Source organism: Marinospirillum minutulum DSM 6287 (assembly GCF_000422325.1).
Taxonomy (GTDB): domain Bacteria; phylum Pseudomonadota; class Gammaproteobacteria; order Pseudomonadales; family Halomonadaceae; genus Marinospirillum; species Marinospirillum minutulum.
This window is the reverse complement of the sequence record NZ_AULO01000011.1, coordinates 173015-230685: the sequence shown is the minus strand read 5'-3', so window position 1 is coordinate 230685 and position 57671 is coordinate 173015. Positions and strand designations below refer to the sequence as shown.

The 57671-nt window shown below is 42.1% G+C and carries 48 protein-coding genes, 1 tRNA gene and 1 pseudogene (2 of these 50 running past the window's edge); 27 read left to right on the top strand and 23 right to left on the bottom strand.

The window, feature by feature from the left end; genetic code table 11:
* A protein-coding gene (gene nfuA, locus H571_RS0106350) for a Fe-S biogenesis protein NfuA (protein ID WP_036217794.1) crosses the window boundary here: on the bottom strand, positions 1-265 show its beginning. Its footprint begins 344 nt before the window's first position; only the first 265 of its 609 coding nucleotides appear in the window; its start codon is at positions 263-265; its stop codon lies beyond the left edge, outside the window.
* 165 nt (positions 266-430) lie between these two features.
* On the opposite strand from nfuA, the pseudogene metH reads away from it, so the two are divergent.
* Positions 431-4141 (top strand): annotated as a pseudogene (gene metH, locus H571_RS14440) (methionine synthase).
* A 17-nt stretch (positions 4142-4158) separates the two neighbouring features.
* Positions 4159-5481, top strand: coding sequence for an MATE family efflux transporter (locus H571_RS0106340; RefSeq protein WP_036217792.1), 1323 nt, complete (start codon positions 4159-4161; stop codon positions 5479-5481).
* A gap of 58 nt (positions 5482-5539) precedes the next feature.
* On the opposite strand, the gene H571_RS0106335 is transcribed toward H571_RS0106340, so the two are convergent.
* Entirely contained in the window at positions 5540-6349 is an 810-nt protein-coding gene (locus tag H571_RS0106335) for a flagellar motor protein MotB (protein ID WP_027848574.1), read from the bottom strand.
* A 6-nt stretch (positions 6350-6355) separates the two neighbouring features.
* Positions 6356-7132, bottom strand: coding sequence for a MotA/TolQ/ExbB proton channel family protein (locus H571_RS0106330; protein WP_027848573.1), 777 nt, complete (start codon positions 7130-7132; stop codon positions 6356-6358).
* Positions 7133-7462: 330 nt separating this feature from the next.
* On the opposite strand from H571_RS0106330, the gene H571_RS0106325 reads away from it, so the two are divergent.
* On the top strand, positions 7463-7924 hold the full coding sequence (locus tag H571_RS0106325; RefSeq protein ID WP_027848572.1) for a c-type cytochrome: 462 nt from the start codon (positions 7463-7465) through the stop codon (positions 7922-7924).
* Between the two features lie 51 nt (positions 7925-7975).
* Here H571_RS0106325 and H571_RS0106320 read toward each other — a convergent pair whose 3' ends face one another.
* Positions 7976-8665, bottom strand: coding sequence for a cytochrome b/b6 domain-containing protein (locus H571_RS0106320; RefSeq protein ID WP_027848571.1), 690 nt, complete (start codon positions 8663-8665; stop codon positions 7976-7978).
* A gap of 68 nt (positions 8666-8733) precedes the next feature.
* Here H571_RS0106320 and pdxH point away from each other — a divergent pair, with 68 nt between their 5' ends.
* Positions 8734-9387, top strand: a complete 654-nt coding sequence (gene pdxH, locus H571_RS0106315; RefSeq protein WP_027848570.1) for a pyridoxamine 5'-phosphate oxidase — start codon at positions 8734-8736, stop codon at positions 9385-9387.
* 12 nt (positions 9388-9399) lie between these two features.
* On the opposite strand, the gene H571_RS0106310 is transcribed toward pdxH, so the two are convergent.
* Positions 9400-12129 (bottom strand): bifunctional acetate--CoA ligase family protein/GNAT family N-acetyltransferase, encoded by a 2730-nt coding sequence (locus tag H571_RS0106310; protein WP_027848569.1) that lies wholly within the window; start codon positions 12127-12129, stop codon positions 9400-9402.
* 124 nt (positions 12130-12253) lie between these two features.
* Between H571_RS0106310 and H571_RS0106305 the strand changes: the two genes are divergently transcribed.
* Together H571_RS0106305 and H571_RS0106300 are read left to right on the top strand one after the other, a co-directional pair.
* On the top strand, positions 12254-13177 hold the full coding sequence (locus H571_RS0106305; RefSeq protein ID WP_027848568.1) for a histone deacetylase family protein: 924 nt from the start codon (positions 12254-12256) through the stop codon (positions 13175-13177).
* 83 nt (positions 13178-13260) lie between these two features.
* Positions 13261-14826 carry a sensor domain-containing diguanylate cyclase gene (locus H571_RS0106300; RefSeq protein ID WP_027848567.1) on the top strand — a complete coding sequence of 522 codons (1566 nt, stop codon included), beginning with the start codon at positions 13261-13263 and terminating at the stop codon, positions 14824-14826.
* Between the two features lies 1 nt (position 14827).
* On the opposite strand, the gene H571_RS14435 is transcribed toward H571_RS0106300, so the two are convergent.
* On the bottom strand, positions 14828-16180 hold the full coding sequence (locus H571_RS14435; RefSeq protein WP_084482709.1) for an adenosylmethionine--8-amino-7-oxononanoate transaminase: 1353 nt from the start codon (positions 16178-16180) through the stop codon (positions 14828-14830).
* 93 nt (positions 16181-16273) lie between these two features.
* Between H571_RS14435 and bioF the strand changes: the two genes are divergently transcribed.
* The 4 genes from bioF to bioD are packed head-to-tail and all read left to right on the top strand — an operon-like array spanning position 16274 to position 19664.
* Positions 16274-17458, top strand: a complete 1185-nt coding sequence (gene bioF / locus H571_RS0106290) for an 8-amino-7-oxononanoate synthase (protein ID WP_027848566.1) — start codon at positions 16274-16276, stop codon at positions 17456-17458.
* On the top strand, positions 17451-18179 hold the full coding sequence (locus tag H571_RS0106285; protein WP_027848565.1) for an alpha/beta fold hydrolase: 729 nt from the start codon (positions 17451-17453) through the stop codon (positions 18177-18179). The genes bioF and H571_RS0106285 overlap by 8 nt, the downstream gene beginning before the upstream one ends.
* Positions 18172-18978, top strand: coding sequence for a malonyl-ACP O-methyltransferase BioC (bioC, locus tag H571_RS0106280; RefSeq protein WP_027848564.1), 807 nt, complete (start codon positions 18172-18174; stop codon positions 18976-18978). The genes H571_RS0106285 and bioC overlap by 8 nt, the downstream gene beginning before the upstream one ends.
* A gap of 14 nt (positions 18979-18992) precedes the next feature.
* A complete protein-coding gene (gene bioD / locus H571_RS0106275) occupies positions 18993-19664 on the top strand; it encodes a dethiobiotin synthase (RefSeq protein ID WP_027848563.1) in 672 nt (223 codons plus the stop codon).
* On the opposite strand, the gene H571_RS0106270 is transcribed toward bioD, so the two are convergent.
* From H571_RS0106270 to H571_RS0106240, 7 genes are all read right to left on the bottom strand, one after another.
* The gene (locus H571_RS0106270; protein ID WP_027848562.1) at positions 19661-20062 is read right to left on the bottom strand and encodes an ectoine synthase; all 402 of its coding nucleotides are present in this window, start codon (positions 20060-20062) and stop codon (positions 19661-19663) included. The genes bioD and H571_RS0106270 overlap by 4 nt on opposite strands.
* A 14-nt stretch (positions 20063-20076) precedes the next feature.
* Positions 20077-21372 (bottom strand): diaminobutyrate--2-oxoglutarate transaminase, encoded by a 1296-nt coding sequence (gene ectB, locus H571_RS0106265; RefSeq protein WP_027848561.1) that lies wholly within the window; start codon positions 21370-21372, stop codon positions 20077-20079.
* A gap of 31 nt (positions 21373-21403) precedes the next feature.
* Positions 21404-21892: a diaminobutyrate acetyltransferase gene (ectA, locus tag H571_RS0106260; RefSeq protein ID WP_027848560.1), complete on the bottom strand. Its 489-nt coding sequence runs from the start codon at positions 21890-21892 to the stop codon at positions 21404-21406.
* 186 nt (positions 21893-22078) lie between these two features.
* Positions 22079-23437, bottom strand: coding sequence for a glutathione-disulfide reductase (gene gorA, locus H571_RS0106255; protein WP_027848559.1), 1359 nt, complete (start codon positions 23435-23437; stop codon positions 22079-22081).
* A gap of 38 nt (positions 23438-23475) precedes the next feature.
* Positions 23476-23955: a cytochrome c gene (locus tag H571_RS0106250; RefSeq protein ID WP_027848558.1), complete on the bottom strand. Its 480-nt coding sequence runs from the start codon at positions 23953-23955 to the stop codon at positions 23476-23478.
* 5 nt (positions 23956-23960) lie between these two features.
* A complete protein-coding gene (locus tag H571_RS15495; protein ID WP_051168185.1) occupies positions 23961-25145 on the bottom strand; it encodes an HD-GYP domain-containing protein in 1185 nt (394 codons plus the stop codon).
* Positions 25145-25486, bottom strand: coding sequence for a hypothetical protein (locus tag H571_RS0106240; protein ID WP_027848557.1), 342 nt, complete (start codon positions 25484-25486; stop codon positions 25145-25147). Before H571_RS0106240 ends, H571_RS15495 begins: the two co-directional genes overlap by 1 nt.
* A gap of 74 nt (positions 25487-25560) precedes the next feature.
* On the opposite strand from H571_RS0106240, the gene H571_RS14425 reads away from it, so the two are divergent.
* On the top strand, positions 25561-26397 hold the full coding sequence (locus tag H571_RS14425) for an inositol monophosphatase family protein (RefSeq protein WP_245562329.1): 837 nt from the start codon (positions 25561-25563) through the stop codon (positions 26395-26397).
* A gap of 6 nt (positions 26398-26403) precedes the next feature.
* Here the strand turns inward: H571_RS14425 and H571_RS0106230 are convergent, their stop codons facing one another.
* Complete coding sequence (locus tag H571_RS0106230; RefSeq protein ID WP_084482707.1) at positions 26404-27204, bottom strand: glycerophosphodiester phosphodiesterase; 801 nt, start codon at positions 27202-27204, stop codon at positions 26404-26406.
* A gap of 35 nt (positions 27205-27239) precedes the next feature.
* On the opposite strand from H571_RS0106230, the gene alr reads away from it, so the two are divergent.
* The 5 genes from alr to H571_RS0106205 all read left to right on the top strand — a co-directional run bounded on the left by alr (position 27240) and on the right by H571_RS0106205 (position 31024).
* A complete protein-coding gene (alr, locus tag H571_RS0106225; protein WP_027848555.1) occupies positions 27240-28355 on the top strand; it encodes an alanine racemase in 1116 nt (371 codons plus the stop codon).
* Between the two features lie 4 nt (positions 28356-28359).
* Entirely contained in the window at positions 28360-29136 is a 777-nt protein-coding gene (locus H571_RS0106220; RefSeq protein ID WP_027848554.1) for a hydroxypyruvate isomerase family protein, read from the top strand.
* Between the two features lie 350 nt (positions 29137-29486).
* The gene (locus H571_RS0106215) at positions 29487-29741 is read left to right on the top strand and encodes a GrxA family glutaredoxin (protein WP_027848553.1); all 255 of its coding nucleotides are present in this window, start codon (positions 29487-29489) and stop codon (positions 29739-29741) included.
* 98 nt (positions 29742-29839) lie between these two features.
* A complete protein-coding gene (locus tag H571_RS0106210; protein WP_027848552.1) occupies positions 29840-30676 on the top strand; it encodes a 23S rRNA (adenine(2030)-N(6))-methyltransferase RlmJ in 837 nt (278 codons plus the stop codon).
* Positions 30677-30844: 168 nt separating this feature from the next.
* Positions 30845-31024, top strand: a complete 180-nt coding sequence (locus H571_RS0106205) for a hypothetical protein (RefSeq protein ID WP_027848551.1) — start codon at positions 30845-30847, stop codon at positions 31022-31024.
* A gap of 16 nt (positions 31025-31040) precedes the next feature.
* Here H571_RS0106205 and H571_RS0106200 read toward each other — a convergent pair whose 3' ends face one another.
* Positions 31041-32384, bottom strand: a complete 1344-nt coding sequence (locus H571_RS0106200; RefSeq protein ID WP_245562328.1) for a Y-family DNA polymerase — start codon at positions 32382-32384, stop codon at positions 31041-31043.
* 141 nt (positions 32385-32525) lie between these two features.
* Here H571_RS0106200 and H571_RS14420 point away from each other — a divergent pair, with 141 nt between their 5' ends.
* On the top strand, positions 32526-33812 hold the full coding sequence (locus H571_RS14420; protein WP_156887841.1) for a ribonuclease J: 1287 nt from the start codon (positions 32526-32528) through the stop codon (positions 33810-33812).
* Positions 33813-33876: 64 nt separating this feature from the next.
* Positions 33877-33966: transfer RNA gene (locus H571_RS0106190), tRNA-Ser, on the top strand.
* A 43-nt stretch (positions 33967-34009) separates the two neighbouring features.
* On the opposite strand, the gene cobU is transcribed toward H571_RS0106190, so the two are convergent.
* A complete protein-coding gene (gene cobU, locus H571_RS0106185) occupies positions 34010-34543 on the bottom strand; it encodes a bifunctional adenosylcobinamide kinase/adenosylcobinamide-phosphate guanylyltransferase (protein ID WP_027848549.1) in 534 nt (177 codons plus the stop codon).
* 122 nt (positions 34544-34665) lie between these two features.
* Here cobU and H571_RS0106180 point away from each other — a divergent pair, with 122 nt between their 5' ends.
* From H571_RS0106180 to H571_RS0106170, 3 genes are all read left to right on the top strand, one after another.
* A complete protein-coding gene (locus H571_RS0106180; protein WP_027848548.1) occupies positions 34666-36387 on the top strand; it encodes a sensor domain-containing diguanylate cyclase in 1722 nt (573 codons plus the stop codon).
* Between the two features lie 135 nt (positions 36388-36522).
* Positions 36523-41010, top strand: coding sequence for a two-partner secretion domain-containing protein (locus H571_RS0106175; protein WP_027848547.1), 4488 nt, complete (start codon positions 36523-36525; stop codon positions 41008-41010).
* A 31-nt stretch (positions 41011-41041) separates the two neighbouring features.
* The gene (locus tag H571_RS0106170; RefSeq protein ID WP_036217788.1) at positions 41042-42676 is read left to right on the top strand and encodes a ShlB/FhaC/HecB family hemolysin secretion/activation protein; all 1635 of its coding nucleotides are present in this window, start codon (positions 41042-41044) and stop codon (positions 42674-42676) included.
* Between the two features lie 86 nt (positions 42677-42762).
* On the opposite strand, the gene H571_RS0106165 is transcribed toward H571_RS0106170, so the two are convergent.
* Both H571_RS0106165 and H571_RS14415 read right to left on the bottom strand, forming a co-directional pair.
* A complete protein-coding gene (locus H571_RS0106165; protein WP_036217786.1) occupies positions 42763-43470 on the bottom strand; it encodes a response regulator transcription factor in 708 nt (235 codons plus the stop codon).
* Between the two features lie 31 nt (positions 43471-43501).
* Positions 43502-45403, bottom strand: coding sequence for a sensor histidine kinase (locus tag H571_RS14415; protein ID WP_169445761.1), 1902 nt, complete (start codon positions 45401-45403; stop codon positions 43502-43504).
* A 296-nt stretch (positions 45404-45699) separates the two neighbouring features.
* Here H571_RS14415 and H571_RS14410 point away from each other — a divergent pair, with 296 nt between their 5' ends.
* From H571_RS14410 to H571_RS0106145, 3 genes are all read left to right on the top strand, one after another.
* Complete coding sequence (locus H571_RS14410; protein WP_169445760.1) at positions 45700-48111, top strand: EAL domain-containing protein; 2412 nt, start codon at positions 45700-45702, stop codon at positions 48109-48111.
* Positions 48112-48121: 10 nt separating this feature from the next.
* Complete coding sequence (locus H571_RS0106150; RefSeq protein ID WP_027848544.1) at positions 48122-48877, top strand: EAL domain-containing protein; 756 nt, start codon at positions 48122-48124, stop codon at positions 48875-48877.
* Between the two features lie 94 nt (positions 48878-48971).
* Positions 48972-49619 (top strand): response regulator, encoded by a 648-nt coding sequence (locus tag H571_RS0106145; RefSeq protein ID WP_027848543.1) that lies wholly within the window; start codon positions 48972-48974, stop codon positions 49617-49619.
* Here H571_RS0106145 and H571_RS0106140 read toward each other — a convergent pair.
* Positions 49591-51687 (bottom strand): ATP-binding protein, encoded by a 2097-nt coding sequence (locus H571_RS0106140; RefSeq protein ID WP_036217838.1) that lies wholly within the window; start codon positions 51685-51687, stop codon positions 49591-49593. The genes H571_RS0106145 and H571_RS0106140 overlap by 29 nt on opposite strands.
* Before the next feature lie 135 nt (positions 51688-51822).
* Here H571_RS0106140 and H571_RS0106135 point away from each other — a divergent pair, with 135 nt between their 5' ends.
* A complete protein-coding gene (locus tag H571_RS0106135) occupies positions 51823-52896 on the top strand; it encodes a hypothetical protein (RefSeq protein WP_027848541.1) in 1074 nt (357 codons plus the stop codon).
* A gap of 67 nt (positions 52897-52963) precedes the next feature.
* On the opposite strand, the gene H571_RS0106130 is transcribed toward H571_RS0106135, so the two are convergent.
* The 4 genes from H571_RS0106130 to H571_RS0106115 form a co-directional block, all read right to left on the bottom strand.
* Positions 52964-53212 carry a heavy-metal-associated domain-containing protein gene (locus H571_RS0106130; protein ID WP_027848540.1) on the bottom strand — a complete coding sequence of 83 codons (249 nt, stop codon included), beginning with the start codon at positions 53210-53212 and terminating at the stop codon, positions 52964-52966.
* 120 nt (positions 53213-53332) lie between these two features.
* Entirely contained in the window at positions 53333-53998 is a 666-nt protein-coding gene (gene ptuB / locus H571_RS0106125) for a retron Ec78 anti-phage system effector HNH endonuclease PtuB (RefSeq protein ID WP_027848539.1), read from the bottom strand.
* Between the two features lie 8 nt (positions 53999-54006).
* Complete coding sequence (locus tag H571_RS0106120; RefSeq protein ID WP_027848538.1) at positions 54007-55494, bottom strand: AAA family ATPase; 1488 nt, start codon at positions 55492-55494, stop codon at positions 54007-54009.
* Positions 55487-56419: a retron St85 family RNA-directed DNA polymerase gene (locus H571_RS0106115; protein WP_027848537.1), complete on the bottom strand. Its 933-nt coding sequence runs from the start codon at positions 56417-56419 to the stop codon at positions 55487-55489. The genes H571_RS0106120 and H571_RS0106115 overlap by 8 nt, the downstream gene beginning before the upstream one ends.
* A gap of 341 nt (positions 56420-56760) precedes the next feature.
* On the opposite strand from H571_RS0106115, the gene H571_RS16000 reads away from it, so the two are divergent.
* Together H571_RS16000 and H571_RS14405 are read left to right on the top strand one after the other, a co-directional pair.
* Complete coding sequence (locus H571_RS16000; protein ID WP_211219765.1) at positions 56761-57519, top strand: type IIL restriction-modification enzyme MmeI; 759 nt, start codon at positions 56761-56763, stop codon at positions 57517-57519.
* Between the two features lie 43 nt (positions 57520-57562).
* Positions 57563-57671 carry the 5' end (the start) of a class I SAM-dependent DNA methyltransferase gene (locus tag H571_RS14405; RefSeq protein ID WP_211219764.1) on the top strand. Its footprint extends 2552 nt past the window's final position, so only the first 109 of its 2661 coding nucleotides appear in the window; the start codon lies at positions 57563-57565; the stop codon falls past the right edge of the window.

Sequence of the window (57671 nt, the reverse complement as noted above, 5' to 3'; positions counted from 1 at the left end):
CAACGACGGCTTCATCTAAAAAAGCTAAACTATTTTTTTCTAAATAGACTTTAATTTTTTCTAGTTGCAACAACTCATCCGTTGGTTCTTCTTCACCCGGGCGACTATAAGCCAAGCAGGTTTCAGCATAGGGCGTACCTGGCTGAGTAATAAAAACTCTCACCGACATGCCTTCAACATCTTGCTTAGACAGTAGCTCAGCTAAGTAGCTTTCAGCGCTGGCAGTAATTTCTAGTGGTTTACTAATAACTTCGGTATCACTCATTGGTTTTGCTTCCTCTTAAGAGATAAGGCTTAATTTGTGAGCATCTTATGACAAATCAAGCCTGAAGGACAATACCCTAGTGTTTTAATGGGTCTTTTTATATGACCACAACTAGCTGTTTTTGTTACACTAGCGCAAATTTTTATTTCGGAGCTAGTCTTCTCAATGAATACCCCTGCTAACGCCGCCAAGGCACGTATTGCCACCCTTAAACAAAGCCTAGAGCAACGCCTCGTTATTCTTGACGGTGGCATGGGTACCCTTATACAAAATCAAAAGCTTGAAGAAGCCGATTTTAGAGGCGAACGCTTTGTTGACTGGCCTAGCGATGTTAAGGGCAATAACGACCTTTTAGTTCTTTCTCAGCCCGATTTAATTCGTCGTTTGCACGGTGAATATTTTGCTGCCGGTGCTGACATAGTTGAAACCAACACCTTTAACTCGACCCGCCTTTCACAAGCCGATTACGGCATGCAGGAACTGGCTGCTGAAATAAACGAAGCCGGTGCACGCCTAGCTCGCCAAGCAGCGGATGAGTATTCTACACCAGAAAAGCCCCGTTATGTTGCTGGTGTTCTTGGCCCCACCAGCCGTACCGCTTCTATTTCACCTGATGTAAACGATGCAAGCTTTCGTAACGTTACTTTTGATGCATTAGTAGAGAACTACATAGAATCCACCGAAGCCTTGATTCGTGGTGGTGTCGATTTAATCATGATCGAAACCATTTTTGATACCTTGAACGCTAAAGCGGCTATTTTTGCGGTTCAAGAAGTCTTTGCTAAGCAGGGTTATGAGCTGCCGATTATGATTTCCGGTACCATCACCGATGCTTCTGGCCGCACACTTTCCGGTCAAACCACTGAAGCTTTTTGGAACAGTATCCGTCACGCCCGCCCTATTTCTGTGGGCTTAAACTGCGCCTTGGGTGCTGAAGATTTACGCCCCTACGTTGAAGAGCTTTCACGCATAGCGGACACCCATGTTTCTGCTCACCCCAACGCAGGCTTGCCCAATGCCTTTGGTGAATACGACCAAACACCCGAAGAAATGGCCGAAATTCTACTTGAATTTGCTCAAGCTGGGTTAATGAATATTGTGGGTGGCTGCTGTGGTTCGTCACCAGAACACATTAAAAAAATAGCCGAAGCCGTTGCTGGAATAAAACCACGCCAAGTACCCGATATTGCACCCGCTTGCCGCTTATCTGGCCTAGAGCCCTTTAACATTACTGCGGATTCTTTATTTGTGAATGTGGGTGAAAGAACCAACATTACTGGCTCGGCACGTTTTAAAAAGCTAATTATTGCTGAAGATTACAACACGGCTTTAGAAGTGGCTTTAGAGCAGGTAGAAAACGGTGCTCAGGTGATTGATATCAACATGGATGAAGGCATGTTGGACTCAGAAGCCGCTATGGTGAAATTCCTGAACCTAATTGCCGGTGAGCCAGACATTGCCAGAGTTCCGATTATGTTGGACTCTTCTAAATGGTCAATTTTAGAAGCGGGCTTGAAGTGTGTGCAAGGCAAGCCGATTGTTAACTCCATTTCCATGAAAGAAGGCGAAGTAGCCTTCCGTGAACAAGCGCTACTGTGTAAGCGTTATGGTGCGGCCATTATTGTGATGGCCTTTGATGAAGTAGGCCAAGCCGATACTTTTGAACGTAAAACTGAAATTTGTGAAAGGGCTTACCGTCTTTTAGTGGATGAAATTGGTTTTCCTGCTGAAGACATTATTTTTGACCCTAACGTCTTTGCGATTGCTACGGGTATAGAAGAGCACAACAACTACGGGGTTGATTTTATTCAGGCAACCGAGTGGATACACAACAACCTGCCTCATGCGCTTATCTCCGGCGGTGTGTCCAACGTATCTTTCTCCTTCCGTGGAAACAACCCAGTTCGTGAAGCGATTCACTCGGTCTTTTTATACCATGCCATTAAAGTGGGCATGAGCATGGGTATAGTGAACGCTGGGCAATTAGCCTTATACGATGATTTGCCCGCAGAATTGCGTGATGCCGTTGAAGATGTAGTGCTTAACCGCCGTGATGATGGTACGGAACGCCTCTTAGATATTGCCGAAAAATACCGTGGTGATGGTTCTACTGCTGAGAAAAAAGAAGACTTAGAATGGCGCTCTTTACCTGTCAATGAGCGCATTTCTCATGCGCTAGTTAAAGGCATTACAGCTTTTATTGATGTGGACGTAGAAGAAGCTCGCCAACAGGCCGACCGCCCCATCCATGTGATTGAAGGCCCGCTCATGGCTGGCATGAATGTGGTGGGTGATCTGTTTGGAGCAGGTAAAATGTTCTTACCGCAAGTGGTAAAGTCAGCCCGTGTAATGAAACAAGCGGTGGCGATCCTTATTCCTTACATTGAAGCTGAAAAATCGGGCGAAGTGCAAACCAAAGGCAAGATTTTAATGGCCACGGTTAAGGGCGATGTTCACGATATAGGTAAAAATATTGTTGGCGTGGTTTTGCAGTGTAACAACTACGAAGTAGTGGATATGGGCGTGATGGTGCCTGCCAATAAAATTCTAGAAAAAGCCCGTGAAGAAAAGGTTGATATTATAGGTTTGTCCGGTTTAATCACCCCTTCCCTAGATGAAATGGTGAACGTCGCTAAAGAAATGCAGCGTCAAGGTTTTACTATTCCCTTAATGATAGGCGGTGCGACCACTTCAAAAGCCCATACTGCCGTTAAAATTGATCCGCATTATAACGAAGCAGTGGTTTATGTTAGCGATGCTTCTCGTGCAGTGGGTGTTGCTAGCAATCTGCTTTCTTCTGAACACAAGCCTGATTACATGGCAAGCATTCGTGAAGAATATGAGCAGGTAAGGGTTCGTCAAAGTAAGCGAGTTTTAAAGGGTGCTTCTTGTGATTATGCCGAAGCCCGTAGCCGTAAGCTTAAATTAGATTTTGTAACCAAGCCCCCAGTTGCACCCAAGCAGTTGGGCGTGCAAGCCTTTACTAATTATTCGCTAGAAGAACTGGTTGAATACGTTGATTGGACACCCTTCTTTATTAGCTGGAACTTGGTAGGTAAATACCCCGCTATTTTTGAAGACAAGATAGTGGGTGAAGAAGCTAAAAAGTTATTTACTGATGCCCAAGCCATGCTAAAACAAATGGTTAGCAAGCAGCAAATTGAAGCCCGAGGTGTTATTGGGCTGTGGCCTGCTAACAGTGTTGACGATGATGTGATCGAAGTTTATGCCGATGAAACCCGCTAAGTGGTCATCAAAAAACTAACCCAGTTACGTCAACAAACGCCCGATAAACAAGGATTTTGTAAATCCTTAGCCGATTTTATTGCACCCAAGGAAAGCGGTATTCCTGACTGGATAGGTGGCTTTGCCGTCACTTCAGGTATTGGTGTTGATGAACTAGCCAAGGTTTATGAAGCCGAGCTAGACGATTACAGTGCCATTATGCTAAAAGCCCTTGCCGATCGCCTAGCTGAAGCCTTTGCTGAATGCCTGCACCAGCGAGTACGCAAAGAGTTTTGGGGGTACGTAAGTGATGAGCAGTTAGATAACAATGCGTTAATTAAAGAAGCCTACCAAGGCATTCGCCCTGCACCTGGTTACCCCGCCTGCCCTGACCATACGGAAAAAGAAGGCTTGTTTGAGCTGTTAAATGCCACCGAACATACCAGCTTAATTCTGACTGAAAGCTTTGCTATGTATCCCACTGCCGCTGTCTCGGGTTGGTACTTTGCGCACCCAGACAGTAAGTACTTTAACCTAGGTAAAATTACCCGTGACCAAGTGGAATCAGCTGCTAAGCATAAGGGCATGGCGGCCGACACTTTAGAGCGCTGGTTGTTACCTGCTCTAAGCTATGACCCTGATCAAGCTTAGTTAGCTGCCTGTACACCATGCCGCAACAGCGCACACAAAGAATTCTGGCCTTAGCCCTACCCATTATGGGTGGGATGCTAAGCCAGAGTTTGCTTAACTTGGTTGATGCTATTTTAGTGGGCAGTTTAGGCGAAACCGTATTAGCGGGCGTAGGAGTGGGTGGCTACGCTATTTTTATGTTATCTGCGATGATCGCTGGGTTAAGTTCAGGCGTACAATCTCAGGTTGCGCGACGGCATGGTGCAAAAGAGTTTACCCTTAGGGCTTTGCCGCTAAATGCAGCAATATTACTGGCGCTAATGGTTACCTTACCTTTAAGTTTTCTAGGCTGGTTTAACTCCAACTGGCTAATCGCCAGCATTAATCAAACAACTGAAGTACAAGAAGTAGCCAATAGCTATTTTCAGTGGCGTATTATTGGTTTGCTTCCTATTGCCTTAACCCTTAGTTTCCGTGGTTATTGGCATGGTATTCAAAAAACTGGGATCTATTTTCGTATTATTATTTTCACCCATGCTTTAAATATTCTTTTAAGTATTTGGCTGATTCATGGCGGTTTGGGTGTAGCGGCTTTAGGAGCAACAGGGGCGGCACTGGCTACCAGTATTTCTATTACTGCCGGTGCTTTAGTTTGGGGTTGGCTCACTTGGCAATCTGCCCGCCCGAGTGGTTTTCTTGTTAAATTACCCAACCTTAACCTACTTTGGCAAACACTACGTTTAGCTGCACCTAACTCTTTGCAGCAGTTTTTGTTTGCCGTTAGCTATGCCGTTTTGTTCTGGTTTTTAGGGCAAATAAGTACAGCCAGTGTTGCGGTGGGGCATGTCTTAGTACACCTTTCATTACTCTTAATTTTACCCGGTGTAGGTTTAGGTATGGCTGCTATGACTCTCGTGGGTAATAGCTTAGGTGAAAATAATCAGGAAGAAGCCCATAGCTGGGGCTGGGAAGGCATGCGCCTAGCTGCACTTATTCTAGCTGTTTTAGGTTTACCTATGCTGCTATTGCCTGAAGCTATTTTAGGCTTATTTTTACATCAGGATAGCTTAATTGAGTTAGGTAAAATTCCTTTAATGCTAACGGGCATTATGATTACTCTGGATTCAGCAGCCTTAGTTTTTAACCAAGCCTTGCAAGGTGCTGGTGCACACAGGTCGGTTATGCAAATTAGTCTTTCTATACAGTGGTTATTTTTTCTACCTATGGCTTGGTTTTTAGGTATTTATTTACAAGGGGGGTTGCTAGGTATTTGGTTAGCTCAGCTAGCCTATCGCATGATTAACTCTGCAGTGTTTGTAAGAGTTTGGCAGCGCAGGCGTTGGCAAGGAATAAAAATCTAACCATAAAAAAAGCCTGTTACTCGTTAAATAACAGGCTTAGTACTCGCTAAAACATGCATTAGCGATAGGTTGGAATTTGCTGAATACCTTGGAAAACTTCGCGCTCTTCGGTTAGATCACGCTCCATAAGTAGAATGTCTACTCTACGGTTTTTAACCCGCCCTTCTGGTGTAGCGTTAGAAGCTATAGGTCTGGCATCACCATTACCGACGACATAAAGGTATTCTTCGTTAAGGTCGCTCATCCATGTTAGTTCATGAGCGACAGAAGTGGCACGTGCTGAAGAAAGCTCCCAGTTAGATCTGTAACGCTCAGAGTTAATGGGTATATTATCGGTATGACCACCAACCACCACGTACATATCAAAGTCTGAAATCAAGTCACCTACCCTTTGAATAATTGGCACCATTTGTGGTTCTAACCAATCACTTCCAGAGCCAAAAGCTGCATCATCGGGGAAACGGATAATAATGTGGTCTTCATCCTGTTCAACAATAATTAGTCCCCGCTCTATCTCATCAATGAAGTTGGTCTGTAATCGGTTGCCTAAAGAATCTAGCTGATTTTCCATACCTGTATTTTCAGTGGTAGGTGGCTCAGGTTTGATAGGTGCAATGATATTTTCTGTACGAGGCGGGTTATCCACTGGAATCATATTCAGTGGATTCATCATTTGAAAACCAAAAGAGTTCTGCAAGGCCATGGAGACAGCACGAAACTTTTCTACTTCCATGGTAGAGAAAGATAGGATAAGAACAAAGAAAACCAACAAGAGTGTCATCATGTCGGCAAAGGTCACCATCCAAGGGGCAATGGGTGTTCCTTTGATTTCTTTTTTCTTTTTTTCTGGTAATGCTCCCTTACTCATAAATAGCTACTCTATTTCTTCAGTCATGTTCATGGCGCCACGCTGATATTCAGGTAGATAGGTTTCAAGTAGCTCATCAAGCACTTGTGGGTTCATACCGTTGTAAATACCCATTACTGAATCAACAATGAGAGCCATGTTGTTTCTTAACTCATCGTTTTTCATTTCTAGCTTGTCGGCTAAAGGAATAAAAATGAGCTGAGCTAATACTGAACCATAGAGGGTAGTTATAAGTGCTAAAGCCATACCCGGCCCCAGCTTTGTTGGGTCATCTAGGTTGTTAAGCATGGCAATTAGACCAACAAGAGTACCTATCATACCAAAGGCAGGTGCTAGATCACCAAAAGCACGAAACACCTTTTCGGCCACCGACTTTCTATCAATGGTTAGCAGCATTTCTTTTTGGAGTACTTCTTGAATAAACTCTGGCGCACTACCATCAACACACATTTGTACCCCTTTTTGGAAAAAAGGGTTGTCGATTGGCTCATCTTCTAAGCCTAGAAGACCATTACGACGCGCTATGCGCGAAAGACGGTTAGCTAGGGCAATAATTTCACGTGGATTGTCACTGCGATCGAAGAAGGCAGAAGACACCCCTTCTTTTATCCCTGTTAAGTAGCTTTGTACCCGAAACTTGATTAGAGCTGCGGCAAAAGTACCACCTACTACAATCAGAATACTAGGAAGGCTGAGAAACAAGCCTAGGTCGGCACTGGTTACGATAGCCAAGATGATGAGCGTAAATCCCAGTACCAGGCCAAGTAGTGTAGCAAGATCCATATTGCGATCCTTAAGTTTTAGTTACATCGGTTATTTGCTTAATCCTAAGACAAGCTATCAAGTCGCAGTGACCTATAATAACAGTCTTACACCGTTTGAACAGCCCTAGAAACAAGGCTTTTGTTGCTGCCAATAATATTTTTTTACTTAAAAACACGCTTGGTGCTTTTAGGTAAAAAGTGCTTAAAAAATACTTATTACGTTTTCTTAAGTGTTTACCTGCTATTAACGGTATTCTTTTGCGTAAAGCAAGGTTTTATTGTAAAGTTCCTCCTTCCTTAAGCAACCACTTATAAATACCCACCCCAATAATTAAATGGAGTTCTCGCTATGTTCAAGAAAGCAATCGCCCTAGTCGCACTGACTTTTTTAGGCAGCACTGGTGTACAGTCGGCAGATTTATTCAAAGCTGAAGATGCTGTTAAGTACCGCCAAGCAATTTATCAAGTTTTTTCAGCACAAGCCGGTGTAATGGGCGGCATGGTACAAGGTAAAATTCCTTTTGATGCTGCTGAGATTAATAAGCGTGCAAACAACCTAGGTAAAATTGCACCTATGTTGGGTGATACCTATTTCCCAGCTACCCGCGATGTTAAAGAGTCTAAGCTAAAAGCTGCGGCTTGGAGCAACATGGAAGACTTCCAATCTAAAGGTCAAACTTTTGGTAAGGCACTAGGTGAATTAATAGAAGCATCTGGCAAGCCTGGTTTTGATGCAAAAAGTGCCCGTCCGCTAGTTGGTGCTGTTTTGCAAGGCTGTAAAGGTTGTCACGATGACTACCGCGCTAAATAATACTTAGCTTACACTCAGCCCCAAGTGGTTTAGAACCACTTGGGGCTTTTTTTATGCGTAATCTACATGGAAAACAATAAAAACAACCAGCAAAGTAAGGGCAACAGCCAAGACAAAACGTAACCAAGGGAAGCTTTGCATTGCATTCGCAGCTAACTGGTCTTGATCCTGCTCAGAGGCTGCTTTTTTGCCACTAAACATAGCCTTAACCAAGCCTTCACCCCGTATTTTGTATAACAAAATAGCGGCTAGATGTAAGCCAATGAGTATCAGCAACCAATCAAAAAACAAATAGTGCCAGCGCGACATCCAAGCAGAAGTAGAACGGCTGACTGTTTCATACAAAGGCCCAAAGGTAAAAATATCATCGGTAGTAAAAAGGCCTGTCACTAGCTGAAAGATGACACCACCCATTAACACTAAAACCATAAAGCCACCCATAGGGTTATGGCTTAAGTAGCGAGGTTTATTGCTAGAAAAAAAATGCTTAAAATAAGCTAAGAAAGCTTTAGGTCCATACAAAAAATGCTTGAACCTTGCATAGGGTGTACCTATAAAACCCCAGATAACGCGATAAACCAGCATAGCTAGTAAGATTTGACCAAAAAGAAAATGACGTGCCATTTCCCCTTGATCTTGTGAAAACCAAAGTAAAAATATCAGTAAGGGTAAAGACCAATGAAAAACTCGTATAGACCAGTCCCATACTTTGATATTCTGGTTGGTATTAGGTGGTGTCATTAATAAGAAGCTCCTAAATTAAGTTGAGGTTGTTAACTAGTTTTACTTTACTGCAAGAGGATAGCAAGATGAATCGCGAATTAGCAGACATGCGGCGTGTTTATAAGGCCAATGACCTAGCAGAAGCAAACGCCGGACCCTGTCCTTTTGCTTTATTTAACCGTTGGATGGCTGAAGCAGCTAAAACAGAAACGCTTGACCCTAATGCTATGACCCTAGCAACCGTAGATGCAGCAGGTCAGCCTAAAGCCCGCATTGTGCTCTTAAAAGGTTTTTCTAAAGAGCTGGGCTGGGTATTTTACACCAACTATACAAGCGACAAAGGCGAAGAACTTAAAAACAACCCACGCTGCTCGCTACTTTTTTGGTGGGAACTCTTAGAACGCCAAGTAAGGGTTGAAGGTTATGTGCAAAAATTAAGTGAAGAAGAGTCTGATCACTACTACACTAGCCGCCCTCGCGAAAGCCAACTTGGCGCTTGGGTTTCGGAACAAAGCCAAGTAATTACAGGTCGCGAAGCGTTAAATGAACGTGAGGCGATAATTACTGAACAATATGCAGGCATCGATATTTTACCTCGCCCTCCTCACTGGGGTGGCTATCAGGTTATTCCTACCAGTATAGAGTTTTGGCAAGGTCAACCTAGCCGCCTTCATGATCGTCTTCGCTTCAAGTTAAATACAGAAGACCAGCAGTGGACTAGAGAGCGGCTTTCTCCCTAGCCCTGTGTCTAATTAATCTATAGCATTATTTAATCGGTGTTGCTGCCACTCAGTTGTTGGTTCATTGAGTGGTAGTACTGCATCAATAACCTGCTCTTCCATATTGTAAGTTGCTTTAAAGCCTAGGTACTTCATTAGCCCCCGCATGGGGTGGTTTTCTACCATTATTTTACCAATCATTTCCAAAGTACCAACGCTGCGAGAATAGTCAATTATGGCATTCATCAGTAATGAGCCTAAACCTAAACCTTGTAAGTCATCACGAATAATGACCGAGAACTCGGTACGAATGTTATCTGGGTCTGTCCAAATTCTTGATACGCCAAGAATTTCACGGCTACCATCTTCCTTCAATTCTTCTGCTATAAATGCCATCTGGCGGTCATAATTAATTTGGGTAAGTAAAGATAAGTCTCGCTTGGTTAAGTCAGCCTTGTTGTGAAAATAACGGAAACGTATGCTTTCTTCTGATAAACGGCTATGAAAACGCAATAAAGCAACGGCATCTTCACCACGAATGGGCCGAACTTCTACTGCTCTACCATCTTTAAGCTCTGCAAGTTTTCGCAGGTCTTCTGGGTAAGGCATAATGGCATGATAGGCAGGTGCACCTAAGTCGCACTGTACATCTATGGCGAACATTTCTTGGCTGTTAAGTAGTAGAGGATTAATTTCTAAGCCTTTAATTAACGGCATATCTGAACAAAGCTGTGAAAGCTTAACCAATAAAACACAGACCCTTTCTAAATCATCTTTTGGATCATTGCTATGCTCTTTTATTAGCTGCCCTGCATGGCTACGCATCACTAGGTCTTTAGCCAAGCTCATATTTAAAGGCGGCAAGGCAACTTGGCGATCAACAAGAATATTGACCTTGTAACCGCCTATTCCAAAAAGAATAATAGGGCCAAAAAGTGGGTCACGGGTAATGCCTAAGTTAAGCTGCATCGAATGCTTACCACGTTGCATCGGCTGTAGCACAAAAGAATGAAACTTACTTGTTGGGAACTTTTCTTCTACTTTATCTACTAGCCGCTTGGCTGCATTACGCACATCGTCTTCGGTTTCTAAATCTTGTAACAGGCCAGAAGAAAATCTGTGTGGGTGCTTACGGTAAACAAAAGGGTAAGAATTAGCGCTATGGTTAATTTTTAATGCCTTAGGCCCTGGAAAACGTGCAGACATAGCCGCTGCTTCGTCAAGCGACTTAGGATAAAGCACAGGCGCAACTTCAATACCATAGGCAGTTAAAAGCCGATGAGTTTCTTCGTGACTTAAATGATCACGCCCTTCAGCTGCAACTGCCTCTAGCAGGTCACGTACTTCCTTTCTTGAATCTTGTGTGGTTTCAAAAGGTAGGCTAGGCGGCGTTTCTTGTAAAAGCTGCTGGTTACGCTGATAGTTCACTAGGTGCATAAAAGCCTGAACGGCTTTTTCAGGTGAAATGTAGGTTGGTATACCAGCTAAATTAAATTCATGGCGGGCAGGAATAGCATGTTCTAAACCCATCCAGCTAGTTAAGAGGTTGCGCTTGAATAGTTTTTTATTAGCAATTAAAGCCAAGGCAGTTGATTTGCTTGGTGCTAAACGTGTTGGAGCATGAACAACCAGCACTGCATCAACGCCGGGGTCTTCCGTTACCATTTGCACTGCTTCTACAAACATTTGTGGTGTTGCCCCACCCCCTATATCTAAAGGGTTTACCCGCTCACGGTCACTGGGCAGCCAGTCTTGTAACTTTGCTTGGGTTTCCTCTGTTAGTTCAGCCAAATTACCACCTTGGTGAATTAAACGGTCAACCGCCAACATGCTTGGCCCTAACCCATTACTAATAATTGCCAAGCGCCCGCCCCTTACAGGCCTCATGCGGGTGAGTGTTTCTAGGGCATCAAAAAGTTCTTCGCTATTATCAACTCGTACCATACCCGCACGAGAAAAAGCAGCGTTATAGATAGGGTCGCGGTTGATTAATCCAGGAGTAAAAACATCCGGGTCGCCCTGAGCCTCCATGGTTCGGCCCGATTTAATAACTAGGACCAGCTTGTTACGCGAAGCTTCACGAACTGCCGTCATAAAATGGCGGGAATCGGGCACGTCTTCTAAGTGCAGCAGTATAGCTTGTGCACCAGAATAACGATTAACGTAATCAATAACGTCAGCTAAACGCACGTCAACGCTATCACCTAGGGTAATCAGGTGCGAAAACCCAATACCCCGCCCATTAGCCCAATCAATAATGGCATTGCCTAACATGCCAGATTGACCGATATAGGCAACTTTACCCGGCTTAATGTTTTGTGGCGCATAACTAGCGTTGAGCTTGCGTGATGGAACCAGAATACCCATGCACTCAGGCCCCATAACACGAATACCGGATGATTGAGCCGCTTCTAACAAACGTGCTTTATAGTTAGTTTGGCGGTGACCTTGGTTAGACGTTAAAACCAAAGCCGCTTTCACGCCAAACCGCCCCAGTTCAGCAACAACATCGGGGGCAGTTGCAGCCGGTGAGCAAACAACGGCTAAATCGGGTATTTTGGGTAGTTCAGTAATTTCATCAAAACAGGGGCAACCATGCACTGTTTCATAGGGCTTAGGGTTTACTACCCAAATATCGCCAGGGAACTTGGCATCAAGCATGTTAGCTACAACCTGCCCACCCAGGCTAAAGTTTTTTTCTGAAGCACCTAGAACCACTAGGCTTTTTGGCTCAAAGAAATACCTTAAAAAACGTGTGCTCATCTATAACCTCCATGCTTGAATTGGTTTAATCTACTTAATATTCTTGCAAACCTTGCGACGTTTGCCCAGTATCCATTAATCCGCAACAAGATTACACTCTATCTAAACTTAAACGGACCTTAACATGATTACATCGTTTATCACTCACGAAGACTGCGCACTTCATGATATGGGGCCTTGGCACCCAGAGAATCCGATGCGCCTAAATGCAATTATTGAGCAGCTAAAGCTTAGTGGCTTAATGAACCAGCTCATGCAGTATAAGGCACGCCCAGTGACTGACGAGCAGCTATTTCGTGCTCACCCCAAAGCCCACGTGCGTTCTTTGCAGCTCAGCCTACCAGAAGAAGGTTTCACTAGCATTGAAGATGAAACCCTACTTGCACCTAGGTCTTTAGAAGCAGCCTCCTATGCTGCGGGTGCCGTGGTGCGTGGTGTCGATCAAATATTCAAAAACCAAGCAGATAACGTTTTTTGTGCGGTTCGCCCACCCGGTCACCATGCTGAGCGGGTAGAAAGCATGGGGTTTTGCTTTTATAACAATGTGGCTGTTGGCGCACTTCATGCCTTAGAGCATCACAAGTTAGATAGAGTCGCTATTTTTGATTTCGACGTTCATCACGGCAATGGCACAGTGGATGTTTTTCGTAATGACCCGCGTGTACTTGTTTGCTCCAGCTTCCAGCACCCCTTCTACCCTTGGCGCTATGCTGAAACCGAATGGGAAAATATCGTAAATACACCGCTAGATGCCCATTCTGGCAGTTTAGAATTTCGTCGTGCTATTGAAGCCAGTTGGTTACCAGCAATACAAAAGTTCAAGCCACAGCTTATTCTTGTTTCAGCTGGGTTTGATGCCCACCGCGAAGACCCTATGGGTGAACTTAATTTAGAAGACGATGACTACCACTGGATTACCAACTTTTTAATGGATCAAGCAAAAAGTCAGTGTGATGGACGCTTGGTTTCAGTGCTTGAAGGTGGTTATGATTTGAATTCTTTAGCCCGCTCTGTGCATCGTCATATAGAAGCTTTGCAAAAAATGTAAAAATAACCTAGCTAACTTTTGCAGGGTTGGCTGGGTGCTGTATAGTGAACACTAAAGGATCTTAGCTATTCAGGATACATTGAATGCCAGAATTTACTGCGCCTGTTATGCCAGACGCCTTATTAGAAAAGCTTAAGGGTTGTAAAACCCTACCATCGCTACCCATTATTGCACTTAAAATAATTGAGCTGGCACGCTCACCTAGTGCTGGCACAAGCGATTTAGCAGAACTTATCGCCAGTGACCCCTCCCTTAGCGCTAAAATTTTATCGGCAGCCAACTCGGTATTTTATGGTAGTGATGAACACAGCAGCCTACAACATGCCATTAATCGAATGGGTATGGACTCAGCGCTTTCTCTAGCACTAAGCTTTGGGCTTACACGCCACTCTAAACAAAAAAGAAATGGCATGTGTTTAGACACCTTCTGGAAGCGTTCTGTTATTAGTGGCATGGTTGTTAGAGAAGTAAAAAAACAACTAAACCTTAAATTTGATGTAGAAACCACCTTCCTAGCCGCCATAATTCAAGACATAGGAATGCTGGCATTAAACGAGCTAGACCCTGATATTTATGGTGTAATTTTCCACAGCTCCCGTTCACACCGTCAACTGGCTTCCTTTGAAGAAAGAGAATACGGCACCTGCCATCTTCATGTTGGCTACTGGTTAGGTACACTCTGGGGACTACCCGAAAAATACACTCGGCTTATCGCCTCTAGCCATCAAATGGCAAAAAAAATACCAGCAAGCGCTACGACAGAAAAAGTTTTAGCCTTGTCAGGACTACTAGCTGACCCTTGGGTGTCTGATAACCAAGAAATGGCCATGACCCTGGCTTACCAGGCTAGCCAAGACTATCTAGGTATGGACGAACAGCAATTTAGTCACCTACTCCTAGGTATTCAAGATAAGCTACCCGAAGTTACTAAGTTATTTGAAATAAGCGCACCAGCCAAGATAGACACTTATAACCTATTACAAGAAGCTAAACAGCTTTTGGTTGAGCGTAATCTACGCATGATGCAAAAACTAGAAAAGCAGCAGCGTGAAATTGATGAATTACGTAAAAATTCAGAAAAGCTAAAAGAGCAATTAAAGAAAGACCCTTTAACTGGTATTTTTAACCGTCAATTTACTGAAAAGAAACTAAACAAATACTTTGCCACTATGCCAAGCATAGATAACTGCTTAGCTGTTGTTTTTATAGATTTAGACTTTTTCAAAACCATTAATGACCAGTATGGCCATGCCTTAGGCGATGCCGCGCTACGCGCTTTTGCTTCAACACTTGAACAAGAGCTTGATGTTGGCTGTATGGCTGGGCGTTATGGTGGTGAAGAGTTTGTGGTACTTATGCCAGGCTATAGCCAAGAAAAAGCCCTTATCTTTGCTAAACGGCTACAAGAACACCTAGCAATTACACCGCTCCTTAGCCATAACAAAGAAGACATTTATATCTCAGCTTCTATGGGACTAGCAGTACATGACTTAAGAGAGCCAAACAACCCAGATCAACAATTTGAAGATGCTGATAGCCTAGTTAAAGCAGCCGACCAAGCTATGTATAGCGCTAAACGTACGGGTCGTAACCGCATACTGCTTTATACCAGCAAGGGTTTCCAAGATATAAGCAGCACTAAACCTTAGGTTAACCTTGGGTTGCTAAATCTATGCCCTCGGTTGCCACCTTAGCTAGCCAGCTAATTTGCTCAGGCGTAATAATATAAGGCGGCAAAAAATACACTACATTGCCTAAAGGCCGTAAAAGCGCACCTTGCTGCATAGCATGTTTATACACTTGCAAGCCGCGCCTTTCTTGCCAAGCAAAAGGTGTTTTAGTCGCTTTATCTTTAACCATTTCAATTGCTAACACCATACCCGTTTGCCTTACTTCACCCACATAAGGGTGGTCTTTTAGGTGTTCTGTTGCCTCTCCCATTTTAGATGCTAACAGTTGGTTTTTTTCTATTACCTTATCTTCAGCAAAAATATCTAGGGTGGCCAAGGCTGCGGCACAGGCTAAGGGGTTGCCGGTATAAGTATGTGAATGCAGAAAAGCGCGTAAGGTGTCGTAGTCATCATAAAAAGCGTCATACACCTGATTAGAAGTTAAAATGGCTGCCATAGGCAAATAACCACCAGTTAAAGCTTTAGACAGAATCATAAAGTCAGGTGTAATACCTGCCTGCTCACAAGCAAACATGCTGCCCGTTCGACCAAAGCCAGTAGCTATTTCATCAAGAATTAAATGCACGCCATAATAATCACAAGCTTCACGCAATAAAGTTAAATAAATAGGGTGATACATACGCATACCACCGGCGCCTTGTAGCAAAGGCTCTAAAATAACTGCGGCGACTTCTTGGTGGTTTTCTTCTAGTGTTTGCCGCATGTATTCAAACCTAGTGCGTGAATGAGCCTCCCAACTCACCCCTTCTGGGCGGTGGTAACAATCAGGGCTGGGCACTTTAATGCAATCCATCAGCAAAGCTTTATAAGTTTGGGTATAAAGGGCTACATCACCTACGGCTAAAGTTGCGAGCGTTTCACCATGATAGCCATTAGAAATAGTCACAAAACGCTTTTTCTTAGGCTGCCCCATATTTTGCCAGTAGTGGTGACTCATTTTTAAAGTCACTTCTATGCCTGAAGAACCATTGTCAGCATAAAAAACCTTGTCTAAACCCTTAGGCGTTAGCTGCACTAAGCGTTCAGAAAGCTCAATCACAGGTGCATGGCTAAACCCGCCTAGAATGACATGCTCTAACTCATCTAGTTGCTGCTTAATGCGTTCATTAATACGCGGATTACAATGCCCAAAAATATTTGTCCACCAAGAGCTAACCGCATCTAAATAACGCTTGCCATCAAAATCTTCTAACCAAATTCCTTGGCCTTTGCGAATAGGCACTAGGGGTAGGGTTTCATGGTCTTTCATTTGCGTGCAAGGGTGCCATAAAACCGCTAAATCACGTTGCATCCACTGATTATTTCGACTCAAAATTTTCTCCAAGGCATCGACTCTAGCTTTACAGGCTGTTAACCTTATATTTAATTACAGTTTACACGCTAGACTAGACCTTGAGCAAATGGCATGAATTCTTCTTTAACAAGTAACTTTGGTCTTACTGAACGGCTAGCTAAACGCCGTTCAGAAAATCTCTTTCGACAAAGATCACTAATAGAAAGCCCGCAACAACCAGAAATACAAATTGAGGGTAAAAACTATTTGGCTTTTTTATCCAATGACTACCTAGGTTTAGCCAATCACCCCCAAGTCATAGCTGCTTTAAGCGAAGGTGCTCAGCGTTGGGGTGTGGGTGGCGGTGCTTCTCACTTGGTTATAGGGCATAGCCAACCGCATCACCAGCTAGAGCTTGCCCTTGCTGAATTTACTGGCTATGAGCGGGTTTTATTGCTGTCTAGTGGTTATATGGCTAATTTAGCAGTGATTACTGCTTTGCTTAGCCAAGGCGATACCCTGCTGCATGACCGCTTAAACCATGCTTCCTTGCTAGATGCTGGGCTTTTATCGGGTGCACGTTTTAGACGCTATTTGCATAAAGACACCCAAAGCTTAACCAAACACCTAGCGGCAGCCCAAGGCAATAGACTGATAGCCACTGATGGTGTATTCAGCATGGATGGTGACCTAGCTCCCTTGCCAGAATTAGCTGCCTTAGCCAAAGCTAACAAGGCTTGGTTAATGGTGGATGATGCCCACGGCTTTGGTGTGCTGGGTAAAAAGGGCGGTGGCCTAGTCGAAGCCCAAGGCATGGGTAAAGAAGACGTACAAATTTTGGTTGGAACTCTAGGTAAGTCTTTTGGTACAGCCGGTGCTTTTGTAGCCGCCAGCAATGAAGTGATTGAAACTTTAATTCAGTTTGCCAGACCTTACATTTACACCACCAGCTCACCCCCTGCACTGGCCTATGCCAGTTTAACCAGTTTAAAACTCTTACAAGAAGAAACTTGGCGTAGAGAACAACTAACCCAACTGGTTAAACAATTTCGTGCTGGCGCTCAAGCTTTAGGCTTGAATTTACTGGCTAGCAACACCCCTATTCAGCCCATTATTGTGGGTGATTCAGCTAAAACCCTAGTCCTAGCTAGTCAATTACGCCAAAAAGGTATTTTGGTCGCTGCTATTCGTCCACCTACCGTTCCTAAAGCTACTGCTCGTTTACGCATTACCCTAACCGCAGCCCATACTAGCCAACAAGTAGACCTGCTATTAAATGCCTTAGCTTCTTGCAAACTAGGAGCAAACCATGACTAACCCGCTGGTTTTGTTACCCGGTTGGGGGCTAAAAAGCCAAGCATTGCAACCCTTGCTTGATGAATTGCAACGCCTTTTACCTAGCTTTAACTTGCAACTTCACCCCTTACCCAACCCGTTAGATAAATGCCCTGAAGCGCTTGTTCAGCAGTTGGATAAAGAATTACCCCAAAATTCTTGGCTGGTTGGTTGGTCATTAGGCGGCATGTTGGCCACCGCCTTGGCTGCCCAGCGGCAAACTGCTTGTGCTGGTGTGATTAGCTATGCCAGCAATGCTTGTTTTCTAGCCAATAAACACTGGCCCAATGCTTTGGATAGCAACACTTTTGATGCCTTTTATCAGTTATGCCAAGAAGATTTATCCAAAGGATTAAAGCGCTTTAGCCTGCTTTCTAGCCAAGGAGCAGAAGAAGCTCGTCTGTTAGATAAAAAATTACCAGCAATGGCTTTAGTACAAAACACTGCCACTGCCCTTGCAGGGTTAAATTTACTGGCTAATTTAGACAATCGCCCCGCTATCACAGACTTTACTGGGCGGCAGTTGCATTTATTGGCTGGCAAAGATGCTTTAGTGCCTTCTAAAGTCGCCAGTGATTTGCAAGCATTAAACCCACTGGCCAGGGTCGCCTTGCTAGGCCAAAGCCATGCCAGCCCTATTGCAGAACCACGTTTACTAGCTAAACACCTAGCCGCTTTTATTTTGGATAAGTCCAATGCTTGAACTTCAAGAAGCACAAGTGAATAAACAGCAGCTAGCCGCAGCTTTTTCACGTGCTGCTAATAGTTATGATCAGGTTGCCCATTTGCAACAAGCCGTAGGTAATCGACTGTTGGGTTTAGGCAATTCATCTTTAAACCCCAATTTTGAGGTTAATAACTGGTTAGATTTAGGTTGTGGTACAGGTTATTTTTGCCAAGAGTTAGCTAGGCAATGGTCAGCAGCAAAAGGAATAGGCTTAGACCTAGCTGAAGGCATGTTGCGTGTTTCTCAGGCACGTAAGCTTAAGGTTAGTTATTTATGTGCCGATGCTGAACAGCTTCCCTTAGCAAAGGCTAGCCAAGATTTAGTTTTTAGCAGCCTAGCCTTGCAGTGGTGTGGTAATTTTTCTGCGGTTTTAGCTGAAGTTACACGCGTTTTAAAGCCTGGTGGGGTTTTATTATTTACCAGTGTTGCTGAAGGTTCGCTTGTTGAGCTTAATCTAAGTTGGCAAGCCGTGGATACAGCAAGGCATGTTAACCAGTTTCGCTCGTTCAGCCAGTATCAAAGCCTTATTAATGCCTGCGACTTACAAGTAATTAACCTGCATTGCCATAAGCACCTTTATTTTTATAACCAAGTTATTGAATTAACGAATGAACTCAAACAGTTGGGTGCAGACTCTATTCAAACTGGCCGCGCCGCTGGGCTTATCAGCAGACAAGGCTATCAACGCCTTTTAGCTGGCTACGAAAGTTTCCGTAAACCTCAGGGTTTGCCTGCTAGCTGGCAAATTGTTTATGGCATTTTAAGAAAAATTTAAGGCAAAATACCTGAATGAAAGCCGCTTATTTTATTACCGGTACTGATACTGATGCAGGTAAAACAACCCTTGCAGCAGGTTTTTTATATGCAGCCAAGCAACAGCAACTAAGTACCTTGGCTATGAAGCCGCTGGCATCGGGCTGTGAAATGACCAAACAAGGTTTACGCAACAGTGATGCCTTAGCTTTAATGGCACAAAGCAGTATTAAACTGGCTTATCAAGCGGTAAATCCTTACGCTTTTGCTCCACCGATTGCACCCCATTTAGCAGCTAAAGAAGTGGGCCTTGAGCTAAATGTCAGTGATTTATACTCAGCAGCGCAAGTTATTTTACAAGAGCAAGCCGATTTAACTTTAATAGAAGGCGCAGGTGGTTGGCGGGTTCCCTTAAGCAACCAAGCATTTTTATCTGACTTGGCTATCGCTTTAAAGCTACCGGTTATTTTAGTGGTGGGGGTAAAATTAGGCTGTATTAACCATGCTGTTTTAACTGCAGAAGCCATTATAAATGATGGTTTAAAATTGGCAGGCTGGGTTGCGAATGGAGTTGATGCTAATTGTTCGTACTTGGAAGAAAATTTAGCCAGTTTAAAACAGCTAATGCCTGCACCTTGTTTAGGAGAAGTCCCCTATTTAGAGCAGGCATCAGCTAAAGCCGTGGCTAACTATTTAACACTAGCCTAGCTTTCTACTTCATCCGCTGGCGCATAAGAACCGTCAGCACGGTGACGCTCAGTACCTGTAATGGCTGGGTAGAAAACACAGGCCAAAGTCATGGTTTTGCTGGCTCTTAGTAGGTGTTGGTCGTGTTTATCTAGCACATACACATCACCTGGCTTAATAGGCCAAATTTTGCCATCCGCAACTGTTTCTACTTCGCCCTCACCTTCAATACAGTAAACCGTTTCTAGGTGGTGCTTGTAGTGAATGGGGGTTTCAGTATCAGCGTAAATACGGGTGATATGAAACGAATAGTTCATCTTGTCTTCAGCTAGAACTAAACGAGTTGAATCCCAGTTACCGCCCTCAGCGGTAACCATACGGCCTTCTTTACGTGCTTCTTCTAAGTTTCTAACAAACATAAATCAAAATATCCTTAAGCAGTTTTTTTAGCTTGTTTTGCAGCGAGTGTTTTAAGTTGCTTTTGAACAGCCGCTTCTAAAATATCTAAGCCTTTGTTTAGCTCATCGTCAGTAATTAACAGTGGGCAGAGGCACTTAACGACTTGACCATCTGGGCCACACGTTTCAATCACTAGACCCTGTTCAAAACACTCAGTAACTAGCTCATCGGCAAGTTCACCATCAACTATATCTAAGCCACGCATTAAGCCGCGACCCCGCTCTTCAGCTTCAATGCCTACTTCTTGATAAGCTCGTGCTAGTTGTTTAAAGCGGTATTCAACAATAGTGCCTTTACGCGTAACTTCTTTGGCTAGATCATCATTAGCCCAATATTCACGCATAGCAACTGTAGAAGTAACAAAAGCTAGGTTATTACCACGGAAAGTACCGTTATATTCACCTGGTTTCCACTGGTCTAATTCAGGCTTCATAAATACCGCAGCAAAAGGTAGACCGTAACCCGATAAAGATTTAGAGGTGGTTACTATGTCTGGTGAAATATCAGCATGTTCAAAGCTAAAGTATTTACCCGTACGACCACAACCCGTTTGAATGTCATCAATTATCAGTAAAATACCGTGCTTTTTACAGATTTTATCAATGCCTTTTAGCCATTCGATAGAAGCAACATTAATACCACCCTCACCCTGTACGGTTTCTAACAAGATAGCAGCAGGTAAATCAACACCACTAGAATTATCTGTCAGTGTCTTTTCAAGGAAAGCTAAGCTTGAAGAACCACCTTCCATGTAACCACAGTAGGGCATGAAAGAAACCCCCTGGGTTGGCATAGCAGCTGCATGACGGAATTTACCATTAGCTGTTGCCGCTAAAGCACCAAGGGTTACACCATGGAAAGCATTAGTGAAAGAAACCACGTTAGTACGGCCTGTTGCATTACGTGCAATTCTTAAGGCTGCTTCAATGGCGTTAGTACCCGTAGGGCCACAAAACTGTACTACATACTCTAAACCACGGGGCTTAAAAATTAACTCTTCTAGCGTTTCAACAAAGTCACGCTTAGCCGTAGTCCACATATCTAAACCGTGAGTTAGACCATCATCCATCATATAGTCTAAAAGCACTTTTTTAAGTTTAGGGTTGTTATGACCATAGTTTAACGTACCCGCACCGGCTAAAAAGTCGATGTACTCTTTATTGTTCTCATCATAAAGTGTGGAGCCACGAGCGCGAGTAAAAATAGTAGGAAAAGAGCGGCTATAAGTACGAACTTCTGACTCTAAACGTTCTAAAGATTCTGAGTTCACATGTGCAGTTGTCATTGTTTTACCTATTAATTTATTTAAATGGACCAATTTTTACTAAAACTTCTTGTTCGTGTTCCCCACCTAGCTGCTGGCTAGTAAAAAACACCTTATCTTCAAGCTGAGCTGAACGCTCTTTAGCAAAGCTACGAAACAACCCCCAAGAGGCTTGGTTATCGGGTGTTATGGTGGTTTCTAAAAACTCAACTTGGTTACAGGCTTCACGCTTTAAAACTTCGTTAATTAGCTGTTTAGCCATGCCTTTACCTCTTGCCACATCACCTACAGCAACCTGCCATAGAAAAAAGGTATTGGGGGAATTAGGTTTGATGTAACCAGAAAGAAAGGCTGCTACTTGGCCGTCAATTTCTGCAACTACGCAGGTTTCAGAAAAATGAGTGCATTGCAGCAAATAAAGGTAAGTTGAATTTAGATCAAGCGGGGGACAATTCTCAATGAGCTGATGAATAGCCACGCCATCATTGGCATTGGGTTTTCTAATCTTCAGATTTTCGGAAGGCATAAAAACTTGGGTCTCTGTCTAAGATGACAACAAGGATAACAGCTCAGCAGCATAAATCAAATGCTTTATTATCAATAAGCTGCTAATCCATAATTTAAAATTATGACAATAAGTCTTAATGGGGAAATAAAAACAAAAAAACGGCCCGAAGGCCGTTAAACTACCAGTAGAAAAAGTAGATAAAAATTAATTACGCGTTAGCGTACGCATAGTGACTAGCTCTTCTGCTGAAGTTGGGTGAATGCCTATAGTGGCATCAAAATCTGCTTTGGTTAAACCTGCTTTAACGGCAATACCTATGCCCTGTACCAGCTCACCTGCATCTGCACCCACTACATGACAGCCAACCACTTTATCGGTGGCATCTTCAACAATTAGCTTCATTAACGTGCGGCCAGGGTTACCAGATAAGGTATTACGCATCGGCTTAAAGCTCGTTGAATAAACACGTATGGCCGGATAAACCTTACGCGCTTCTTCTTCACCAAGACCTACTGTACCGATATTAGGGTGGCAGAAAACCGCTGTTGGAATATTTTTATAATCCATTTTTCGTGGCTCTTTACCGCTATAGAGGTTATGCACTAATACCATAGCTTCAGCCAGTGCCACCGGTGTTAACTGAGGCCCACCGATAAGATCACCTAGCGCATAAATGCTGGGTACTTGAGTGCAAAAGTTGCTATCTACAGCCAATTCACCGCTTTCATTGACTTCTAAGCCAACATTTTCTAAACCTAGGTTTTCAACATTACCACGGCGACCTGTTGCACTAAGCACGGTATCAACTTCTATACTACGGCCATCGCTTAATTTCACTAGCAGCCCTGTTGCCTGCTTTTCTATCGCAGTTATTTGACAGCCTAACTCCAGTTTTACCCCGTGGTTGCTAATTTCGTTTTGAACAAAATCACGTACTTCTTCATCAAAGCCACGCAAAGGTTTTTCACCACGGTAAACCAAGTGGGTTTCTGCACCTAAACCATTAAAAATAGAAGCAAATTCAACAGCAATATAGCCACCACCATAAACCAAGAAGCGTTTTGGGAAGTCTGGCAAATCAAAAATTTCATTGGAAGTTATGCAATGCTCAGCGCCAGGAAACTCAGGTATAAAAGGCCAAGAGCCAGTAGCAATTAATAGTCGCTCAGCTGTGTAGGTTTTACCGCCTACCTCTACACTAGTTGGTGTAAGAATTTTACCGCGACCTTCAATTCTTTGTACGCCGCTACCTTCTAACAAACGGTTATAAATGCCATTCAAACGTAAAATTTCTGCCGCACGGTTATCGCGCAAAGTAGGCCAATGAAATTCGGGCTTAGCCACTGTCCAGCCGTAACCGGCTGCATCGGCAAAATCTTCAGCAAAGTGAGCCGCATAAGAATAAAGTTTTTTAGGTACACAGCCCACGTTTACACAAGTGCCACCCCAATAACGGTCTTCAATAATACCTACCTTGATACCCTGTGTTGCAGCGGTACGTGCTGCACGTACACCACCAGAACCTGCACCTATAACTAACAAATCAAAATCAAATTTAGACATAAATAAAATCCTATTCTTAAAAAATATACACTGGCTGCTTACCTATAACGGAAGCCATTATGACAGCGACGGCAGCCTTTTGCAGTTTCATCTATCAAGCGCCCTGCTCTGCTTAGGTCGCCTGCTCTAATTTCATCATCTATTTTTTCTAGATTAACAACAAAGGCTTCTAGCTGCTGATCAAAATACTCTTTTTTAGTCCATATTTCAGGGCGAGAACGGCTTTGCGGAAAGCTTTCACGTGACGAAGGTAAATCAAACAAATCGGGTAAACGGTAAGAAAGCTTAACCAGTTTGCTAGAATAATCTAAGGCTGCTTCACGATTAGTGCTTCTTTGATTAACAACCTTGAACCTTAAAGCTTTAAAAAGCTGATCTATTTCATCAAAGGTATCTATGCGAAGATTAACATCTTCAGCACTGATGCCCTCAGTAGTATTTTGAGGCTGGGCAATGGCAGTTGTAATCCAGCCAGTTAGAAGCAAACTTGCCATAAAACGCACTAAATTAGACAACATTTTTCTTAACTCACTCTTTTAAGCTTAATGCCCCATAACAAGGTAGGGTTAAGTCGTGGCATTAGCTGTGGGTTTACATTGGCGACTAAAGCATATTTAGGGTCACTGGTATCACGCTCTTGCATACGCATAAACAGTTGACCATATTCATCCATAACGCTAGTGACTCGAGGAGCGCGACTATCTGAAGTACGCTTAACCACTACACCTACCTCACCGTTATGTAGTTTTACACAAGAACCAGGCGGGTAAAGTCCTAGCTCATTAAGAAACACACGGCTTAGTTTTTCGTCAAACTGTTGCCCACGCTCTAGGAAGATGGAGCGCAGGCTTTGTTGTGCGCTTAACCCAGGACGGTGTGGTCGACCACTAACCAGAGCAGAATAAACATCACCTAAAGCAACGATGCGGGCTTCAGCACGTATCTGATTACCTTTAAGCTGCTTAGGGTAGCCTGTTCCATTGGTTTTTTCATGGTGCTGAAAAACGATTTGAAGCCACAACTTATCTGTAACACCCGCCTCAGTTAACATTTTCACACCAACCAAAGGGTGTTGGTCTACCCTTTTACGCTGTTCTTTATCTAGGGGTTCGGCTTGGGCATGTAGGCGCATTTGATAGCCATTCATACCAATATTCTGCGTTAAAGAAGCAGCCAGCATAGATAACTGAACTTTTTGTGGTATTTGCAGTGTTTTACCCACTAAGGCCGCCATAACCGTTACATGTAATGGGTGCTGAATTATGTATTCATGCTGACGGTTTAAATGCACCGCACCTAAAACGGCATCACTATTGAATAAAACTAAACCCTGAATTTGGCTAGCCATTTCATAAAACTTACGCTCTACCTCACCGGGTTTAACACGCTGCTCATCTATACGTTTAAACAAGGTTTTTAGCTGGTAACCTATTTCATCTAACTCAGCAAAGGGATTGGTGTTTTCTGCAAATTTAACTGGTTGAGGCTCATCGGGTGGCGGACCTTGCTCAGTTTCATCTTGACCCGGCTTGCCAGATTTTTCACGATGCCCATTCATAAGCAGGTTATCTAGCTTACGTTGGTTATCTATAACAGCACCTTCTTTCATTAAAAGCTGACCACTGGCACTATAAATAGTCCAAGGTAGCTTTAAACCTAGTGCTAGTTCATCTTCTTGTAATGGGTGTAAATGCAGGTCTTTAGACATTAGTTTTTCAGTTTCTTTTCTTGGTGCTGGGCTTCTTGCCAAGCTTCAATTGTTGGGTAGCCAGCCTCTAGTGCTTGTTCTTCTAATAGGGCAGAATAACGGCCAATAAAAGCAAACAAGGCAACAACTAACAAGCAAAGGGTTAAAGCGGCATGTAACACCGGCATACTAGGCAAACCTAAACACTGAATGATTTGCTGTCTTGAAGGTGGCCACCATAAAAAGCCAGTTAAGGCCAAAGCCAAACCTGATAAAAAATAAAAGCCTGTTAGCCAAAAGCCAACCAAGATTAATGAACAGCCAAAAAACCAGCCTAAACCTATTGCTATTCTTCCATCCATTTTACCTAGCCTTTTGTTTAAAGTGCCCAGAATGCTACCCTTGCATATAACAAAGTCAACTGGAAGCCGAAAAATTGAATATATTTAAAACTGCCACCTACACCCAAGAAGAACTCGAAGAACGTCAGTCAGTTGCGCTAAGTTTAGCCCTGCAAGCGGGTGAAATAATGCTTAAAGCTCGTCAAACAGGTGATTTCAGTCAAACCTATAAAGGTCATGAAGAACTAGTCACCAGTGTCGACAAAGAAATTGACGATTTTCTTTGCCGCGAACTTAGTTCTGCTTTTCCTGAAGATAAAATCCTTAGTGAAGAAAATGATACCGACAGCGAGAATGCAGAGAAAGTTGATGGCCTTTGGATATTAGACCCTATAGATGGAACGATCAACTTTGCCCATGGCCAACCTCATGTAGCTGTATCTATTGGTTTTTATTCTAAAGGAATCCCTCAAGTGGGTGTTGTTCACTCCCCTTTTTTACAAGAAACCTTCACAGCAATTAAAGGACAAGGTGCTTTTTTAAATCAACAACCTATCAAGGTTAGCGGCTTAAACAAGTTGCGCCCAGCCCTAATTGCTACAGGTTTTCCTTACGATAAGAGTCAATTAAGGCATTTGATAGATCGTTTAGCTACAATTTTACCAGAATGCCAAGACTTGCGTCGCTGTGGATCTGCAGCCTTAGACATTTGTCATGTTGCCAATGGCTCTTTAGATGGCTATTACGAAAGCCTAAGCCTATGGGACTTTGCCGCTGCAGTGCTTATAGCTGAAGAAGCAGGCGCAAAGTTAAGTCACCTTTACCCTAGTGATTACACCTCTTTTTACTTAGATACACGTGACTGGGTTATTACTACACCTGGCATTCACGATGAGCTAACCCAGCTACTGCAAGCATCAGATAGTAATTAATTGCCACTAAAGTGGATCACCATAAGCACTGACTCGTTTACTCTTAGAGGCGAGTAAACGAGTAAAGCGATCTGGAAAATCAGTAAAAACACCACTAACCCCCCAAGCAACCAGTTCTTCTGCTCTAGCTAAAGAGTTAACGGTATAAACATAGGCTTCTAACCCTAGCTCACGAATACTAGCAATAGTTGCGGTGTCTAAACTATCTAAATTGGCTAGATGAATCGACCTAACTTCAAATTTGCGCACTGCATCACGCCAGTCTACTGCTAAAGTTTCATACAAAAGTGCACGAGCCAAGTTTGGAGCTAAACGCTGGGCTGCCTGCAAAGCACTAAAATCAAAACTGGATATAACTAGGTTAATAGCTGGGCAGCTTTTAAGCACTTCTAAACTACGCTCAAGCGTTACCTCCCCCAACCCTTTGGCAGCAGGTTTAATTTCTAGGTTTAACCCCAAGCCCAACTGATGAATTAAATGAACAGCCTGCGCCAGTGTTGCAATGGGGGCAGAAGGTTCACTACTGCCAACAGGTGCAGCAACTTGTAGGTTTTGCATGCGTTTCCAAGGGGTGTCTTTCACTAAAACAGGCACTTCGGCTGATAAACTAAGCACTTGATCATGGAAAATAATTGGTACTTCATCAGCTGTAAGCATTACATCTAGCTCAACCCATTCAGCACCTTGGTCTGCAGCTAGCTGAATAGCACGTAAAGTATTTTCTGGAGCAGCACCCTTTGCACCCCTATGGGCAATCACTAAACTCATCAACATGAGCAGACATTCAAAATATTCGTTAACATTCAATAAATTCTCTAAAATCCAACTATTTGGAGTTAGGCATGGCTCGCCCCCTAGTTGCAGAAATCAATCTAGCTGCATTAAGACACAATTATCAACTGGCACTTAGTCAATCTGCAACCGCTTCTGCCTTAGCCGTTGTAAAAGCTGATGCTTATGGTCATGGTGCCGTTAAAGTTGCACTTAATTTAGCAGACCTTGCCCCTGCTTTTGCTGTCGCCAGTATAGAAGAGGCAGAAGCGTTAGTAGCTGCAGGAATTACCCAACCTATTACCCTGCTAGAAGGTTTTTTTGATGCTAGCGAACTGCCCATTATTTTTGCCAGAAGCTATCAACCGCTGATTCATAGCCAGTGGCAACTAGATGAGCTAACCAACTACCTAGCAAAACATAAACTACCCGCTGCTAGTTTAAATGTCTGGTTAAAAGTAGACACGGGTATGCACCGCTTAGGTTTCCCGCTAGAGCAGGCCGCCCATGCTTATAAGCAACTAAATAGCTTAACTGCCATTAACCTAATAACCTTAACCAGTCATTTTGCTTGTGCCGATGATTTAACCAACCAAGCAACGCCCAAACAGTTAGAACAGCTAAAAAGTTTACAGCAACAGCTTAACTGCCCTATTAGTATTGCTAACTCACCAGCAACCTTAGGTTGGCCCGCAGCACAAGAAGGTTATTTACGCCCCGGCATCATGCTTTACGGCGCGTCACCCTTTGCAGCTGGGCATAACTTAGGCGACCAACTCAAAACCGTTATGACTCTAAAAAGCCAACTGATCAGTGTTAGAGACCTACCTGCAGGCGAAAGTGTCGGTTACGGTGCACGTTTCACAACTAAAAAACCCACCAAAATAGGTGTGGTTGCCTGTGGTTATGGTGATGGTTACCCAAGGCAAGCTAAGGATGGCACCCCCTTATTAGTTAACGGTATAAAATGCCACCTTGCTGGGCGCGTTTCTATGGATATGCTCATGGTCGACCTAACCAATAATCCGAGCGCTCAAGTAGGCGATGAGGTTATTCTTTGGGGAGAAAACTTATCGGTAAATGAAGTAGCAGGCTATTGTGACACCATCAGCTACACCCTTCTTACCTGCCTTTTACCTCGTGTAAAACGCCAGTACATTAATGATTTAACCCAAGTTAAAGAATAAAACCATGCAAATTGCAGCCAATATCAGCCTAATGTTTAAAGATTTACCCCTACATGAACGCCCTAAAAAAGCGGCTGAACTGGGTTTTCAAGGAATAGAAGTGCAGTTTCCTTATGAACTCCCAGTTGAAGCTTGGCAAGGGTTGCTCGAAGAAGCTGAACTACCACTTATTTTATTAAACCTGCCAGCGGGCGACTTTATGCAAGGGGGTGATGGACTTGCCTGCCACCCAAAACGCCAAGCTGAATTTACCCAAGCACTAGAATTAAGCTTGCCTTATATAGAAAAGCTGCAACCTAATGTTGTAAATGTTTTAGCAGGTAGAAAGGTAGCAACTTTTAGCCAACAAGCCTGCTTAAACCAATTAGCAAGCAACCTTATTCAGACCTGTGAAGCTTTGGCTGATTTTCCCTTAACTGTAACCTGTGAGCCAATCAATAACTTAGATCAAGCAAATTACTTAACGCCAAGCGTTGCCGACTGGAATCAGCTAGCAAAAAAAGTGGCTCAACCTAATTTTGGCCTACAGCTCGACTTATACCATGCAGCAAAAATGGAAGAAGATTTAATTCCTTTAATTAGGCAATACAGCAGCAAGATTGCCCATATACAATTTGCAGACTATCCAGAACGCAGCCACCCTGGCAGTGGAAAGCTAGATTTTAAAGCTATTTTTAATTTGCTGAACCAACAAGGGTATCAAGGCTGGCTGGCAGCAGAGTTCCCTTCTTTAGCTAGCGATAAATACGATTGGCTAACCTACTTATGCAATACCCGTTAAACAAATAGGGTTTTGTACGCAATCTCCTACAAGAGCCTAAGTCAAATGCACCTATACCCAGTATTTTTGTATCGCTAGTATAGGTGCCGAGCGTTAGGACAAGGAGTCCAGCAGCTCAACAGGCAAGAATCTCAATAGCAGTTGAGAAGTCACAGATTCACGAGATCTGCTGTCTACGCCCCGCTCTCAAAGCGGGGTGTTTCGTTATTAGAAACCCGCATCGAAAATAAGAGATATAAAGTTCTAATCAATCGATTAGTTTTTTTAGATTGGAATTAGATAGAATACTAGGCGAAAATACTAAGTATGAATTCAGTAATAGTTACCCACTCTATTTTCGAGGTGAAAAAATGCACATTGTAATTTTTGGTCGTCCTGGTTGCCCCTTCTGTGTAAGAGCCGTAGAGCTAGCAGAAAAGCTAGAAGCCTCTCAAGGCGCAACGCACCGTTATATTGATATTCATGCCGAAGGCATTACACAAGAAGACATGGAAAAAACCATTGGCAAGCCGGTAAATACCGTTCCACAAGTTTTCTTTGATAAAACCCACATAGGCGGCTACACAGAAATGGAAGCCCACGCTAAAAGCCAAGGCTGGATTTAACGCCTAGCAGCTAAAGTAACAAAAGAGCCGCCAAGTGCGGCTTTTTTGCTATTCTAGGCACAGAAATTTGCACCCCTAAACTTTTTGGATACCTAGTAATGCTTAGCTACCGTCACAGCTTCCACGCTGGCAACTTTGCCGACCTGCTTAAACACCTTACCCAAGTCTACCTACTTAACTATTTAAACCGTAAAGACAAACCCTACTTTTACCTAGATACTCATGCAGGTGCAGGGTTTTATTCACTTCACTCCCCAGAAGCTGAGAAAACAGCAGAGTATAGAGAAGGCATTGCTCGCTTATTTGCAGCCGATCCCAAGCATCCATTTTTAAAAGAATTCAAAGCATTGATTAGCAGCTTTAATACAGCAGAGCGTTTAGACTTTTATCCTGGTTCACCCGCTATTGCAGCTAAATTAATGCGCCCAACAGATAGACTTGCCCTGCATGAATTACACCCCAAAGATTACCAACTACTAAGCAACACCTTCCATCAAGATAAACGCGTCAGGGTAGAAGCGAGTGATGGTTTTGCTGCTTTAAAAGCACAACTGCCACCCAAAGAAAGGCGTGGCTTAATATTTATTGACCCTTCTTATGAAGTTAAAACCGACTACAATCTTCTTATAAAAGCTGTCAAAAATGGCTTAGAGCGTTTTGCCACAGGAACCTATGCTATTTGGTATCCTGTACTCCAAGCTCAAACAACCAATGCTTGGATAAAGCGCTTTCAAAAAGCAGGCCTACCTAACCTATTAAAAATTGAACACTCACCTTTACCCTTAACCAGTGGCCAGGGCATGACGGGTAGCGGCATGTTAATCATCAATCCACCCTACTCCCTAGCTACAGATTTTAAGAGCCTGCTACCTGAACTTAATGCGTTGCTAATACAAGGAACTCAGGGCAAATTTCTGCTAGAAGAACTCATTTGAAGCTAAAAGCAGACAATTGATTTCTATTAGACCTTTTGTGCAATGCACAAAAAAAGGCTTTCCTTTACATAAAAAAGCAGTTATTGTCTTTTCCGAACCTAAAAACACACATCAGTGGTACTCGCTTACCGCTCCTTTCCTCAACCTTACGAAGAGCAGGAGACAACTATGTCTAATAAAGGTTATGTAGCAACAGCCGGTGGTTTTTGTGTCGCAATCAGCAGCATAGCAGACACTGAAAAAACCAATACTCAAGAAAAGGCTGTAATTTCTACTAACACTGCTATGGAAAGCGCCTCATCCTCAAGTCAATCAGCCGCCACCTGTGCAATCAAAAAGTCGGCCTAAATAACCTAGCGTCTGTTCATCGTGCAGCAACCCTAGGTAAATCAGTCCAGGAAGTTGTATAAGCCGGTGAACAGGCTGTTTGCTTAGTATGCCAAGCAGCAACCTTACGACTAGCACCCAACACTAAAGTTTCACGCCCCTGCTGTTGGTTGATACTATCCATTACATCCATCAAACGCTGATTTCTAACACGCTGCTCTGCAAGCTTTGGTTGGTCTAATAAGGGCAACTGGGCAGACGATTGATCAGTTAAATCCATTAGCTGCACCCCAGCTTTCTGATAATAATAACCCTTGCGCCATATTCGCCTTAAAAGCCTTTGCGCTGCATGAAGCATTTCAGAAGTATCCGAAGTTGGCTCATCAAACACCCAGACTAGTGAATCACTATGCTGTGGTTTATCTTGGTTAAACGGGTTGGTTCTAATAAACACCGTCATAGCCTTAGCTACACTTTTTTGCTTTCTTAGTCTTTCTGCCGCACGATTAACATGACTACGTATAGCTTCAGCTACATCTAACATTTCATCGCTTGCCTGACCAAAAGAACGAGACACAACCAGTTGTTTACGTGACTTAGCCTGTTGGGTAGCAGGCTGGCAACTAATACCACGCAACTCTAATTGCGTGCGCTGCAAGTTCACAGAAAAGCGTTTTTTAATTAGGTTTTCTGAACATTCACGCAATTGCCAAGCATTATGAATACCCAATGCCTGTAGGCGCTCAGACAACCTAGCACCAATGCCCCACACATCACCTATAGCAGTAGTTTTTAATAAGTTAACTGTTTCTTCTGAGTCTGGTTCTAATAAACACACCCGCTGCCCTTCAGGTTGTTTTTTTGCAAACCGATTAGCCAACTTGGCTAGCGTGCGGTTAGGTGCAATGCCTACCCCAACCGGCAAATGCACTTCTTTAGCTACTGACTGCTCAATTGCTTGCCCTAACTCACGCAAGGTGGCTGTAAAAAAACCGGGCATAGCAACAAAAGATTCATCAATAGAATAAGACTCTACCTCATCTGAAAAGCGCCCTAACACATCATTAAAGCGACGACTCATATCAGCATAAAGCGCATAGTTAGAACTCATAAGAACAGCACGGTAACGCCTTACAAGGTGGTTAAGTTTATAGGTTGGTGTGCCCATTTCCACACCCAAAGCTTTTAATTCATCACTTCTAGCGATAACACAACCATCATTATTAGAAAGTACGGCAACTGGCCGACCTATTAATCTGGGAGCAAAAGCTCGCTCGCAGCTAACATAAAAATTGTTAACATCAACCAAAGCTACCCACTTACGGTCGGCTGTACCTCTTCTAATCGAGAGGCTAGTAACGTACTCTGCTGTCATCATCATAAAAACCTCATAACTGTTTATTTGCACAGTATAGGTTTATATACAGCTTATTTTTAGTAAAAACTTACTATCAACTTTTTAGGATCAATAGTGTTAAACACAGTAAAATCACTAATCAAACAAGGAAAAGGCCCGTTTTTTATGCCCCTAGGTGGAGCAGGTGAAATAGGAGCCAACTTTTATTTGTATGGTAGCGAAGGTTATTGGATAGCCGTTGACTGCGGCCAAGGCTTTATTAACAACCCCAGTGGTGACCCACAGGTTTTGATTCCTGACCTACAAGCTGCAAAAGATAACGGTATAAAAATACAAGCCATATTGATTACCCACGGGCATGAAGACCATATAGGTGCTTTACCGCATCTTTGGAAAAAACTTAAATGCCCTGTTTACTCAGCACCCTTTGCCCTAGAGCTAATAGCTTCTCGCATAAAAGACAAGCGCTTGCTTAGCCAGCTGCATACTATAGAACCACTTAAAAGTTATGAGTTTGGTCCTTTTAAGGTGGAGTGGATTCCTGTAACCCACTCAATACCCGAAGCCAATGGGTTGTTTATTCAAGTCAACGGACGAAGCCTCTACCATACTGGGGATTGGAAACTAGACCCTGCTCCCGTTTTAGGTAAAACAACGGCAATCAATCGCTTACAGGCTATAGGTAAGCAAGGTATAGACATTATTATTGGCGACTCAACCAATGCACCTTTAGCTGGGCACAGCGCATCAGAAACCTGTGTACAAAAAGGTTTATTAGAAATGATTCGACCCTTACCTAATCGCGTATTGGTCACCTGCTTTGCTAGTAATTTGGCACGTATTTATAGCCTAGGTAAAATTGCACAGTTAACTAAGCGGCAAGTCACCCTTTTAGGTAGAAGTATGCAGCGAATTCATGGCATAGGTAAAAAACTCAATTACCTGAATGACTTCCCAGAATTAGTGCCCGCACAAGAGCTAGGCTACCTACCACGCCATGAACAGTTAATTATTTGTACGGGCAGCCAAGGCGAACCCAAAGCAGCACTGGCTAGGCTGGCAGAAGGCAAGCATCAGTTCCTAGAACTAGAAGCAGGTGACCAGGTTATTTTTTCTTCTAAAACCATTCCTGGCAATGAAGAAGCCGTTGAACGCCTAACAGAACAGCTAGCCGCACGTAACATTCAACTATTAACGGATGAAGATGGCTTAATTCATGCTTCAGGCCACCCAGCACAGGATGAAATACGTCAGTTATACGAATGGTTACGCCCCAAACACCTATTAGCCATGCACGGCGAGGATTATCACCAAGATGCGCATTGTGAATTTGCCAAAAGTTTAGATATTAATTCTAGGTCAGCAAAAGACGGCGAAATTTATGATCTTTCCGCAGCACCAAGGCTAATGGATGCAATTGATATCCCTTTGATTCAACTAGAAAATAGGTAAATAGTGAATAATAAATAAAAAGCCTTGACGCAAAGAAATCTAGTGGTAATATACGCCCCGTGTTGGAGGGTTGGCTGAGTGGTCGAAAGCACCGGTCTTGAAAACCGACGAGGGTGTGAGCCCTCCCAGGGTTCGAATCCCTGGCCCTCCACCAACTTATTTTGTAAGCCCTTGATTCATCAAGGGTTTTTTTATGCCTAGCTTTTAACACTTAATGGCAAGCCTGCCACAGTTAACACCACTCGCTCACAAACCTCAGCCAAACGCTGATGCAATAACCCTGCTCTATCACCAAAAGCCCGTGACAAAGCATCTATAGGCATAATGCCTAAACCGGTTTCATTACCCACCAGAATTAACTCTGCCTGCCCACCAGCGGCAACTACTTCCACTAGCTCATCTAGCACCCTATCTACTTTTTGCAATAAAGCCTCATTTAAAGGTGCTTCACACAGTAACTGCGTAAGCCAAAGGGTTAAACAATCTAACAAAACTACCCCAGGTTGCTGCATAAGCTTGGCAAGCTGTTTAGGCAGTTCAGCATCAACCAATTCCCAAGTAACCCAGTTAGCAGGTCGGTAGGCTTGATGCTGTTGAATGCGCTGCTTCATTTCATCATCACCTGCCCTTGCCGTAGCGATATAATTCACTGGCAAACCCACTTCTTTAGCTAAGCTTTCTGCATAACGACTTTTGCCTGAACGCACACCACCTAAAATAAGCTGACGCATAGTCACCCCTAAATAGAAATCTCAATGCCAAAAATAAAACCCTTACCTATGCGATACTTTAATGAACAAAGGCTGCTAAAATATTTTTCTTAACGCCCTAACCAATAAATAAGGTTCTTTTAGTGGCTAGCTATCGCCTATTTTTACTGTCATTTTTCTTGTGCATCTTTAGTTTAAGTGCACTAGCCTCGCCTGCAATCAACATCAACCAAGGCGCAATAAAGCTAAAAAATTATACCCTAGAATATTTTACCGACACCTCACAAGTAATGGGTTTTGAGCAGCTACGCAATCAAACTTTTCAACCAACCAACAACACCACTACCCTAGGTAATCAAGCATCCGTTACTTGGTACCGAATAAAACTAGATAACCAAGAAAAACAACAGCAAAAACTTTACTTGCATCTACCCAAAGCCTACCACCTACGCTCAGTTGCAATTGTTGAAGAGTCTAGCCGAGCCAATAACTTACCGCTGTTGGTTAACCAAACCTTAATTAACCTTAATACTGCCAGCAGCCATCCCTTAATGTACCAAGGCACAGTGGTTTATCCCTTTGTACTGCCTGCACTAACCAGCACAACTTTATACATTAAAAGCCACGCCTATTCTCACCAATGGTTTGCAGCAGAAATTTACGACGATGAACACTCGCGTAAAGCATTGGTTGGTGGGCATTTAGATATAGCACTCTTAGTCGGCATGATGGTCGCGCTAGTCTTCTATAACAGCCTTCTTTACCTAGCCACCAGCAAAAAAGAAAACATTCTCTATTCCCTTTACCTAGTTTCAGGTCAGCTTTGGATAGCCCTTGCCTACGGATTAGTTAGCAAAGCCTTCAATGCCTATGGTGATTGGGTGTTTATGCTTAATCTAACCGTCTTCACCATGCCCATTTTTTTGGTGTTGTTTATGATGGCCATTTTTGAAACCTCGCAAACCTACCCCAAAGAGCATAAAGGCTTGCAAGCTATTCTAGCCTTATTAGTTGTTGGCTTTATTTATGGCTTATTTAATATTTCCAGCGCGTTAAAATACGCCAGCAACCTGGCTTTAATTATGATGCTAGTTACCTTCTCGGTTAGTATTTCCTTATTCCGCAAAGGCAACCCGCTAGTAAAATACTTTTTAATTGGCCACACCTTTTTTGTTATTTTTAATGCTTATGCCGTTCTTTACTACAAAGGGCTAGTAGAACCCAACTATGTAAACAGCCACGGCGTAGGTATTGGCATAGTTTTAGAAGCGCTAACCCTAGCCTTTATTATTTCTCACCGCATAAAAATACTAGAGAGCATCCGCTCTAAACAAGCCGAACTAACCAAGCAAGCGGCTACCGATCCTCTTACCCAGCTTTATAACCGCCGTTATTTTTTAGTAGAGGCCACCCACCTAGTTGAAAAAGCGCAGCAAACCAATGACCAACTAGCAGTGATGATGCTTGATATAGACCATTTTAAAGCTATAAATGACCAGCACGGGCATAAAGCAGGTGATTTAGTGTTAATTGAAGTTGCCAGTATTTTTCAAAAACTTAGCCGAGAACAAGATTTAATTGCCCGTTTTGGTGGTGAAGAATTTGTTATTCTCCTGCCCAGTGCTAACAGCCAAGCAGCAAAAGAGTGTGCTGAACGCATTCGCCAAGGCATTGCAGAACACAACATTAAACTAGATGAATCCACCAAGATAAAAATAACCACCAGTATAGGCGTAGCAGAAATGAGTATCGCCAGCCAAGAATCCATTGAAAGCACCCTTAACCGAGCCGATAAAGCCCTTTACCAAGCCAAAACCCAAGGCAGAAACCGAGTCTGCCTAGCTGAATTTAAAAAAGATTTGTAACAAAACATAAAAAAACACCCTAACTTATGTTGTTTCTTGTGAGTTTTGAGAGAATTGAGACTGACACAATAAAAAAAAACACTTCAAACTACAGCTAATCGTTATTTCTGTTAAGCAATGTAAGTTGAGGTGTCTATGAACAACCTGTTTAAAGTTGTCTGGAATAAAAACCGCCAAGTTTGGCAAGCCGTTTCTGAATATGCATCCAGTAATGGTAAAGCCACTAAAGCCAGTAGCGGCACTCGCCAAGGTGCTAATCTTTCACTTAAAAACCTTTTATCCCAGTTCGCTGCAGGCAGCCTGTTAATTATTACCCTCCCCTCCTTTGCTTTAGCTAATAATCTACCAACAGGCGGCCAAGTTACTGTTGGTAACGGGCAAATTAGCAGCAAGGGTCAAAATATGACCATTAACCAAACCAGCCAAAATATGGTGGTGGATTGGCAAAGCTTTTCTATTGGTAAAGATGCCAGCGTAAACTTTGTACAACCCAACACTCAAGCCGCAGCGCTAAACCGTGTGTTAGGTAATCAAGTCTCTAACATTCGTGGTGCACTAAAAGCCAACGGCCAAGTGTTTTTAGTTAACCCCAACGGCATTCTATTTAGCCAAACTGCGCGAGTGGATGTGGGTTCTTTGGTGGCTTCTACCCTAAACATTAGCAATCAAAACTTTATGAATGGCAATTACCGTTTTGAAGGCAGTAGTAGCAATGCGGTTATTAACCAGGGCAATATTCAAACCTTAAATGGCGGCACAGTCGCATTTATTGCTGCCAAAATTATTAATACTGGCAGCATTACCACACCTAAAGGCAACACCTTAATGGGTGCAGGTAACAAGGTGGTTTTAGACCTAGGCGGCCCCGTTAAAATTGAAGTTCAAGCATCAGAGCTTGAAACCTACATCGAACAAGGTGGTGCAATTAAAGCCGATGGTGGCACGGTTTATTTAACCGCCAAAGCCGCCAATGCTCTGACCAGCAGTGTTATTAACCACACCGGCATTACCCAGGCCCAAACCCTAGCCAGCGGTGAAGATGGCACGATTATGCTAATGGGCGATATGAATAGCGGCCTAGTGCAAGTCGCAGGCACGCTCGATGCCAGCGCACTCAATAAAGGCAATGGCGGCTTTATAGAAACCAGTGCGGCTAAGGTGCAAATTAATGATGTAAAAGTTACTACCCTAGCCAAGCAAGGCAAAACCGGCACTTGGTTGATAGACCCCGTAGATATTACTATCGCCGCTACTGGCGGTAATATTACCGGTGCCGCATTAGCCACAGCGTTACAAACAAACAACGTTACCTTAGACACCAGTGCTACTGGATCATGTACTGGTGCCGCGTGCGACACCTTAACTGGAACCAATGGTAATATTTTTGTTAATGATGATATTAAAGTGACCAGTGGTAACACAGATACCACGCTTACTCTAAAAGCGGACCGCAGCATTACAGTTGATAGCAATAAAGAAATATCATCTACATCCGGTAAGTTGAACCTGGTTTTTTGGGCACGTGCAGGCGGAGATCAAGAGGCAACCGATACACAAGCTGGCAGTGTATGGCTAAAGGAAAACTCTTCTGTTCATAGTAATGGTGGCAATATCACCATTGGCGGTGGAACTGATCCTCTCACTGGCTATGCAAAAGGTGTAGCTGGAAGTGCTCAGGAGACTCGTGGAGTAACACTAGGCGGTTCGCTTGATGCCGCGGGTGGAAATATTAACATTCGAGGCCGAGGCAAGAGCGGAACTTTTGCACGCGGTGTCAGTATTAATAGTGATATCAAAACTAACGGTACAGGAACGATTGACATACATGGGTTTTCGTCGGGTGATTCGGATGCGGTAGCATTAGGTGATGGTGCAAGGACAAGAAAAGACGGCAGTATTTCAGCAGGCACAGGCACTATCTCAATTTCTGGCAAGAAAGTTACTGGTAGCAATGCCATCAATATTAACAATGCTTCCAATATTACCAGCCAAGGGTTAGTGGTATTAGACGGTACTGATGGTTCTAAAGGAACAATCACTTCTGACTCTACTAGCACGATTAAAGCTAAAAACCTCTTAGTACTTAATTCTGATACAGTCAATTTAAAAACTGCTACCAATGATATCGAAATCTTAAGTGCTACTAATGTTGGTGCTATTGCAGTTGCCGATGCCAACTCAATAGCTATAGGCAGTGTTGATTGGAGTGGTACAAGTTACCAAGGCATTCAGGCCTCAGGAAAGCTTGAGCTTTTATATGGTCAGGGCAGTGCTGCATCAGGCAATACATCTGATTATTCTATTAAAGCCCCAGTTGATTTAACGGCTGGTCAGAATTTTTCTACCAAGTTGGGTAGTGATGGTGCCGTGGTTGACTGGACGGTTGTAACTGATGCCGCTGCTATGCAAGCTATGACACTCGGAGATGCTACTAAGAACTACGCACTAGGAACTGACTTAACTCTTACTGGAACAGACAACTGGACCCCCATAGGAATAAATAGTGACTTATTCTCAGGCATGTTTGATGGCTTAGGCCATACTATTTCTAATTTGCATATAAGCGATAGTTCAAAAGATTATATAGGACTTTTTGGATCAACAGACACAACTTCTTTAATAAAAAACATTCAGTTATCCAATGTCGATATAGAGGGTAAAAATTATGTTGCAGGGCTTGTAGGGTATGGGCGCGGAGATGTATCTAATGTTTCTGTGCAGGGTAAAGTAAAAGGAAACGACTATATAGGTGGAATTTTAGGTACAAGTAACTCTGGGGATATTAACCAATTTAGTAATCTCCAGCACTTAATCTCTAATGTTAATGTTACAGGTGTCGATTACACTGGCGGTTTAATTGGCAGTCTAAATATGTCGAATTTAAGCTCTTCATATTCTGTTGGCAGTGTAGTAGGCAATTCTAAAGTAGGTGGCCTAGTAGGTTCGTCAGATTCTACACTTTCTAGCAACCTAAATAACATTAAAAATTCCTACGCCACAGGATCAGTTAGCGGTGCTAGTGAAGTGGGTGGGCTGGTTGGTACCTTAACACGTTCCAAGTTAGAAAACTCTTACAGCTCAAACACTGTTACAGGGTCTACATTCACTGGCGGATTAATTGGAGAAGGTAGCCCTGCAAATATAACTAACTCATTTTATGACAAAGAAACAAATACTGCTGTTATGGGGGATAGTGCTTTAGGTAAAACCAAAGCTCAAATATCAGCTGCTCTTTCCAGTGTAGCAGGCTGGTCAACACACGCTGGTGGTGCAGCTGTTGCGGGCTATGAAGTAACACTACTTCCCTATCTTACAAATGTCACAAGAAATGCAGACAAGTCTGGAGTCACCACTTTGTTCGCAGGCGGAATGGGTGTTGATGGCAATGCCTATACCATCAGCAATTGGAATCAACTGCAAAACGTAGGCAACATCAATGTTGTTAATAAAGGTTATTATTTTAATTTATCAAATAACTTAGGCACTACAACCGATGGCTACACCATGCAAGTAAAAGATGGGGCTGCTTTGGCTAACGGTGACCAAGGCTGGAATCCTCTTGGTGGAAATGTCACACAATTTAATGGGAATTTTGATGGTTTAGGTCATACCATCGATAGCCTTTATATCGACCGTGTTAACCACGTTGGATTATTTGGCTATATAAATGGCGGTGCCATTATAAAGAATATTGGTGTTACTAATGCCAATGTTAAGGGTACACTAGCTACTGGCATACTTGTTGGGTTTGATACTGATTCAGTAGACAGCGGTGTATCAATATCTAATGTCTTCACATCAGGCGAAGTTACGGGTGGCTCTTCAGTGGGTGGTATTGTTGGGCGTTTTGGAAATGCTCCTGATTACAAGGGAACATTAGCCAACTCTTATTCAACGGCTAAAGTAACTTCTACAGAGCTCGGCTCACATGCCGGTGGTCTTGTTGGACTTGCTCTAGGTATAACCATTAACAACTCCTATTCAACCGCTGAAGTAAGTGCCTCTGGAAAAGACTCTCGAACCGGCGGCATTGCTGGTGGTTCCCCTGGCTCAACAATAACCAATTCTTACTATGATAAAACGACAACTACTGGTGCACATGATGAGGCAAGGTACGGAAAAACTACTGCCGAACTACAAAATGCTGCAACTTTTGAAGGTTGGGATTTAGTAGTAGACAGCAGCCTTAGTACCAGAACCCCATTTTTAGCTTGGCAGGACACTTCTAAAGGCTATAAAAAAGTGTGGGTTATAGGACCATCAAACTCTACAGGTGGAGGTACTTCTGGCGGCAGCGGCACTGCAGGTGGAGGTACTACTGGCGGTAGCGGCGCTACAGGTGGAGGTACTTCTGGCGGCAGCGGTAGTAAAGCAAATAATCTTATTGCCAGCATTCAGCAACAAACCAGCACCAACGCTAGATTAGGTTCATTTAATGCTGCTAATTTTGATAGCTCAACGGCCAACTTTTCTCAACAAACCGGTAGTTTAGAACTGGTTGAAGTGGATGAGTCTGCCGGTAACAACTTTGCTAATGCAAACACCAACAACAGCGGTTTAATGCAGGTGTTTGTGATTGAAGGCGGTCTTAATATCAGCGACCTAGATAACAGTGAACAGTAATTTAAAACCACTTATTTATAGGAGAGAAACCATGAAGAACACTCATATTAAATTACTGCCACTGTCGGTTTTAACCTTAGCTTTTTTTACAGCCAATGCAGCAACCGCACAAGATGCCCCCTTGGGGGCTGGGCAGGTTTTACAACAAAACCAAGCTAAGGAAATTGCACCTAAAAAGTCAGAAATTAATCTACAGCTGCCCGGCGATACTGGGCAAGCAGTTCAACCAGGTGGAAAAACCGTTGAGTTAATTACAGTTGCTTTCAGTGGCAACACCGTTTTTACAGATGAAGTGTTATTAGCAGAACTGGGTGAAGCATTACAGCAACCACAAGACTTAGCCGGTTTGCGCAATATGACTGAACAAATTACTAACTTTTATCGTGCCAGCGGTTACCCCTTTGCCCGTGCTTTATTGCCAGCGCAAACCTTAACCCAAGGCAAGCTACAAATTCAAATCGTGGAAGGCAAGTTTGGTGAAGTAGAAGCCACCAGTAATACTGCAGCACTGGCTGCTAAAGCCCAATCCTTTTTAACCCCTTTAAAAACGGGTGAAGTTATAGCTTCCAAGCCTTTAGAGCGCAGCCTACTTCTAATTACCGACCTGCCTGGTGTGCAAGCCACGCCTATTATTCGCCCCAGCGACACTCAAGGTGCAGGTGATTTAGAAGTAAAAGTAACGCCAGAAAAACGTGTGTCAGGTGAAGTTAGCTTAGACAATCATGGCAGCCGTTTTTCAGGTGCTTACCGTGCCAGTGGTGTTATTAAAGCCAATCGCTTACTTACCGTAGGCGATCAATTAAGCTTTTCTTGGTTGTATTCCAGTGAAGAAACTTGGTTAGGTGGCTTACAATACAGCTTACCAGTAGGCAGTTCTGGCTTAACAGCTAATGTAGGTTATGCGCATACCGATTACACCTTGGGCAAGGGTTTTGAAGGTTATGAAGGTACGGCTGCGGTAAGTTCTGCTGGGTTAAGCTACCCAGTCATTCGTAGTCAGCAAGCTAACGTGTCTGTACAAATGACTTACCAATACAAAGATTTAGATGACAAGGGTTTGTCTGGCTTTAAAAAAGCTACGGCTAGCCATAGTTTGCCGCTACAGATAAGTTTTGATAAGCGTGACGCTTTTGCAGGCGGTGGTATTACCTATGGTCAGTTTATTGTAACGCCAGGGCAATTAGACATAGAACAGTTCGGCGCGGCAGCGAAGGATCAAAGTTTTACCAAGCTGAATTTGCAAGTGGTGCGTTTACAAAGCCTGGCCGAGCGTTTAACACTAGTTACTAAATTAGATACGCAGTGGACAGATAAAAAAGACTTAGACGGGTCTGAAAGCTTTTCACTGGGTGGCCCACAAGCAGTGCGTGCCTACCCTGTTTCTGAAGGTTCGGATAGCCGTGGTTTAGTAGTTCAAATGGAAGTGCGCTACGCTACAGCCTATGGTTTAACCCCCTACACCTTTGTGGATGCAGGCCAAACCGCTCGGGGTGATGTGGATGGTTCTAAGCGCCGTATTTCAGGTGCAGGCTTGGGTAGTAGCTATGCTTGGAAAACACTACAACTAGATGCCAACCTAGCTTGGGCACTTTCTGGTGGTGACTCACAAGCCGATACCAAAGGTAATGACCCACGCTTTTGGTTAAGTGCTAAATACAGCTTTTAAGCTAATATATAAACCCAACATTATTTTAAACGCTTCACACTTTTACCAGCCTAGACTTCCACTACGGCTGGTTTTTTTCTTATTAATTACTCAACAATAAAAACCAAACCTTTACCAAAAATAGACTTAAGTGGAAGGTTAAATGCTTGCTCACGGGCTTTTTTGCGTAAACGGCTAACAATCACATCAACACGGTGTGTATCTTCTGAATAGTCTTGATGCCTGAATAAAACATCATTCAAATAAGTACGGGTAAGTATTTGGTTAGTTTGCTCTAAAAGTAGAGCTAACAATTCTTTTTCTTGCTGTGTTAAAAGTAAGTTTTCTCCCTTAGGGTTTACAAGGTTACAAGCTGAGTAGTCTATTGCCCAGTTAGGACTTTTATTTTCTGCCTTTAAAGGTAAAGTACCTTCCTGTTTATCAAGCTGCATACGCTGCCATAGGGCTTCTAACTTTTCATTAAGCTCTGCAAAGTTTACTGGCTTTACAAGATAAAGGTCTGCACCCAAACTTAAACCATTTAAATAGTCTTTTTTACCACCTCTGGCAGTAATAATAACTAAACCAAAATCACCCAACTTACTTAAATGACTAATAAGGCTAAAGCCATCTTCGCCCGGCAACCCGATATCCACTAAAAATATATCGGCTTTTTGTAAATGTAATTTGCGCCAAAAATCTTCAGCACTGGTCGCATTCCAACACTCAAAACCTTTAGCTTCCAGAAAAAAACTAAGCTCTTCTTGAAGGTCATTATTATCTTCAATTATTGCAATAGTCGGTTTTTTTAACATTATTATTTTCATCCTACTTTTTAGTTAAAATTTAGACCTTGGGTAGGCTTAATTGAAAGGTACAGCCTTGAGGCGTATTTTTAATTAACTGCAAGTCGCCACCGTGTGTTTTAACAATTTGTAAAGCAACGTACAAACCTAAACCATAGCCTTTGGTACTTGTGGAACATTCACTTTTTTGCGATAAGTTACGCTGGTAACGTTCGAACAAAAATTCAATCAACTCAGGCGCAATACCACCGCCTTGGTCTTTAACATTTAAAAAATATTGGTTATTTTTTATACTTAAATCCACGTGAATCTGCCCTTTGCGGGTGTACTTAACGGCATTATCAAGCAGGTTAGACAAAGCAATTTGTAACAAAGCCTTGTCAGCCATTACAGTGTAATCCTCTAGCTCTGTAAAACTGATTGGCTTACCTGCAAAGGATATTTTTAAAACATGCTGCTCAGAAAGTGAAGCTAAGGAGCAGGATTCTTCTAAAAGTTGTCCCCAATCTGTTTGCTCTTTTTCTAAGTTCAAGGCTTTAGCTGAAATGCGTGAATCAGCTAGGCAGTTATCGGTTAATTGCACCAAACGGTCTATCGCTTTTTGAATGCGCTGATAGCGCTGAGTTACTTGGGGTTCATCTTGCTTCATTAAGCAGAGATTTTGTATTGCCATAGAGATAACACTTAAGGGTGTACGAAATTCATGTGAAACCATACCCATAAATTGCCTTTGATGAAAGCCAGCTTCACGCTCAATCTGCAACTCTCGCTTCATTAACAAATGCTCTTGCCGTAATCCTTTTTCTTCATAAGAACGCATAACTGCCAGCACAGTGACTAAAAGCGTATTAAAAATTGGTGCATATTGCCAAATTAAGTAAATCCGCCGGTCATAACTAATCCAGCCTAAAAGAATTGCTAAAGATAAAAAACTAGCTAAAAAACAAATAAAAGGGCTTAGACCAAGCAGTAAAGTTAGTGGTCGATATTTTTCTTTATGCCAAACATAAAAAAAGCTAATAAAAAATACAATTGCAATTATTAAATAAATAATGCCTTGAACTTCAAAACCCTTACCATAAAGATCTAAAGGTGTTAATGCCACCTGAGAGACAACCAACAACATAAAACCTAACATAAATTTATAAATTTTTGGCAAATAGGTTTTAAGGTTTAAAGCTTCTACACTTACCCAGATTAAAAACGCATAAGAAACTAGCGAAGCAATATTCGTTGAATAGTGCTGTAAAGGAAAATTAATACTGGGCAGAAGCCAAGTTACATAGCCTTGAATAGAAGCAATAAGAAGGTAGACAGACGAATAACCCGTAACAGCCCAGAGTAGTCTAGATCGTATAATAAAAGCTAAAACAACGGCCAAAAAAGTTGAGATAGCAGCCAAGCCCAAATAAAAGCTTAAATAACTGGTTTGTTTAGCCGTGTACTCTACAAACGCTTGAGGTTGCCACAAACTGGCTTCAAAAATTACCGTACTAATTGTTTTGATACGCACCACAAACTCGTAACCTAAATGCGGTGATTGGGTTTGTGGAATTTTGAATACAGGGAAGCGGTAGTCTAAATCCCCTCTTATTCCAGGTGTAAGATCGCCAGCTTCCCGCTTAACCCATTCAGCAGCAGAATCCCCCACTGGTCGGTAATAAATAGTTACTTCATCTACAAAGTTAGGCGTAATCAGCAGTAACTGGTCTTGGTTAACAAAGTGTTCGGCAGGAAAAACCCAATGCAGCCAAAAAGTAGGCCGAACATAGCCCCTAGACAAGGGTTTATGCTGTGTTTGCAAATTACCTTGCTTTACAAGTTCTCTAAACCCTTCAAAGTCTAGCTGATGTTCATTATCAATATACAACTGATAAGCTACATCTTTCCCCACAAAAACAGGTGCGGCAAAGGTTTGAGCCGAAAAAAACAATAAGCCCAAAAAGAGCACCCACCTAAATTTATTTAAGAACAGCATCCTACCTCCAAACCCTAGCGACCAGACTAGCAGACAAGCCAACTGCTTAAACCACCACTTCTGAAACCAGCAGGATTCTAAGGCAAATCTGTAACAAATAGTTAAATAAAGCAATCAGTCAAAAATAAATGATTTTAGTTGTTAGATCATGATATTCGGTGTAACAATGGCATGAATCATGAGTTAGAATAAACCCTGCTATGGAAGCCCTAGGCCGATTCCTATTTTTCTTGCAAAACAGCCCTAAAAGACAGCTTCTAATGATTAGAAAATACTTACTTCTTCAATTTTTTTGGGTGTTAGCCGTTCTAGCTTCGCTCGTTTATAACATTAACGCTGCCTACCAAGAAACCCTAAAAAATGCCAGCGTTGCCGCAGAAGCTACAGTCAATAGAGACATTAGCTTTAGAAGCTGGGCTGCAAAAAAGGGCGGCGTTTACGTTTTTGCAAATCAAGGGACAGACTCCAACCCTTATTTAGTACACCCATTAAAAGACCTAACCACCCAAGAAGGTATAGCCCTAACTCTATTAAACCCCGCCTATTTAATTCGTGATCTGCAAGAACACTCAGTAACAGAACTAGGCATAAAAACGCGGCTAATCAGCAGAAACCCCATCAACCCTAAGAATCAAGCCGATCCATGGGAAGAAAAAATACTAGCCAGCTTTACCAACCAAAAAGAACCTATTACCGAACTAGTTGAAGTTAACAACCAAGCCTATTTCAAAAGCATTCATCCTTTTTATGTTAAAGCTGAATGCCTAAGCTGCCACGCCCACCAAGGTTATAAGGTTGGAGAGGTGCGCGGTGGTATTGCTGCCTCTGTTTTATTAGAACCCTACCTAGCCAATTACAATTCACACAAATACAAACTGCTCCTAACCCATTCTGGTGTTGCACTGCTCGGTTTTATTGGTTTATTTGCCAGTTACTCGCGAGAAAAAAAGAACAGCCTCACTCAAGAAAAACACCTCCAAGAACTGCAACTAGCGGCAACAGTGTTTGAACAGTCTTACGATGCCATAATCATTACCGACCAAAACGGAATAATCGTTGATTTAAACAACGCCTTTGAGCGTATTTCTGGTTATACAAAAGCCGAACTGGTAGGTAAAAACCCTAGCTGGCTCCAATCAAACCAACAAGACACAGAAACCTACCAAGAAATTAAAAAGGCGCTAGCTTATACAGGCCACTGGCAGGGTGAGCTGTGGAGCACAAAAAGTAACGGTGAACCTTATGCTGTTATTTTATCTGTCAACACCATTTACAATGAAAAATTCCCTAAAGAAATTACCAACTACCTAGCAGTAGCAGCTGATATTACCCATATAAAAGACAACGAAAAACAACTGCAATACCTTGCCCACTACGACACCCTAACCAACCTACCTAATGAACGGCTAATAACGCAACAATTACGCCAAGCCATTATTCAAGCAGATGCACAAAACACCCAGCTTGCCGTAGTGTATTTCGATTTAGATAGCTTTAAAAAAGTAAACGACAAGTATGGGCATGAAACAGGGGATCAGCTATTAATTGAATTAACCAAGCGAATAAAAAGACTGCTTAAGCCAGAAGACCTGTTTGGAAGATTAAGCGGGGATGAGTTTATCTTAGTTTTTACCCAGCTTGAGAACATTCAGCAGTCTACGGCGCTACTTAACGAGCTATTAGCTACTATCGCTAAACGCAGCTTGGCTAATGATGAAATAGTAAAGGTTACAGCAAGCCTAGGAGTTACCTACTACCCCCAAGACCCAAGCGACACAGAGCAGTTAATACGCCATGCAGACCAAGCCATGTACGCAGCCAAACAACAAGGTAAAAACTGCTTTGAAGTTTTTGACCCACAGCTGGATCTAAACCTACGTAATTTATCAACCAAGGCAAAAGAAGTTCAAAAAGCACTTGATAATAATGAATTTGAACTCTACTACCAACCTAAAATAAATAGCCAAACTAACCAGGTTATAGGTGCTGAAGCGCTTATACGTTGGAATCACCCAGTTAAAGGGTTATTAGCACCTGGGTTGTTTTTACCAGATATTAGTAACCACACTATTATGCAACAAGTTAGCTATTGGGTAATGCAAAATGCAGCCAAGCAACTTAATGAATGGCAGCAAGCAGGTATAAACTGCCCAATTAGCATTAATATGGACTCTAACCTATTACATGATCCAGACTTTATAACTAACTTAAAACAGGTGTTTATTGACTACCCCCACCTTAACCCTAATAACCTAGAAATTGAAGTACTAGAAAATATTGCCGTAGATGACTTAGAAAAAACATCACAAGTTTTACTACAAATAAGAAAACAAGGCGTACTCATTTCTATTGATGACTTTGGCACAGGTTATTCCTCTTTAAGCTACCTTAAACACCTGCCAGTAAACACCTTAAAAATAGACCAAAGCTTTGTACGCAATTTAATAGATGATGCAGACGACCTAGCTATAGTCAAAGGTGTTATAAGTATGGCAGATACGTTTAAACTAGCAGTTATAGCTGAAGGGGTAGAAACCCAACAACACGGCCTACGCTTACAAGAATTAGGCTGCAAATGGGTACAGGGGTATGGCATTAGCCGCCCCTTACCTAAAGACCAATTTTTACTCTGGCTAGAGCAGTGGAACAATAATGCTCAGTGGCTGAACTAGGAAGATATCCATGAACGATGAAATTGAAATAAAACGCTTTTTATGTAGCCAGTGTGCTGATGCTACTGGCTTAGGCTTTGATTTTACTATGGCATTTCAACCCATTATTAACTGCCAAACTAAAGAAATTTTTGGCTATGAAGCCCTAGTAAGAGGCTTAAATAATGAATCTGCCTACTCCATTATTTCGCAAATTAATGAAGATAACCGCTATATTTTTGATCAGCTTTGTCGGATTAAAGCGATAGAGCTAGCAACCAGATTAAAAATAACCAGTATGTTAAGCATTAACTTTTTACCTAATGCCATTTATAAGCCAGAACGCTGCATAAGAACCACCTTAGAAGCAGCACATAAGTACAACTTCCCAACTGAAAACATTATGTTTGAATTTACAGAAGTAGAAAAGCTGGAAGATAACAAGCACATACGTACAGTAGTTGAATATTATCAATCACTTGGCTTTAAAACTGCCACAGATGACTTTGGTTCAGGCTATTCAGGCTTGAATTTACTGGCAGATTTTCAAACCGACATAATAAAGCTAGATATGGAACTTATTCGTGGTATAGCTAGCAACAAAGCTCGTCAGCACATAATTAAAAACTGCTTGAGCATGTTTAAAGACTTGGGCATTCGCCCCTTAGCAGAAGGTATAGAAACCGAAGAAGAGTTTTTGTGGCTTAAAAATGCAGGCATAGAGCTGATGCAAGGCTACTACTTTGCAAGGCCTGCATTTGAAAGCTTGCCAGAAGTGCGCTTCTAGCTACCGCAACCACCACAGCAATTACCATCTTCACCGTGCACAGCTAGCTTAAAGCCACTGGCTACAACGGCTTCTTTTGGTTAAGTCTACCCTAATGCATAAAATACTTATTTTAGAAGACCTTCCCGATGTAAAAGCCTGGCTAGAAGGCATGGTACAAAGCCATTTTACTAGCGATGAAATTCACACCGCAGCTACTTTAACTGAAGCTTTAGATTTACTAAAGACTAATCAATACAAGCTTGCCTTGCTTGATATTGGGTTACCTGATGGTTCTGGATTAGATGCTTTAAAGCTAATAAAACAACAAGATGAAGCCTGTTACTGCGTAGTGACTAGCATTTTTGATGCGTCTGAATACTTGTTTACCGCACTTAAATACGGTGCGGATGGCTACATTTTAAAAAGTGAAAGCACTGAGCAGGTAGCAGAGCACTTAAAAGGCATTTTATTAGGCAAGCCGCCCTTGTCACCGGCTGTAGCTAAAAAAATGCTGCAAGCCTTTAGGCCTGAAAAAGACTTAACCGCCAGTTTGTCACCAAGAGAAGAACAAATACTTAGCCTAATTGCCAAGGGTTACAATGTGCCTGATGCTGCTAACTTACTGGCTATTTCTCATCACACGGCGGCAGGCTACTTAAAACAGGTGTATAAAAAGCTGCAAGTGAATAACCGTGCCGATGCAACCTTAAAAGCCTATGAGCTAGGCTTGGTTAGTTCAGGCAAGAAATTGGAATACTAATCTTAGCCTGCCAACTTGTGCCTAGTTGCTGGCTGTGAAAACTTCCACCCAAACTTTGGCAACGGCTTTTTAAAATATCACTGCCCCTGCCTGCTAACGGCGGATTAGCGGTTGAGTTCACACCATTATTAGTCACTAAAATAGTTAGTTTTTCATCTAGGGCTATCACAACGCTAATTTGGCTGGCTTTTGCATGGCGCAACGCATTGGTTAAACATTCCCTTAGTGCTCGCGTTAAGTGCGAAAAGAACTCTGGCTGCAATTCTACTAGCTGGTCAGACAGTGTTTCTTCCCAACTTAGCTGCACCCCTTCAGGCACTCTTTCCCTTGCTTCCCTTTGCCAGTGCGCTAGGGCATAACCAAGATCAATAGGCTCGATTTCTATACTTTGTAACAAGTTTCTTAAATCATTCAAGGCTTCTTTTGCTAGCTGGGCTGGGCGTGGTTCTTTAGCAGAATGTAAAATACTTAATAACTTAGCACCCAAATCATCGTGAATGTCTTGCCTAATACGATCACGCTCATTATTAGCCCCTTCCGTTTTTGCCACTAAAGCTTTAGCCGTTAATTGATACATGGCAAACAATGTTTGGGCATTTTTAATGTCGTTTTTAGTAAATAAACGCTGCCCCTGCCCCGCATTTTGAATAGTTAAGCTGCTTTCTTGCGTTATGCTAGGCAAAGCTAATTGCAAACCATTATTTAAAATTCTAATGTCCTGCCTAGTCACAGCGTCATAATTAACAATGAGCGGTTGAAATAAAGCTTGTAAACTTTGCTGCCAAGCATTTTCTAACTGCAATAATGTTTTTACATTCACCAGCCTAGCAACCGCCTTGGGCAACCAAGCCTCTATTGCCAAGCCCTTACGAAAACTAATGCGGTGCCAAGCCCACTGACGCAGCGGAAAATATAACCAGCCCACCACTGCCGTTGCCAAAGCCAAGGCTGAAGCATTAGAAAGGGTTAAAAAACTTGCCAAGAGCAGATCCATTAACAAAATAGCCACGCCACCCAAAAACCAAGCCCAAATAGAAAACCACCAGCGTTCTAAATCGAATAAACGGTAACGCAACACACCTAAGGCCAAGCCACCATACATCAGCAAAAAAGTAGTAAACATTAAGCCTTGTGAAGCTAAAGGCGGCATTTGCAGTAAAATAGGCAACATGATGCCCCCTGCAAAAAATACTGTACCAGCATAAATAGACAGCAACATCCAACGCACAGCGCCCCTATCTAAAGGCTTGTTGCGTGCCAACCACCACTGCACAAACGAGCCTAATAAGCCAAATAAAAACAGGCTAAACACCCATAAATAAGAACCCGTTGCTGGCCCTTGGGTAAGCTGAAAACCATCGACCAACAAATTGGCGGCAAAAACCAAGTAGGCAAAGAGGCTAATTGCATATTTAGTAATCGCCCGTGGGTAGCTCCACAAAAATGCAGTTAAAGAGGCAGAAAATAGCATAGCGCCAGCATGGTTAAGCAAAGACAAGGCATGAAACAACTGCCCATCAATTAAAAAATTTCGGGTGCTATAAACAGCAGCCGCAAAAGTAAATAATAAATAACTAAAACCCGTTAAAACAAAGGCGTTAACCCCTTGATAGTTAGGGCGTACACTTTTAATAAGCACACAAATTAAAAAGCCCAAGCTTCCACAAGTAATTTGCAACCAAAACATTGCAGGCAAGTCTTTTAATCTGCGTGATTTAGCCTCTAATTTTTCAACACTGGTATTACTTAACAACATGGTTAAGTTTTGCTGTTTTAAATGGCTTAATAATTGGCTATTTAGTGCCATTAAACTATTAAACTCTTGGTAAGTTTCTAGTGTGTCAGGCTCTTCTAGTGCTAAATGAAAAGAAGCTGGAAAACTTTCTTCACCCGCATGAAAACTAACCACAGTGAATGGTGTTTGATCTGGCTTTTTAACCTGCAAAAGCTGCTGCTCAGTAACAGAAAACTGCCAAGCAGTTTCTGGCAGCATTAGCGCACTAGTAATCACCAACACTAGCGCTAGTAATAAAAACAGTAAACCTGAATATAAGCGTAATCTAAGCAAGCTAGTTTTCTCTGTAGTTTTTTTCAATTATAAAACAACTAGCCTGCTTTAACCCCCCTATTCAGGGGGATAGAGTGACTTTTAATTTCGCCTTATATTATTGGCTATTAAATCTGCTCTTTATGGGGAAAACACATGAGAAACTATAAGAAATTACTAATAGCTGCAGCAATAACTGCTTCACTTGTAGGTTGTGGCGGCAATCAAACCCTACCATCTACTAAAGATTCAGGCGAAAAACCTTCTTTTCAAACCAGTGGTAATCCGGCTGGTATAAAAGCAGATCAACCAATCGCCATCGCTTCTTTTCGTGTGCTATTCGTAACAGAAGGCAAACGAACCCAAACTGCAGCAGATAAAGGTCGCTGGGGTAGTAGAGGTAAAGCAAGCGCTAGCGCAACCATAAAAACAACCTTAACGGGTGTGGATTCAGAACTAATGCAGCAAATTACAGATAACGCTTATCGTAATTTTAGCCAAGGTTTAACCGTACAAGGCTTTAATCTTTTACCTTTAGATAAAGTAACAGCTAATAAAGAATTTCAAAAATTAGAAAAGCGTGAAAATGGCCAAAGTGAATCAGCGCTTAAAGCCATGAAAAAAATGTTTGTAGATAATAAAGCCGACCTTAAGCAATACCCTATTTATTCACCCACAGGCTTACCTTTATTAGAAGAAACTTTTATGTGTAAGCAGCTCGACCCTTTATTTCAAAGCCTTTGTTTACCTAAAGTGGCAAGTGATATGGGCGTAACACTGTTACACGTTTCTTATGTAGTAGATTACAGCTCGTTTGATTCATCCGCCAAAGCAGGTAAACGATTCGAAACCAACTCAGTTTATGCCAATGCTAAAGTAAGTACTGGGCAGAATATTCACCTACACCCAGGCAGGACTGGACTCCTTGCTATTAGCCCTAAAGGTAAAGAGTTGTATTTTACTTTAGCAACAGATAACCCCTATCAGGGAGTAAGGGCTTTTGGTGAAACGCTAGAGGCTACTTCAACCACGGATAAGGCAGTTTCAGGGTTTAAAAACACGATGGGCATGTTAAGCGCTGTAGCTGGTGGTTCGTCAAGCTCTGACAGCACTGTAACCTATGAAATGCAGGCCAAACCAGCCATTTACCAAGCAATAGTGAACGATATGCTAACTGCCAGTTCTCAAGAAATGGTTTGGGGTTTAGAGTATTTTAAAGATAAAAAATAAAGTTTAACTTGAATTAAATAGCCCTACTTAAAGCTAGGGCTATTTTTTTAAAGAATTTAGCTAGGTTTTAACTACCGCAACCACCACAACAATTACCATCTTCACCGTGAACAGCTAAATTGAAGCCGCTGGCTACTACGGCTTCTTTTAGCTTGTCTAAAGAAGTCACTGTTTCATCAAAGCTAACCGCAACATTTTGGTTAGCTAAAGATACCTTAGCACTCACCACACCAGCTAGCTCACTTAAGGCATTATTAATTGTTGTTACGCAGGTTTCACCTTGCATATTAGCAACTTTGATTGTACCGAGTTCCATAACATTACCCTCTTAAGTTAATCACCAGTAAACCAACACTATAAAGGTATCTTTAACTAAAACAAAACTTAAAATGGGTAGATGACTAACTCTAAAGAGGTAGACTTTAAGAAAGCCGACCTAATTAAACTCCCAAAGCTGTTTTAATGCTGTTCTATGTGCTTGGCTCTCAATTCTAGTTAATGCTTCCAAACGCTCATCTTCTAAAATCTTTTGCCACTCTTCTGAGCCATCGTTATCACTCATAGCTTCCCAAAACTTATCTGCAAGCTGCTTTTCATTTGCAATCGCCTGGTGGCGGCTATTAACTAATTTGCTTTGCTCATCTAAGTTGAAAACCTGAATGGTATTTAAAGCTTTTTTCTTATCTGAAACACCCAAGCCATGTTTTGGTCTTACTTTTCCATCACTCAAAAAAACTAGGTAGCCTTCAGGGTTGTCTACATCAGGTTTACAAACACTGTTTAGATCAATTTTTTTAGCTTCTAAGTTATTATCTTTAAAATCACCACAAGAATTAGGAGTAGAGCAAGAACCAAAAATATTGGGCCAGCTAAAAGTAAGTTTAGGATTACTTCTTCGAGGGAAAAAATGCTCTAGGTGCTTACTTCTACTATTATTTTTTAATTTACGTTCGCAATAAGCACAAAAACCTTGTTGCATTTTATTAATAGATTGCCAAATTTCATCTGTTTTTCTATTCTGGCTAATAACGCTCCATTTATCTTTTCCATGCTTGAATAAATTTAAACAATTGGGGGCATCGCCTCTAACTAAAAAACGCATAACTCACCCTATTTTAATTTTTCTACTTTACGCTTAAACTCAGCTACCCGAATATCTGCATCTAATTTTTTTATTACTGGGTGCTCTAATTTAAAATGATCAATTAAATTTTTGCGTAATTTCATACCTTCATCAGTATCATGAATATTTTGAACAATAAGTGCTGAGTAGTCAGAGACCCATTCAGCTTCTTCAATAGCTGGTGTAGCTATCACATCCATAATTTGCTCTAACACATCTGAACTTTTAACACCCTTAGTCTGATACTCAGGTATTGTTACAAAAGCTTCACCTTCTTCATTAAATGACAACATACGTATAGTTTTCTTATCAACAGTTGACAACACCTGAGGACTGTGTGTTGTAATAATAAACTGAATATTAGGAAAGGTATTTTTAAGCCCAGGAATTATTTGTTGCTGCCACTTAGGGTGTAGGTGAAGATCAATTTCATCAATAACTATAATACCAAAGCTATTTAAAGCATTCTCACTGTCTGGATTTAAAGTTGCTAAACGCAGAGCTATATCTCCTGCTAATGCAAGTAAAGTTTTTTGACCTTGTGATAACTGTGAAACACTCACTCGAACACCAAAAATATCTAAGGTGATTTCTGCTTTACCGGAGCTGCGTTCAACTTTTATATTTTTAACATCACTTACCAATGATTCGATAGCATAGTTAATTAAAGTTAGCAGTTTTAAATATTTTTTTGCTAGTGCTGCTTCAGCATTTTCAGATAAATTAACCAATACTAAATAACGCTCAAAAAAACCATCTAAATATGCACTTGCATCTAAACTATCTTTTAAAGCACTGAATCTTGCATTAAAATCAGCTCTTAACCTACTTTCAGAAATATTACATGAAAAATCAACCAAGGAACGCTCGACCGAATAAAAAGCAAATAAAGGCAAATAAAATTTTTTATCTTCTGCTAATAAACGGTAAATTTTTCCTACCTGGTCAGAGACACCTAAGTCTGAAGAAGCACTAGCTGAAATACCTTCTACAGGCCGAACCATGGAAATATTTATATCAGTATTTTCATTAAAACCAAACGAACCATTAATCTCAGCATAGCTCTTAGCTTGGTTATTAATATCACCCTCAACTATTCTTTTTCCATTTCCGCCAGCTTTTAAAATACGACTATTAAACCAAGTTAATAATCGTGCTAAACTTTCTACAATACTTGTTTTACCAGCACCATTTTCACCAACAATAACCGTAATACTTTTATTAAATTCAATATCGAGATTCTTAAACCGCCTAAAATCGTAAAGACTTAATGATTTAATAAAAAACCTTGCTTCAATAGTATTTTCACGAATTTTATTTAAGTAATCTGTAGCTAACGCTTCATTTTTTTCTGCCACGTACTTACCAGAAAGATAGCTCTCATAAAGCTCAAACATAGATAGTACATTACCTTTATTAGCATTTTTTATTAGGCCTTTTATGCCTCTATTATTTTCTTTGTTAGAATTATTCATTTTCTGCCTCAAAAATATGCGTAATTTTAGCTAACGAGTATTTCTTCTCTAAACTTAAGATAAAGGTTGGCTCAATATGTTTTGCAAAAGCTAACAATCCTTTTAAATGATTAATATCGTCTACTGTTAGCTTATTCAATAAAAGCTGGTGAACTAAATGCTTAATATAACGCTTTCTTTTTCTTCCCAAAGAAATGGCTTGATTGTTATTTAATGTTATACCAGTCACATGCCTATTATGTGCTTTTGAAGAGAACTTTGTTTTTTTTCTATTTACAATTATACTGCTGCCAAACTCAAAGCGTAACTGCTCAGCAACAAGGTTAGGAACTTTAAATAAAATATCTTTCTTATTAGTAGAAAAAGTTAAATCATCAGCATAGCGTGTGTAAGTTACATTCAACTTATTACAAGCTTTAAATAAATGTTCATCAAAGCTATACATAATAAAATTTGAGAGCAATGGCGAACTAGGTGCCCCTACACTTAAAATTAGCTTGCCTTGCAAAGACTTGCTCGGAGACCAAAACAATAACTTCTCTATTAACTCTTTATCTTTTGCTTCTGGTAGCTTTTTGTTTACGGCCCAAATCTTCCAAAACAGATTATTATTTATTGAATTAAAAAAGTTTTTTAAATCCATTTTTAATAAATATGAGTTAGCTTTATGGCTTAGTGCGTTGTCTTTTATACTTAAACCTAAGCAATATGCAGTTGCTACCTGGTGTACAGGAAAAGACTTAATCTGTAAAAATGCTCTTTGGTACTCTTTTAATTCTTTTGTAGGCTGAGCAATAACACGGTTACCGCTAGTGCGCTTAGGTATTGTATAAACTTTGTATTTTAAGGGCGCATTAGCCAAGTACTGAATTACTTCAGTTTCTGTTTTGTTTACCTTGGATGCTAGCACCCTAAGAAAGCTCATTACTAATATACCCCAAAAAAAAGCCCAAGAAGTAACTCTTGGGCTTTGCTCTTTACTAGAGGAAGCGGTGTTTCCGCAACCTTAATGAGGAACGAGTTAAGGTTGCGGAAACACCGCAAGCATAAACCCGTTCAATAAGTTAGAGTCTGGCTAAACACCCGACTAGACGAATTCGTCCTAGTTCTAAAGAGTGCAAGCAATATAGCCAATACACCCGTAGTTTTCAAGAAATACTCAATCACTAACTCAGCTTACCTGCACGCCATACACGCCTAAAGAAATAAACTGTATAATCTAGCTTAAAAGCATAACACCCAGTTCTTATTAAGGAGCAAAATAGCTTGGATGCCATCGCCACCCCTGCTGCTGTTGAAGATTTTCTTAAACGCTGGAAAGGTAATACCGGCAGTGAAAAATCTAATTTCCAGTCATTTATTGGCGACCTTTGTACGCTTTTAGAACTACCCCAACCCGACCCAGGTGAAGGCGATAATAATAAAAATGCCTATATTTTTGAACGCTTTATCGCTCCCCAACGAGCTGACTCCACCACTGAAAAGCGCTTTATCGACCTCTACAAACGCAATCACTTTGTATTAGAAGGCAAACAAACCAATAAAGAACTCGCTTCAAAAACCCATCAAAACGCCATTAATGCCGCTGTCGCCCAAGCAGAGCGCTATGTTCGTGGCTTACCAGCCAATGAAATAGAAGAAGGTCGCCCACCTTTTATTATTGTGGTTGATGTTGGCAATGCCATTTACACCTATTCTGAATTTACCCGAACAGGTGGTAACTACGTCGCTTTTCCCGACCCACGCCACCACGAAATTCGCCTTGATGACTTACATAAACCAGAAACACAGCATCGCCTACGTGCACTCTGGCTAGACCCACTTAGCCTAGACCCAAGCAAGCACGCCGCTAAAGTAACCCGTCAGGTAAGTGCCAAACTAGCAGAGCTTGGCAAATCTTTAGAAGCTAGCGGTTATGGCGTAGAACGCGTTGCTAGTTTCTTAAAGCGCTGCTTATTCACCATGTTTGCCGAAGATGTTGACCTACTGCCTAAAGAATCCTTCTACAGCCTATTAGTCGCGTAATCCAGAAGCCTTCACTCATGCTGTAAAAGGCCTATGGGAAACCATGAATACGGGTGGCTACAGTGAACGCTTAATGATTAATGTTAAGTGCTTTAATGGTGGGCTGTTTAAAGGCATAGACCCCATAGCGCTGGACGTTAACCAAATTCAAC

What these genes read in the sequence shown, in the direction of transcription:
- H571_RS0106325 (WP_027848572.1), top strand. Translation starts at nt 7,463, where the DNA reads ATGTTCAAGAAAGCAATCGCCCTAGTCGCACTGACTTTTTTAGGCAGC.
- H571_RS0106170 (WP_036217788.1), top strand. Translation starts at nt 41,042, where the DNA reads ATGAAGAACACTCATATTAAATTACTGCCACTGTCGGTTTTAACCTTA.
- H571_RS0106270 (WP_027848562.1), bottom strand. Translation starts at nt 20,062, where the DNA reads ATGTTTGTTAGAAACTTAGAAGAAGCACGTAAAGAAGGCCGTATGGTT.
- bioF (WP_027848566.1), top strand. Translation starts at nt 16,274, where the DNA reads ATGAATTCTTCTTTAACAAGTAACTTTGGTCTTACTGAACGGCTAGCT.
- H571_RS0106115 (WP_027848537.1), bottom strand. Translation starts at nt 56,419, where the DNA reads ATGAGCTTTCTTAGGGTGCTAGCATCCAAGGTAAACAAAACAGAAACT.
- H571_RS15495 (WP_051168185.1), bottom strand. Translation starts at nt 25,145, where the DNA reads ATGTCTAAAGACCTGCATTTACACCCATTACAAGAAGATGAACTAGCA.
- H571_RS0106320 (WP_027848571.1), bottom strand. Translation starts at nt 8,665, where the DNA reads ATGACACCACCTAATACCAACCAGAATATCAAAGTATGGGACTGGTCT.
- H571_RS0106220 (WP_027848554.1), top strand. Translation starts at nt 28,360, where the DNA reads ATGCAAATTGCAGCCAATATCAGCCTAATGTTTAAAGATTTACCCCTA.
- gorA (WP_027848559.1), bottom strand. Translation starts at nt 23,437, where the DNA reads ATGTCTAAATTTGATTTTGATTTGTTAGTTATAGGTGCAGGTTCTGGT.
- pdxH (WP_027848570.1), top strand. Translation starts at nt 8,734, where the DNA reads ATGAATCGCGAATTAGCAGACATGCGGCGTGTTTATAAGGCCAATGAC.
- H571_RS0106120 (WP_027848538.1), bottom strand. Translation starts at nt 55,494, where the DNA reads ATGAATAATTCTAACAAAGAAAATAATAGAGGCATAAAAGGCCTAATA.
- H571_RS0106330 (WP_027848573.1), bottom strand. Translation starts at nt 7,132, where the DNA reads ATGGATCTTGCTACACTACTTGGCCTGGTACTGGGATTTACGCTCATC.
- bioC (WP_027848564.1), top strand. Translation starts at nt 18,172, where the DNA reads ATGCTTGAACTTCAAGAAGCACAAGTGAATAAACAGCAGCTAGCCGCA.
- alr (WP_027848555.1), top strand. Translation starts at nt 27,240, where the DNA reads ATGGCTCGCCCCCTAGTTGCAGAAATCAATCTAGCTGCATTAAGACAC.
- ectA (WP_027848560.1), bottom strand. Translation starts at nt 21,892, where the DNA reads ATGCCTTCCGAAAATCTGAAGATTAGAAAACCCAATGCCAATGATGGC.
- bioD (WP_027848563.1), top strand. Translation starts at nt 18,993, where the DNA reads ATGAAAGCCGCTTATTTTATTACCGGTACTGATACTGATGCAGGTAAA.
- H571_RS0106300 (WP_027848567.1), top strand. Translation starts at nt 13,261, where the DNA reads ATGCCAGAATTTACTGCGCCTGTTATGCCAGACGCCTTATTAGAAAAG.
- H571_RS0106340 (WP_036217792.1), top strand. Translation starts at nt 4,159, where the DNA reads ATGCCGCAACAGCGCACACAAAGAATTCTGGCCTTAGCCCTACCCATT.
- H571_RS0106165 (WP_036217786.1), bottom strand. Translation starts at nt 43,470, where the DNA reads ATGTTAAAAAAACCGACTATTGCAATAATTGAAGATAATAATGACCTT.
- H571_RS0106130 (WP_027848540.1), bottom strand. Translation starts at nt 53,212, where the DNA reads ATGGAACTCGGTACAATCAAAGTTGCTAATATGCAAGGTGAAACCTGC.
- H571_RS0106205 (WP_027848551.1), top strand. Translation starts at nt 30,845, where the DNA reads ATGTCTAATAAAGGTTATGTAGCAACAGCCGGTGGTTTTTGTGTCGCA.
- H571_RS0106150 (WP_027848544.1), top strand. Translation starts at nt 48,122, where the DNA reads ATGAACGATGAAATTGAAATAAAACGCTTTTTATGTAGCCAGTGTGCT.
- H571_RS0106240 (WP_027848557.1), bottom strand. Translation starts at nt 25,486, where the DNA reads ATGGATGGAAGAATAGCAATAGGTTTAGGCTGGTTTTTTGGCTGTTCA.
- H571_RS14420 (WP_156887841.1), top strand. Translation starts at nt 32,526, where the DNA reads ATGCCCCTAGGTGGAGCAGGTGAAATAGGAGCCAACTTTTATTTGTAT.
- H571_RS0106335 (WP_027848574.1), bottom strand. Translation starts at nt 6,349, where the DNA reads ATGAGTAAGGGAGCATTACCAGAAAAAAAGAAAAAAGAAATCAAAGGA.
- H571_RS0106215 (WP_027848553.1), top strand. Translation starts at nt 29,487, where the DNA reads ATGCACATTGTAATTTTTGGTCGTCCTGGTTGCCCCTTCTGTGTAAGA.
- H571_RS0106305 (WP_027848568.1), top strand. Translation starts at nt 12,254, where the DNA reads ATGATTACATCGTTTATCACTCACGAAGACTGCGCACTTCATGATATG.
- H571_RS0106175 (WP_027848547.1), top strand. Translation starts at nt 36,523, where the DNA reads ATGAACAACCTGTTTAAAGTTGTCTGGAATAAAAACCGCCAAGTTTGG.
- H571_RS0106285 (WP_027848565.1), top strand. Translation starts at nt 17,451, where the DNA reads ATGACTAACCCGCTGGTTTTGTTACCCGGTTGGGGGCTAAAAAGCCAA.
- H571_RS0106145 (WP_027848543.1), top strand. Translation starts at nt 48,972, where the DNA reads ATGCATAAAATACTTATTTTAGAAGACCTTCCCGATGTAAAAGCCTGG.
- H571_RS0106135 (WP_027848541.1), top strand. Translation starts at nt 51,823, where the DNA reads ATGAGAAACTATAAGAAATTACTAATAGCTGCAGCAATAACTGCTTCA.
- cobU (WP_027848549.1), bottom strand. Translation starts at nt 34,543, where the DNA reads ATGCGTCAGCTTATTTTAGGTGGTGTGCGTTCAGGCAAAAGTCGTTAT.
- H571_RS0106210 (WP_027848552.1), top strand. Translation starts at nt 29,840, where the DNA reads ATGCTTAGCTACCGTCACAGCTTCCACGCTGGCAACTTTGCCGACCTG.
- ptuB (WP_027848539.1), bottom strand. Translation starts at nt 53,998, where the DNA reads ATGCGTTTTTTAGTTAGAGGCGATGCCCCCAATTGTTTAAATTTATTC.
- H571_RS0106310 (WP_027848569.1), bottom strand. Translation starts at nt 12,129, where the DNA reads ATGAGCACACGTTTTTTAAGGTATTTCTTTGAGCCAAAAAGCCTAGTG.
- H571_RS0106200 (WP_245562328.1), bottom strand. Translation starts at nt 32,384, where the DNA reads ATGATGATGACAGCAGAGTACGTTACTAGCCTCTCGATTAGAAGAGGT.
- H571_RS0106250 (WP_027848558.1), bottom strand. Translation starts at nt 23,955, where the DNA reads ATGTTGTCTAATTTAGTGCGTTTTATGGCAAGTTTGCTTCTAACTGGC.
- H571_RS14410 (WP_169445760.1), top strand. Translation starts at nt 45,700, where the DNA reads ATGATTAGAAAATACTTACTTCTTCAATTTTTTTGGGTGTTAGCCGTT.